A 57671-nucleotide genomic window follows, 5' to 3' on the forward strand; every position below is an offset into this window, starting at 1 on the left:
TTTAAATAAAAATAATAATGTCGATATTTTGTTATTAAAGTCATAATTATGAAAAAATTCAATGCATAGCACGAGTTTATTATTATTGAACAAATTTATAAATCAATTATTAAGGAAAATAATTTCAAAAAAATAATAATTAAAGTATCGATACTCCTTGATGCATCAGTATTTATAGCCATTTAAAAATAATGAATGAATAACCTTAAAAAAGTGATTTTTATAAAATATTTGTTAATAACAAATTATAATAAAAGTCTTTTCAGAAAAAGATTTTTTTAAAACCCCTTATGTTATATACTTTCTATGAACGAAGGGTGGGATTTGTATGTCTTATTTTTTTAGGAAAATAAATTCTTATAAATTTAATTATCAGTTATTTTTTATGCTAATTAATGTTCTTTTTGGAGGAATAATTTTTTTAAACAGTAATCAAATAATTAAGGCGGATAGTACGACCGATATTCAGAAAATAATGAATATAGATAGTAATTTGACGACTAATAAAAGTACGACCTTTCAAAATATTGCACCCTTGACGGCCACTATTGGTAACAGCGGAATGGACGGAACTTGTACATGGGACATTGATAGTAATGGTAAGTTGACAATTCATGCTGGAACTTTAAATGATGGTCAAGGAAGCTGGATTTCATATGCTAGTTCAATTACTAGTGTTTATGTTGACCCAGGGGTTAGCATTTTGGGTACGACCGTAGATAATGGACCTCTTTCAGGATTGACTAATGTTAAAACTATTGATGTTACAAACTTGAATGTTTCTAATGCAACTGGTTTGCAAGCTTTTTTCAAAAATGACTCCAATCTAACTGAAATTGATGGTTTGAATACTTGGAATATTTCAAAGTGTACAAATATTAGCTGGTTATTTTATGGTGATAGCTTGTTAACTACTATGGATATATCTGGGTTTGATACCTCTAATGTTACAGATATGTCTTATACTCTCAGCGGTCTTAATCTTACAAAGATTGGTTCTAATCAGATTACAAATTGGGATGTCTCAAAAGTAAATACAATGGGTTATTTATTTTATAATACAATCTTTGATTCGTTGAATTTGAGCAATTGGGATTTTTCTAGTGTAACTACTATGCCCGGTATGTTTTCAGGTGATGATAACCTTGATAAGGTGAAGAATCTTGCCGATTGGGATACATCAAAAGTAACTAATATGTCTGCTATGTTCAGTCATACGAAAGAGGACAATCTATCTTTTCTTGAAAATTGGGATGTTTCTAATGTGAAAGATATGAGTTATATGTTTTCAGGGAACTCTAATTTAACGGGATTAGATATATCTAACTGGAATACAACTAGTTTGTCTAATGCAGGATATATGTTTTATAATTCGCCCTTATTGAATGAGGATAATTTAAAAGGTTATCAAAATTTGGTAACTAATAAAACCACAAACATGGAAGGTATGTTTAGTTTCACGGGATTCAAGACTATTGATTTATCCAAGTATGATACATCTAATGTTACGTCATTGAGTTATCTTTTTAATGGGGATAAGAGTTTAAAAAAAATAATTGGTAATTTTAAGACCGGTTCAGTAACTAGCATGGATTATGCATTCAGAAATACAAATCTTAGTGATCTTAGTGAATTTAATCTTGCTGACTGGGATACTTCTAAAGTTAAATCAATGAGTTATACTTTTTCTAATACAGGTATTCCTGATTTTAGTTTTCTAAAAAGTTGGAAGACTGGTTCTCTTACCAATATGAATACAACATTTTCTGGTATTACTAGTGCAACAACAATTCCTTTGCAGGATTGGGATGTTTCAAAGGTTACAAGTTTTTCTAATACTTTTTCCAATGCAAAGACATTAACCAGTCTGCCAATAGGGTCTTGGGATACAGCTAGTGCAAAGAGCATGTCAAATATGTTTACTAATGATGGATCAATTAGTTCATTAGACGTGTCTAGTTGGAACACTTCTAATGTAACTGATTTTAATTCTATATTTAGTTCAATGACCAATTTGCAAACTTTGGATCTTTCAAATTTTGATACAACTAAGGCAGCAGCAACTGCCGATGCAATCGATGCTACAACGACTAAGGTAACTAAAGCTACTAATGTCGATAATATTTTTGCTAATGATACGTCGCTTTGGAAAATAAAACTGGGTCCCAAAGTAGTATTACGAACTACAGCAGGAATTTCTACACCTGTTCCTGGAACGGCTATTGCGGGTACGTCTTATAAAGCGGATATTGATAGATGGCAAATTGTTGATGAGACTGATGGAGGTACTGATCATAAGCCAGTTGGAGATTTGATAACGAATACAGAAATTATGGAAAAATATTCTAAATCTGGAAATTCTGCTACAACCTATGTTTGGCAACAGCAACCTAAGGTCGACATCTCTTTGCAAGTACCAGATATAGAATTTGGAAATGTTTCGAATTACTCAGGTTTGGTTCATCGAAAATCAAGTGATCTTTCTATAAAAGTTACTAATAATGATTATCCAGTGGCCTCCATCCAATCGACTTTAACTGTCGCAATGGAAAGACCTTTTACTGATACTACAGATTCCACAAAGACTTTAAGTAATGTGCTGATTTTTAAAGACGATGATAGTAGTAGTACTCTCTCATCAGACCCTACTGAAATCTACGATGGCAAATTCGATTCAGGTACTAATAAATTAAAATGGGATAAAAATCATGGAGTTTTGTTAAATATGGATAATGATGTCCAAGCGTCTACAGGTAGATATACAACAACTTTAGATTGGACATTAACAAGCAGTATCTAGCAAAGTATTAGAAGAAATTGGGAATAGTGAAATATCAAAAAAATACCAACAGTCCAAATTTGGACCGTTGGTATTTTGATACTAGTGAGATATAGTTAAGGGTAAAGTAAATAATCGAAGGTAAAGCTTATGTCAGAATTAACTAATCTTCCCAATATTGGAAAAGTATTAAACCAACAATTATCAAAGATCGATATTACAACCGAAAGTGAACTAAAAAAATTTGGCAGTAAAAGGGTGTTTTTGAAGTTAAAATCATTAAATGCTCCAGATAGATTCTATTGCATTCAAATGCTGTATTCATTAGAAGGTGCTATCGAAAATGTTGCCTATACGGAACTTTCAAATGATAAGAAGGCTGAATTGTTGAAATTTTTTAATGAGAATAAATAATTCTATTTGGAATTAAATTCTCTTTCGTCAGTGGATTGCATGCTATTTAGTTTTGAATGTGGTGTTAATTTCATACGGTGGGATGCTGAAACTTGACTCACGTCGATATCAGGGTTGTGATGTGGCAAAACAAATAAATCACAAACAATGATCATCATAATAATAAACGTATTTAACTTGATAAGATGCGGATAAGATCGTAGTTTCAATCAATACTCCTTAAATGTTTTAAAACTAATCATAACAGTTTAGGGTATTTAAGTACCAGATTATTGATTCCAAGTAAAGTCTTTATTATTCAAAAACTTTGATTTGCCAATATAAGAACCATCACAAAAAATGATGGTAGATAGTCCGTCAAGATAAGTGCTAGAATCAAATTCTTTGAAATGGTCAATAGTTCTTAAAGAAAATAATTGTACTTGATCAATAATGTCTTGGCGATTATTTAACTTTAATTTTTTGAATTTTGAAGTAACGTAAACTTCGATTTGATTATTTTGAAGGTATTTAATCCCCTTTATAGACTTAGCCCATTTCTCAGTTTTACTTGTCATCTGCTTATCATATAATTTTTGACTAATGGTTTGATTTATTTTTTTTAATTCATTGTAATGTTTAGTATATCTATTTTCGGTATTCGCTTGTACTCTTGTTGGACTAATTAGAGTGGTTGGTAGTAGTGATATAAGTATTAATAGCCAAGTTATAATTCTTTTTATCATGTAGGTCTCCTAAATATTTGCACATATTATATCTGATGTTAGTAAGTTAATGCTATTCGAATTTAATATGAAAGAATATTTATATATTCAAGATGAAATATAAAGTAGGTGCCATGTAGACATAATCTTTAATCTATTTAAGTAAAATAAAAAATCGTTACTCTTGTGAGTGACGATTTTTTTGTCAGAAGGATTATTCTTATAGAAAATTTTTACTAATGAGAATTTAGGTTGTATTATTGCATTTTTTGGGTTTCTTCCAACAAATTTATTATATTACTTCCGAAACATAAATGTATAATAAATTTACATAATTGTTAGATAATTTTATTATCATCCTTAGTCTTCTGTTTTGTTTTCAAATCAATTAAATCTTTACGTAATGTGTGATTCTCTTTTTCAAGCGTATCTAGTTTTAATAGTATTTTATCCAGTTTGTCGTCATTTTTGACATTATCCTGATGAGTTACATAGTTGGTGATAGTACTGGTTAAGGTACCAATAAAGCCAATACCAACAACCATTAGAGAGATTGCTGCAATTCTTCCAATAAGAGTTTTAGGAGCAACATCACCATAACCAACCGTAGAAGCAGTAACAATTGCCCACCAAAATGAATTACTTAAGGAGGCACCTTCAGCAAGTGAATAAGTAATTGCTGCTGTTACTAAAACAATGCCACAAATAATGATTAGGTAAATAAAACCATTAATTTTAAGGAATTTTTTAGCATTTTTTTGCAGTTTTCCAGCCGTTCCGACAAACCTGACAAGCGTGAAAACTTTTGCAAAGCGAATAATATTTATTATTCTAAAAATTCTAAAAGCATTAAAAATAGTATTAAAAGGGAGAATGGCAAGTAGATCTACAATATTATGTTGAAAGAATTTTAATTTATTTTTAGCAAGGAATAATCTACCAAAGTAATCGAAGGCAAAGATAATTAAGCAAATAATATCAATTTCAATATATGGTGATCGAGATACGTTAAAACCAGGAATATAACTGAGGACAAGAATTACTAAAGATGCCAGCCCAGTTAAAACGATTAATAAATTATAGCTTTCTGAATGTAAAAAATTATGAAATTTTCTCATATTGACCAACCTTAATAAATTGTCTTACTAATTTGTAATATAGCACTAACGGTTGTGTTAGGTGTATTTACAATCACATAAATTTTTTGAATAATAAAGGATAATAATTTAAGTAGAGGTTTATATATGCAACAGTTCACACCAAACAATTCAGGCAAGGCGATGAACCGGGAAATGTTTAAGATTATTCTAATGGGATTAATGGTTTTAGATCATATAGGGTATTTTATTTCTCCGTATCTGGCTGATTTCTTCCATATTATAACTAGAGTAGTGGCAGTCGGATTCGCATACTTAGTAGTAGAAGGATTATATTATACTCGTAGTCGTAAGAAATATTTAGTTCGTTTACTAAGTTGGGGTGGATTTATGGCCCTAGGTAATTATTTAATGAATTTATTTGTTTTACGAAAACAGGTTGCAATGTCAATCATCGGAGATAATATTTTTCTAACTTTATTTCTGGGCGCAGTCGTTATTTGTCTTTGGGATAACAAAAGCAATGATTTTAAAAAACAGAAAATTTTTAAAACTCTGGCAGTTATTTTAATGATTTTCAGTCTAGTTCCCTTATTAGAAGGTAGCTTTGTTATTGTTCCATTATTACACAATTGAATTATCGAAATTTAAAGCAACGTAATTTTTGGTATTTTATGTTAATGATCACATACGCAATTGTAGAATTACCAATGGCCTTGATGATTCCTGATATTAATTTAAAAATGGCTTTTGATAGTATTGCAATGAATGCTAGTGACATTTTCTTTATTTTGATTATCCCGTTGTTATATTTCTATAATGGAAAAATAGGTAAATGCAGTTCACAAATGAAATACTTGTTCTATTTGTTTTATCCTTTACATTTGTGGCTGATCCATTTAGTGGCCAATTTTACTTTATAAAAAAAGCATTAATCTCAAGTAGAAATTAACGCTCACCTTTATAATTACTTTATTTTTTAAAGTTCATAAAAAATTATTCCTGAGGCGATATTCAGTACCAGCATTAGCTAGCATTTCCTGCCAGGAGGAGAAGACAGTCGATTGTCTAACATGATTTTCCCAGCGTTCAATAGGCAGTCTCTCAAGGGCATTTTGACTGGTAATACCCAGAGATTCCATGAACTCTTCAATGCAAAAAAATTGTGTATTCTTTTCCATGAATTGGTTTGAAAAATAATGAATAAATTGAATTTCTTTGAGATCATTTCTAATTCTACATTCTTGTTCGATAAGCTCCAATCTACGATCATTCTGCATAATAACTAATCCCCTAAATTATTTACTATTCATTTATCAGTATATCAAATTTTATATTTCAATTAGCTAATAATTATCATAATTTTGCGGAACTTGATAGAATTTAATTAGAGAATATTCTAGGAGGTCCTATGAAAATGTATAAAAAAATTTTGGTAGCAATCGATGGTAGTCAAAGTTCTTATAATGCGTTAGATGCCGCTTTAAAATTAGCTAAACAATTTGATTCTGAATTGTACCTAGTATCAGTGGTCAATACTGCTAATTTACCGATGAATGTGGGTGTTTCATATGCTCCAGGATTGACTAAGGATCTGGAAGATAGTGCAAGAAAAGATATCAAAAAAGCAACTGACATTGTTTCGCAAACTGATGTGCCTTACAGAGCAGTTTTGTTAGATGGTGAACCAAGGGAAGAATTAACCAAATTCCCTAAAGAAGAAGGAATTGATTTGATAGTAATGGGTAAGACTGGTACGAGTGCATTTACTAGATTCTTTGTTGGTTCAGTTACCCGTTATGTTTCTGAGCATACAGATATAAATTTATTAGTAGTTGCTTAATAGATGTAATCATTGTTTTAAATAATTAGAAAAGTTAGTCCAGTAATCATTGATTATTGAACTAACTTTTTTTCGTACAGATTGTAAAGTAAATAATAAGTGTAGTTTATTAGAGAACCTGTTAATATCTTGGTGAAATATTAATAGGAGGAATAAAAAATGTTTGAAAATATTTTAATTGCTCTTGATGGAAGTAAAAACTCGTATGATGCTTTAAATGAGGCACTTATATTAGCAAAAAAATTCAATACAAAATTATATGTCGTGTCTGTAGTAAATATAGCTAACTTGCCAACAAATGTGGGAGTATCTTATGAACCAAACTTGGAACGAGAATTGAGTCAAGACGCTCAAATAATACTAAACAATTCCCAAAGAATAATTGAATCACATAAGATTGACTATGAGATGGATTTATTAAGCGGTGAACCTAGAGATGAATTAATTGATTTTGCTAATAGAAAACAAATTGGTTTGGTTATTTTGGGTAAATCGGGGGTTCATGCTCTGGAAAGATTTTTTGTAGGCTCGGTTACTCGCTATATATCTGAACATTTTAATGGAAATGTTTTAATCGTTAGTTAATAAAGAGTGCCTATCCAGTAGCTATTGTAAAATAGTTGCTAGATAGGCATTTTTTATATCATTCTTGTTTATGTAAAAATTATTTTTGTAACATTTTCTTAACGGACATTTCATTGTGAGCAAGCCAACCACAAGCAGCTGCGGCAATGGCTCCGACCAAATCGTCTAAGAAAACATTGATTTTTCCAGTTGATTTGTCATTTAATTTTCCTAATATTCCATGTTTTAGTTTATCAACATAACCATAATTGGTAACTGAAACTGATCCATAAAGGCTTGCTAGCGTGATTGCCAAGTTTTCATCAATACCATAAGTGGATTCGTCAGTTTGCATGATTCGCTGCATAGGTGAGGATAATAGACCTTTCTCTGCTAAGACATCTAATTCAATTCCAGTCATAATGGCATTTTGAGCTTCACGTTTATGGAGGACTTTATTGATAGCATAAATTGAAACCTCTTCGTCGAGTCCCTTCACATAGTCTTTTTCCAAAAAAATAACAATTTCCGCGATGTCTTTTAATTCGACACCACGACTTTTCAAATTACGGATAATGTGGTTGTAATATTGTTTATCTTGTTCTTCATATGATACCAAAATATCGCTCCTTTTATTTCTCTGCATCCCATTCAGCTTTAAATTCAGCCAAAAAATCGATCATATATTGATGACGATTTTTAGCAATCTTTTTTGCTGTTTCAGTATTCATCATAGCAGTTAGTTTCAATAATTTCTCGTAGAAGTGATTAATGATTGTTTCATTGCTCAGATTACGATATTCAGATTTGTTCATTTTTTCTCGAGGTCGAATCTCTGGATCGTAGATAGTTTCTGAATTGGCACCGCCATAATAGATAGCACGAGTAATTCCAATTGCACCGATGGCATCTAACCGATCAGCGTCTTGAACAATCTGTCCAGCTAGTGATAATTTGGGCGGATTGGCTGATAGCGATTTACTAAATGATAAGTTATGTGTTATATAAAGTATTTCGGTTATTTGTTCATTAGAGAAGTCTAGCTGGTTTAGAAAATCTTTAATTTCGTTTTCTAGGGTTTGGGGATTGGATACAAGTTTGTCATCAGCCACATCATGTAAATAGGCAGCGGCAAGTGTTACAAGCGGATCAGCTGGTTCATCTTTTAGAATGTTTTTTACAGTTTTAATAACGCGTTGGATATGATCAAAGTTATGACCAGTAGCATCATGACTCATTTTTTGGTAAGAAAAATTTTTTATAGACTCAAGTTGTTCTTCATTTGTCATAGGCTCATTCCTTTTATATATCGATATTTATATTGTTGCATATAATATAAAATATTTAAAATTGATTCGACTATGTTAATTGGGAAAATATCCGGAATATATATTTTTAATAATCGTTATAACAATATATAGTGATATGGCAATAAATAAATCTATATCTTGTATCAAATGATAAACTACTTGTATATCAGTAAGGAAAGCGTTTTACACCGATATGCCTTCAGTACAGTTAAATTGTAACTAACAAATTTGATTCAATTGGTGGTATGATTTTAGCTGTCGGTTAAATTGATATTTTTTTATAAATACAATTTACGGGATAAATAAATATGGATTGGTTTAGAATATTTTCCCGCTTGAGTATTCTGGATTTAATCTAAGAGGAGAAAAATTAAAATGAGTATTTTTAATCCAAGATGGTATGTTGAACAAATGAAACATTGGAGTTTCAGAAGCTACATGCTATTAATGTTTGGTCTAGGTGCCATCACTGCTTCAACATTATCACATCAAATCAACGGTATCGCTATTTGGACATGGTTAGCCGGAACATTAGGTTTTACATGTACAGTTGCTATTACCAATGCTAAACCCTTAAATGGTGTTTTAGGATTAGTTTCAGCTCTTATTTATATTTATGTTGCTATTAGCGCCAAGAATTTTTCTGACGTTGTACTTCAATTGAGTTATATTGTTTTACTTGATATTCCTGTTTTAATCAGTCCACAATGGGCCAAAGATGCTGAAAAACATATTCATGGTTTGACAGGAACAAAGTGGCTTTTAACGGCCGTGTTCTTCTTTGTTGCATGGGGATTGCTTTACTTAATGGATACACATCTATTTATTAGTCCAAGACCTGTTATTGATTCAGTATCAGCTGCTATCGGTTTCACAGGAGCATTGTTATGTACATTGCGTTTCCGTGAACAATATTATTTCTGGACAGTTCAAGGTGTCATGTCAATTGTTTTGTGGGGTGTTACAGCAACACAAGGAGATGCCAGTCCAGTATTGTTCTTAACATATATCATGTACTTCATGAACGATATGATTGCCTTCTTTGATTCACATATTCACTGGTTCCACAAGGATGCTTCTGAAAATCGTGCTCGTGACGAAAAATTGTCACATGAACAAGCTTAAAGTTATCATTTGAAATTTTGCTACTACTTAGATTATGATTGTTATCAAGATTGAATTTAAGTAGGGTTGATTATGCGAGTAAAAAAATACGTTAAAATTATTTTGTCAGTGGCAGTAGGTGTTGTTTTAGTAGCAGATATTGCTGCTGGTGGATATATGTTCAATTATGCTTTCAGTAAAAATGGCTATGCTAGTGAGTCTGGTGGGTCTATGAGTAAAAATGATCGTTGGTTTGCAGATCAAAAACAAGATATTTGGCAACAGACCACCAAAGATAAGTTAAAACTCAAGGCTAGATATTTACCAGCTGCTAAAAAGACCGCTAAAACAGTTGTGGTAGTACATGGCTATGGAAGTGCAAGCAAATATATGGGATCATATGTCAAAATGTTCCATCAAGCGGGATATAACGTATTAGTACCTGATAATCGATCATTTGGTATGAGTCAGGGTAAATATGCTGGTTATGGTTGGAAGGATCGAACTGATCTTGCCAATTGGATAAAGATGGCAAACAAAGAGAACGGTTCTCAATCTCAAATAGGGTTATTTGGGGTTAGTATGGGAGCTGCAACAGTAATGTATACTTTGGGTGAGAAACTCAAAGATGTTAAGTTTGCAATTGCTGATTGTGGGTATTCAACTATTTCTGGAGAATTGGATTATCAGTTAAAAGAAATGTTTGGATTACCAAGTTTTCCAATTGTTCCAACTGCTAGTTTATATGCTGATGCATTAGCTGGTTATAATTTTTATCAGGCAAGTACAAAGGACACATTGAAGAAAAACAAGGTGCCTTTGTATGTAATCCATGGTTCAAAGGATACATTTGTACCTACAAGCAATGCTTATAAGAATTATGACTATACTAAAGGACCAAAGAAATTATGGATCGTTAAAGGTGCAGGACATGCTCAGTCATATCATGTGGCCGGTCAAAAGTATATTGATAATACTATTGATTTTGCAAAAGAATATTTTAAATAGAAAAGCCTGTTTCGGAATTATTCGAAACAGACTTTTTTTGTTCTAATGAACTTATTTTAGTATTTTTTCTAAAGAGTCCCTAGGAACCTGACTCTTTTGAACCTTTTCCCAAGAGATTACTTGATCGCGTTTTTGGTTGTAAGTTATCTTTAGATAATTATTTGCCTTGATGGGACGTCCAAGGGCACTGTAAAATTTGAGTAGTTTTTCATTACCATTTTTATCATATGCTTTTTGGCTGTAGTTATATTCGCGGTGGTCATTTCCAGAAGTATCTTTTACGATAATTTCTTTATATGAATCACCAACGAAAGTATAGTAATCATCACCGCCATAATTAGGAACATACCAGAATTGATAAATTGATAAAGGTACTAATAAGATAATAACTGTTATTATGCCAGCCCAAACTTTTTTGCTCATATTCATTCCTCCATGATACTTGGAATGATAGCATATTTGGAGGAAACTTTGTCCTAACGGTTTTGTAAGGTTTGTAAGTATTTACTAAACATCCTCTTAATATCAATATATTTATACCATAAAGATGTTAGTTTAAATATTAAAAGTTGATTGATAACTATCAATGTCGTCATGATAATTAATGGAGATAACAAATGGTCTATCATCATTTAACTTGTGAAAAAAGATTTGTCCAGGTTGAAGAGAGTTTTGTTCTAATTCGGATAAATCTAAAATAGAATCAACTTTATCAATGGCTATAGGGACTTGACCGTTGTTTCTGATCTCCAAACGGTTTTGGTGTTGGTTACGTTGACAGAAAATGTAGGGATGAGTCGCTTGAATCAACATTTTATTGCGTAATTTTAAAGTCCCATTGATTCTAAATAAAGCAATAGTTATTAAAATTACCCCAATAATTAAAACTGTAGCGATAACTATACTAGTAATACTTAGAGCAAGTTCAGCTGCGTAATCCATAATTTCACTTCCATTCTTAGTTAAAGTATTTCATATATTACCCAATCTTACAATAATGTCACATGAAACTAACGGTTTAGTTATAAAGACGATTAGTTATTTACATTTTATTGATCAAATATGATAATAATAGTCGATAGATATCGAGTATATCTGTCAAAATAACAAAAGTACATGCAATAGTTATGCTGACTCCGTAACTATATATGTACCGTTATGTACGTAAGTGTAACGGTATGTAAAAAGGCCTCTATATCAAACGATATAGAGGTTTTTTTGTTTGCTTTTTTTAGTTCAAATGTGTACTAGAGTGTAAGAAAGTGTCCTTGTGTGTAACCTTATGTTGTCAAAATGTTGTCACAACTAATTATTTTTATTTGACGCCTCAGAAATATCATCTACTTTTTGTAGAGCCTTTACCATCTTACTATCTGATTTATTAGTTGAATGAAGATAAGTGTTAATGGTTGTTTGCAAATTTTTATGTCCTAAGCGTTTTTGCAAGTCCTTGAAGGTTAGATCACTATTATTATCCAAAAGCAAGGCTCCGTGCGTATGACGAAATCCATGCAGTGTTACTACGTGATCTAATTGGATAGCATTATTTATTTTTTGCTGCCACCTTCTTGGAACCTCTAAAGAAAAATGAGATTTAGTTCGAGGATTCATAAAAATAAATTGATTGCTTTGATCATCATTAGGATTTTCTCTTTTTTGATATTTTTTCCAATCATCTAAAATAGATAATGTTTTTGGATCAATAATTAAATTTCTAATTTCATTATTTTTAGTGCTTTGAATTTTATAACCGCGACCATCAATTCTAACGAGTGCCTTGTTAATGATAAGCATATTGTCATCATTTAAATCATTCCATTTTAAGGGCAGTATTTCTTCACGTCTTAGACCTGTGAATGCTAAGAGACGAAAAAAAACATATTTTTTAAAATCATAATTTTTTGCATAGTTCAAAAACTTTTCTTGTTCCTCAATAGTATAGAAGTTTTTATGGTTATATTCTTTTTGAGCACTGTCTTTGTGTTTAGTCTTTTTAGGAATATCCAATTTATCCATTGGATTAACCGATATATAATTTCGCCTTAAAGCCTCTTTAAAAATCAAGTTGGCATAATTAAATACTTCTTTGTAATGAACCAATCCATTAACCCATTTGTTTAAAGTATTTTGGCATATAGTTACGTCTATATCTTTAATATATTTGTCCTCAAAGTGGGGGAGTATGTTGTAATTAAAGATTCCTTTAGTTTTATAAAATGTAGATTCCTTCACTGTATTTTTATAGCTTTTAAGCCATTCTTCGTATATCTCCTGAAACTTAACATACCCGCCGTGTTCATTATAGTCATCATTCAAAATCTTCTTACGCAAGTTAATATAGGCTATTTCAGCTTCATCGATAGAATAGAAACCACGTCGTGTTGTCGTATGATTAGAATCAATTCGAATTGTAAAACGATATCTAGTCTGACCATTTTCTAATTTATAAGGCTTAATAGTTTTTGAAATTCTTTTAACCAATATTATCAATCCTTCAATAAAACGTGGGAAATCACGTTTTTTTATTTTCACATATATGTAATAAAGCGATATTTATAATTAATTTCCGAGAAAATAGGAGATATGCTGCAATTTAGGGGTACATATATTCTTTTGACGTTAAAAATAAAAAGCCAATTAAGGCTTGATATGTTTTTGATAATTAAGTAATTTAATATTAAAAGGTGATGCAGAATAAAAAAAATTAATTTTTCAAAATCGGAAATAGATTTGCTGAATGAAATTATTAGCGAATACGTATATGATCATGACTCTTTTGATTTTCCATTATCAAAGGAGGGGAAGTATGTCTCAAAAAATTATCCTAACGATGTCAATAATTCAAACCTTCTTAATGGGATTCACGATAAGTTAAACTGTTAGGATAATAATTATTAAAGGAGCTACTGATTCCATTAAGAATGATGTCACAAAGGTTCTTCGATGTTAATCCTGGTCGAAAATGATCAACGGCATTTCTGGCATTAAAACAGATATTTAAATACGTAAAGTCTTTGCTTGTAAATGATTTCTTGAGTATGAATTATATTATAATCGTTCAATGACTTAGCAATACTTGAAATTACCTCTACTTTTATTGAAAGTATTGCCCATCGAAAAGGCCCATCATCTATTAATTTAGGTGGTGGGCTTTTTTTATGTAAAATTTCCAATTATAAAAAAGTTGGCTTAACTTTGAATTATTTGTATAATTACGTATACATTTATATGAGAAAATTTTATGGGAGATAATTCATATGGAAATAAAAAATTTAAAACTAAAGCATACACTTCTTTTAGCTACATGTTTACTTGCAAGTTTAGGAACCCTTGCGATGGAGAATAATATCTCTAATGTAAAAGCTGATGTCGCTAATAATACAAAAATTGAAAAGACGAATACAGAAGATTCAGTACAACAAGGAAAATGGGGTACAGCTAGTTGGAGTTATGACGATAGTTCAAAAATTTTAACTATTAGTGGAGGAGACTCCGGCTTACCACAAGAAGTTCCTTGGCAATCTGAAGGTATAACTGAAAATGTTAAAGAGATTAATGTTACTGGAAAGCTAAATCTAATAGGAGATATATCTGGGTTATTTGCAACTGATGTTCTTAAAAATGGACATTTAATTAATTTGACGACGATTAATGGAATGAATAATATTGACACTTCTAAAGTTACTTCAATGAAAGAATTGTTTATAGGGACTAAAGTGTCTTCATTAAATCTTTCTAATTGGGATACAAGCAATGTAACAGATATGAGGAGCTTTCTTTTTTCTGCTACAAATATTAAAGAGCTCAATGTAGGTGGAAATTTTGCTAAAAATACAAAAAAAGTGATAGACATGTCTTATATGTTTAATGGAATGATCGGATTAGCTAATATAGATAATCTTGAGGAGTTAAATACATCTTCTGTTACAAATATGGATCATATGTTTAACGGAGATTATTCTCTGAAATTTTTAGATGTAAGTAACTTTGATGTTTCAAAAGTAGAAAATATGGATTATATGTTTAACTTTGTTGGCCAATGTGCAACTTTAGATCTGAGCTCATTTGACACTAGGAATGTTAAAACAATGAAGGGCATGCTTGATAATACTGTTGAGAGTGTTGGTATAAGATCAAAAGATGGAACCATAAGAATATCCCCAGGATTGACAACATTGACTTTAGGACCTAATACGATGCTTACAGGTTCAGGACTAAACGATGCTGCAAATCCCCAAAATGCCATTACAAGTTATTCAACGACTTGGGGGAGATCCAAGGATTTAAATGGTAAAGCAGTTAATGATGGCAAGGTATATACATCTAGTGAACTTGTAAATAATTACAATGGTGATAAACCAGGGACTTACGTTAGGACTCCAACTAACATACTAAATGGATCAGACTATACAATGATTGTTGGGGATCCAACTCCGACTGCAAAAGAATTCAATGCGTCTGCAATTAATAGTGATGGAAATGATATTCCTGTGAAGGTTGATTTAAGTAACGCAGATTTGACTAAACCAGGAGTTTATGATGTAGAATTATCAGCTGGAAATCTTACAAAGCTTGTTAAGCTTACTGTTAAGTCAAGATCAACTAACGGTGGAGGAAGTTCCAATCATAATAATGGTGGTGGTATTTCATATACTGATTTAAAACAAACTATTTCTGTACCTGCTAATATTAAAGATGAATCTGTTTCTTTATATGCTATAAATAATGGAAAAGTAACAAAAGTAGCAAATAGAGCACTAGGTAGAAATAGTGATTGGGTAAGTGATAAAATAGCAAAGATTGATAATATATCTTATTTAAGAGTAGCTACTAATGAGTGGGTAAAAGCAAGTGAAGTATATAGATATGTAGAACGACATCAAGTAGTATGGACTATTAGTCAAAACAGTAATGGTTCATCATATGTTATGTTAAAGAATCCACAAAATGAATATGTATCAAATAGAGCATTAGCTTTAAACACACCATGGAAGACAGATAGAATTGCTTATTTAGGAAAAGATACAAATACAACTTCAGATAATAAGGAAGAAGATAAGTATTATAGGGTAGCAACCAGTGAATTTGTTTCGGCAAAAGATGTAGCACAAAAATAAAAATATTTCGTTTATTTCAATAATTGGATAGATAAAATGTGATGCAATTTTAGTTGCTAGCAAGTTGTCAACTTTAAATTATTAACTATTTTTTATCATGTAATTAGGTAAAAAATAAGTAAGAGAAATGTCTATGTTGTCACTGGTGTTGTCGCAGTATTTATAATTTCCCATAAGTCACTTATAAAACAGAAATTTAGGAATTTACACAATAGTTATGATGACTCCGTAACTAGATTAACCGTTCATATTTATTATATGGACGGTTTTTTTTATTCTAAAATTTAATTAATAAAAATGAGTTGTAAGGGCTTTAATATTGGTATAATAAATTTGTGATATATGGAGGGGAAGAATGCATGACTACTTTAGTTGACGTAGCGAAGAAAGCCAATGTTTCAAAAATGACAGTTTCACGTGTAATCAATCATCCAGATAAGGTTACTGATGAACTAAAACAATTAGTCTATGAAGCCATGCGCGAATTGGATTATCATCCGAATGTAATAGCTAAAGCATTAGCTAATAATAGTACTAGAATCATTAAATTATGTATTTTAGAAGATATTGATACGACTGAACCATATTATATGAATTTAATGATTGGTATTGCTAAAACGCTTGATTTGCATCAATATTCTTTGCAATTAGTAACGAGAAATAATTTTGATATTGGTAATTGTGATGGTTATATAATTACTGGTATGCGTGAATCTGATGTTGAGTGGATAAAAAAATTGAAAAAACCGGTCGTTATGTTTGGTGAAAATCGATATGGTTTTGATTATGTTGATACTAATAATAAGTCAGGAACATATATCTTATCTCAATTGGCCTTGAAAAAAGGATATGAACGATTGATTTATGTGGGAATCGATAGTAAGGAATCCTTTGAGTATTCTAGAGAGTCAGGTTATTTACAACAAGTTCAGGAAAAGAGGATGATGCCCGAATTGCATCGATTTGGTAATCACAGTCATTTGGCTGAAGAATTTGTTGAAAAAAATTGGGATAATATCACTAAAAACACGGCATTTATATGTGCCTCAGATCGATTAGCTATTGGTATAGAACGTGGAATTTCACGATGCGGAGGAAAGATTCCCGAAGACTATGGAGTTACTGGTTTTGATGGAGTATTTCTAAATCAGGTCGCTTCTCCTAAGATAACGACAATTAAACAATCGATTATTGAAATGGGAAGTGCCTGTGGGGAGAATTTATTAGATAAGATTGTTACAGAGGACAAACAAGGGGCATTAATTTTTGAACCAAAAGTTAACTTGGGTGGAACGTTGCGCGTTTAATTTGTTACCGATAACACATCAGATGGCCTTGCTTATGTAGGGCTTACTTTTTTATACTGAGGTGTAAAGGCTTACAAAAGGGGGCAATATATTATGAATTGGTATGATAAGGCAATTATTTACCAAATCTACCCTAAGAGTTTTCAGGACACTAATAATGATGGTATCGGTGACTTAAAGGGAGTAATAGAACATCTAGAGTACATAAGGGATATGGGTTTTAATACGATTTGGCTAAATCCAATTTTTGTATCACCACAAGTTGACAATGGTTATGATGTATCTAATTATTTTGCAATTGATCCGATTCTTGGAGATAGTGGAGATTTCTCCGAAATGATTACTAAAGCTCATAGTCTGGGATTGCATATAATCTTGGATCTTCCTATAAACCATACTTCTGATCAACATCCATGGTTCAAGGATGCTATCAATAATAATAACAGTATTTTTAAAGATTATTATATTTGGCATAATCAAGTCGATGGTCATGAACCAAATAATTGGGGATCATTTTTTGGTGGAAGTGTTTGGGAAAAAAGTCCTAATAATAATAATGAATATTATTTCCATTTATTTGATAAAGGGATGCCTGATTTGAATTGGAAAAATCCCGAAGTTCAGAAATCGATGTCCGATATTGCTAAGTTTTGGTTGGAAAAGGGTGTTGATGGTTTTAGATTAGATGCATTTATTCATATTGCTAAGGCTAATTTGGAACAGGATTCTTTGTTAACTGATGCAAGATTTCCCATAGATGATACCTTTTATGCTAAATTACCAGCAGTTAAGGATTATTTGGATAGTTTTGTTAAAGAGATAAAGGATTATAAACCTGATGCATTTTTATTTGGAGAAGCATCGTCGGCAACGGCTCGTGATGCAGCAGAGTATACACGTCCTGGAGATAATGGATGTGACGTGGTTGTTAACTCTGACAATTATGGTGAGATTTATGATGACAGTAATAAAGATATACCAAAATTCTTTCAATCCAGAAAATTATCACTAGCTTCATTGAAAAATACTTATGTGACTTGGGAAAGTGTGTTAGCTAATATTAGTTTACCAACTTTGACTTGGGGAAATCATGATATAAGTCGAGTACTTGACCGTTTGAATTTACCTGAAGATAACAATAAGATAACCAAGCTATTAGCAATGATGTTATTCTTACAACGTGGAATTCCTGTAATTTACTATGGTGAAGAGATCGGTATGCATGGTTTGAAATATCAAAATATTAGTGATTTTGATGATCAAAGAGCAATTGATTTGATAAATAGTTTACGCAATAAGTCATATAATGATAAGAATATTTTGCAGTTATTAAATGATCAAGATGAGATGACAGCACGTGGACCAATGCAATGGGATGAGTCTAAATATCACGGATTTTCTGAAAAAGAACCATGGAATTGGGCCAAGACCGATAATAATAGTGTCGCTACTGAAATAGCTAACGATAAAAGTGTCTTGAAATTTTATCAGTTATTACTCAAGGTAAAAAAATATGAATGTTTCAGCAAAGGAGACTATCAACTATTAATCACTAAACCTAATATTTATGCCTATGTTAGAAAAATAGCTACAAAGGAAGGGATTGTCGTAGCCAATTTCTCTAACAAGGAACAAACCTTTGAATTAAAGAAGGATGGTTTTAAAGTTATTCTTTCTAATGAAGAAAATGAAATAGTTGATAATGTATTAAAACTTGGTCCATGGGGAGCTTGTGCATTAGAGTCAAAAATATAAAGGGGTGTAGAGATGGCCGTTCAAACAGATATAAAATTGAGAAAGTCCCAAATTTATTGTATTTTTGTTAGAAACCATACTAAAAAAGGAACTTTAAAAGCAATTGAGTCTGACTTACCAAGAATTAAAGAGTTAGGTACAGATTTTATCTGGTTATTACCAATTAATCCTATCGGTCGTAAGGATAGGAAAGGAAAACTTGGCTCACCTTACTCAATAAAGGATTATCGAGCAATTGATCCTAAGTTAGGTACTTGGCAAGACTTTTTACATTTAGTAGATGAAATTCATAATCATGGAATGAAAGTCATGCTTGATATTGTCTATAATCATACTTCGAGAGATTCAGTATTATTACAAGTTCATCCTGAGTGGTTTTTGCATGATAAGAATGGAAAGTTATTTAATAAGAATGAAGAGTGGACTGATGTTGCGGAATTAGATTATTCCCACAAGGCCTTATGGAACTATCAAATTGAAACTCTAAAAAGATATGCCAAAATTGTTGATGGTTTTAGATGTGATGTCGCCTCTCAAGTTCCAATAGAATTTTGGAAGCAGGCTAGAAAAGAAGTCAGCAAGGTTAATCCTAAGACGGTTTGGCTGGCCGAATCAACAAGTAAAGATTATATTAGTTCATTAGGTGCTAAGGGTTATCATGTGGCCTCTGATGGGGAGCTGTATACTGCTTTTGATATGACTTATGATTATGATATTGATGATATATGGCGTAAATACGTTAAAGGAGACATACCACTTCGTAAGTATGTTGATGCGTTAAATACTCAGGGGGTTATTTATCCAACTAATTATATTAAAATGCGAGCTTTAGAAAATCATGATCAAGTTAGAGCACATAGTTTATTTATCAATGAAAATGATATGTACAACTGGACAGCTTTTTCGGAATTTCAAAAAGGATCAACATTGGTTTACGCGGGACAAGAGTATGGTTTTAAACACACGCCGAGTCTGTTTGATATGGATAAACTCGATTGGAAAAATAATCGGATGAATTTATCAGCTTTGATATCTAGAATGCATGAATTACAACAAAGCGATATCCAAGTTTCTGGGACTTATAAAGTCACAGCAATTGAGAACGATATTGTAGAGGTTACTTATCGTTTGGGGAATTTAGTTAGAATCGGTATCTTTTCTCTAAAGGGAATGTCAGGGGAGATCCCAGTCGCTCTTGCTAGTGATAGTTATACCAATATGATCAATAACTCATTAATAAAAGTACAGGATGGAATAGTGACGCTTGACTATGATCCAATAATTATTCAAGGAAAGACTAATGAATAAAATTGATAAGAAAAAATGATTAATTCGATTGTGAATTAATCATTTTTTTTGATTAAATTTAAAAGCTGTTATCGGTAACATTAAGAAAGCGGTTGCAAACAGCCGTATTTCGAACAATAATGGAAATTGTAATAAAGAAATAATATTTTTTAGGGGGTCACGGTAATGAAGAGAAACTTCTGGAAACGCTTAGGCAAGCGTGTCGGAGTTATTGCTTTGGCAGCTGGCGCAGCATTTATGTTGGCAGCCTGCAGTAATAGTTCATCCTCAGGTAAGGATGTTAAGATTACAATTCTTCAAGGAAAGGTTGAAAATAATAAGCAATTTAAACAAATTGCTAAAGAGTACGAGAAGACTCATCCAAATGTAACAATCGAAGTTACATCAATCGGTGGTGGTACTCAATATGATCCAGTTCTAAAGACTAGAATTTCTTCTGGTAATGCACCAACAATCTTTAGTTTGGCTGGTCCAGCAGATGTTAAACAATTTAAAGCACATGAAGCTGACCTATCAGATACTAAAGCCGCTAAGGCAGCAAAACCTGGAACATTGGATGCCGTTAAGAATGATCAAGGTAAAGCAGTTGGTTTACCATTTAATGTTGAAGGTTATGGATTAGTTTACAATAAGAAAGTCTTTGAAAAAGCCGGTATTGATCCGAACAGCTTGACGTCAATGGATAAACTTGAGGCAGCTATCAAGCAATTGGACTCACAAAAGAGTGAATTAGGTATCAAGGGTGTCTTTGCTACACCTGGTAAGGAAGCTTGGGTATTCTCAGATCACTTGGCAAACCTTTACTTAGCTCAAGATTATAATGGAAATGCACAAACACTTTATAAATCAAAGAAAATGGCATTTTCAAAAGCTAATGATATGAAAACAATGATTGATCTTGAAAAAGATTATTCAATCAAGCCAATTATGCAATTAGATTATTCCGCACAAGTTAACCAATACTTCTCACAAGGTAAAGTTGCTATGATTCAACAAGGTGATTGGATTTATCCTACAGTTGAAGGTATCGACAAGAACTTTGCTAAGAACGACATTGGTATGATTCCTATTCCTGTACCTGGTGAAGAAGGAAAGATGCCAGTTGGTACATCATTATATTGGGCAGTTAATAGCAAGAAATCAACAGCAGAACAAAAAGCAGCTAAGGACTTCTTAGATTGGATGTACACATCTAAAGCTGGTAAGAAAGACGTTGTTGAGAAATTACACTATGTTCCTGCATACAAAGGTTATGACAATTACAAGATGAGTGATCCATTGACATCAGCAGTATTTGAATACTCAAAGGCAAACAAGACTACTGGTTGGGTATTCCCTGGTTACACTGGTACTTCATGGGATCCAGATGTTGCACAACCAAATCTACAAAAGTACTTATCAGGCAAGCAAAGCTGGGATAAGACAGTTCAAAATATGAAAGATGGTTGGGCTAAACAACAAAAATCATCTAATTAATTAGTATTAACAAAAGAGGGCAATGAATATGAAGAACAAGAGTCTTTCATTTTGGTTATTTTTAACACCAACCCTCGTTGCGTTAGCTTTGGTAGTATTTATTCCGGTTCTAGAAGGCTTATTCTATTCATTCACCGACTGGGATGGATTGAGATTTACCAAGGTAGTAGGATTTCAAAATTACATAACATTATTCCAAGATAAGGCGTTTATTAACGCCTTTTGGTTTACAGTGGGTTTTGTAATTGTTACCGTTATTTTGCTAAACGTAATAGGCTTGGGATTAGCATTATTAGTTACACAAAAGTTCAAGGGAAGTAATTTCTTACGTACCGTATTCTTTATGCCAAATATGATTGGTGGACTAATTTTAGGTTTCATTTGGCAATTCATTTTTACACAAGGCTTTCAAGCTTTGGGCGATGCATTGCATGTAAGTTGGCTTCAAAATTGGTTGACAAATGAAACAACTGGTTTTTGGGGATTAGTTATTGTTACAGTATGGCAAATGAGTGGCTATATCATGATCATTTACATTGCATACTTGCAAAATATTCCTAATGAAATCATTGAAGCTGCTAAGATTGATGGAGCTTCCGCATGGCAACGTTTCACTAAGATTACATTTCCAATGATTGCACCAGCATTTACAGTTTGCATGTTTTTAACGTTATCAAACGGATTCAAGATTTATGATCAAAACTTGTCATTAACAAATGGTGGACCTTATAACTCAACACAAATGTTAGCGATGGATATTGTTAATACAGCTTATAACTCTGGTAATTTTGCATTGTCAGAGGCCAAGGCTATTATCTTCTTTATCATCGTTGCTGCGATTTCGTTAGTACAAGTTGCATACAATAAGAAGAGAGAGGAGGATCTCTAATGGATAAAAAAGGTAAAGTAACATTAGGTATCTTTGGAGCATTGCTAGGTATCTTATGGTTGTTTCCATTTTACTTAATTGTTTCTAATTCGTTTAAAACACCAAAAGGGATTTTTGCCTCTGTTCTGTCGTTACCACATCCAAGCACAAGTGATAATTATGTGAATTCTTTCAAGGCTTTGAACTTTATTGGTTCATTGACTAATTCATTGATTATCACAGTCTTCTCGGTGTTGTTGATTATCCTCGCTTCATCAATGGCTGCTTATGCATTACAAAGAAATCACAGTAAGTTAAGTGGTGGAATCCTGATGCTGTTCATTTCAGCTATGTTGATTCCTTTCCAATCAGTTATGATTCCTTTGACAGCTAATTTCGGTGCCGTTCATTTTCTAAACATGTGGGGCCTTGTAATTATGTATATAGGATTTGATTGCAGTTTATCAGTCTTCTTATATCAAGGTACTTTATCGGGTATTCCAATTGCAATGGATGAATCAGCTGAAATTGAGGGAGCTAGCCGTTGGCAGATTTTTACCAAGGTCATCTTCCCAATGCTTAGTCCTATTACAGTTACTGTTGCTATTTTGAACATCATTGCTATCTGGAATGATTATCTATTACCATCACTTGTCTTGCCACAAGCACAATATACGATTCCTCTACAAATGTTCAATTTCTTCGGTGAATATACTAAGCAATGGCATTTAGCTTTAGCGGGTATTACACTTTCAATCATTCCTGTAATTATTTTCTATCTATTTGCTCAGAAATGGATTATCAAAGGTGTTACTGACGGTGCTGTTAAGTAAATAAAAGAGAGGAACGATTATTGTGATCAATTTAAAATCAAAAAAAGGACAGAGATTAATAGCGAGTGGAAATTGGTTGATGTCATTATTTACGATTAATTTCGCATTCTTCATTATCAATTTTTCGGTGATTTTGACTGCAATAATCTTATTCAATCTGAATTTCTCAAGTATATATAGTGTGTTGTTAGTTATTCTTTGGTTAATGATTTCAGTTTTCACTATTCCTGGATTGGCAGCTAGTTATTCTGCAATTCAAGAATGGCAGATCAATGGTAGTGTGAGCTTTTTCAAATATTTCTTAAAAAAATGGTTTGATTTTCAGAAAAATTATCGTCTCAATTTTGGATTAGGTTTTGTTGCAAGTATCTTCATTTTATTAAATAAGATTACAGTTGGAAATCCTCAGTGGCATATGGCAGTATTGATATTTACATTTGTATATTTCATGGTGCTGGTTGCTACGAGTTTTCAATTGGCAACTGATAATTTTAATAATATCCTGACACTCTTTGTACAAAAACCTTTACCAATTATTATCTCAGTAATAGTATTTTTAATCTTGATATTAATAAATTTCGTTTTGCAGTTGGCTTTTCTGAGTGTTTTATGTAGTGTGTCGCTTGCAACGTATATTTCATATAGATTACTTGGTGGCCAAGTAGCTAAAAAGGATTGACTTTGGGTGTGGTGGACACATCTAGATTGATTAGTAAGATTAAACTTATTAGTTAACTGGAAGTCAAAAAATAAAAGGAGCGTTAAAAATGGTAAAAATAAATTTGGAACACATTTACAAACGCTATCAAGGTAATACTGACTATTCAGTTAGTGATTTCAACCTAGACATTAAAGATGGTGAATTTATTGTCTTCGTTGGACCTTCCGGGTGTGGTAAATCCACCACATTGCGTATGATAGCTGGCTTGGAGGACATCTCAAAAGGTGATTTTAAGATGGATGACAAAGTTATGAACGATGTTTCGCCTAAAGATCGTGATATCGCAATGGTTTTCCAAAACTATGCATTGTATCCACATATGTCAGTCTTTGATAATATGGCTTTTGGATTAAACATTCGTAAAAATGATAAGGAAGATACTAAAAAGCGCGTTGAAAATGCTGCTGAAATTTTGGGATTAACACCTTATCTTGAAAGAAAACCAGCTGCTTTATCCGGTGGTCAAAGACAGCGTGTTGCTTTGGGCCGTGCAATTGTTCGTGATGCCAATTTATTCCTGCTTGATGAGCCATTATCAAACTTGGATGCCAAGTTGAGAGTTCAAATGCGTACTGAAATTGCTCAATTGCACCAACGTTTGGGACGTAACTTTATCTATGTTACTCATGATCAAGTTGAAGCCATGACTATGGCTGATCGAATTGTTATTATGAGTGATGGTAGAATTCAACAAGTTGGTACACCTTCTGAATTGTACAGTAAACCTGCAAATAAGTTTGTTGCCGGATTTATTGGTTCACCTGCAACTAACTTCTTTGATGTTAAACTTGAAGATGGAAAAATTGTTAATGATCAAGGTTTAAATATTGCTGTTCCTGAAGGACAATATAAGATTCTTGAAAAGAAGGGCTATGTTGGTAAAGAACTTACATTTGGTATTCGTCCAGAAGATGTACATGCTGAAGAGGTTGCTATTCAAGCATTTCCTGATGCTATAATTAATGCTAATATTCAAGTTTCTGAATTATTGGGTGCTGAGTCGATCCTCTACTCCCAAGTCGGAGGTACAGACTTTATTGCAAAAGTTGATTCTCGTGATCATCATCAACCTGGTGATAGTGTTGAGATGGCTTTTGAAATGACTAAAGCACATTACTTTGACAAAGATACGGAAGAAACAATTATTTAGTTTAATAAATTAAAAAAGGTAATTAGGGAATTTGCCTGATTACCTTTTCTTTTAAAAAAATTTGTTTTGAGAAGGCTCTGCAAAGGATAACTCACTACATAATGTATTGAAATTATTTTTTGTGGAGTTTTTCCCTTAATTAAGGACGGTATTTTATGAATATAGCAGCTATTTATCATAGACCTGAAAGTGAATATGCTTTTTTATATAAATCTAATTTGTTGCATTTACGTTTGAGAACAGCTCATAAAGATGTGGAAAAAGTTAGTGTTATTCATGGTGATACCTATACGATCGATAAGGAAAAATGGCAAGAAAATTCAATTGATATGAAATTGACTCTAAAAACTGAATTATATGATTATTGGGAGATAGAAATAAGTGAACCATTTAAACGAGCCGCATATATTTTTCATATTATAGGTTTTGATAAAACAGAATTATTGTATGGAGATCAAGGATATGTTGAGTTTAGTCAAGAGGCCTTGAATCAAGACAATAATTATTTCAAGTTACCTTATTTTCATGAAGTTGATCGTTTTAAGGCACCAAAGTGGGTTAAGAATACGGTCTGGTATCAAATTTTTCCAGAGCGTTTTGCTAATGGAGATTCAACCAATGATCCTGAAAATACCTTACCTTGGGGTTCAAAAGATCCTAGTCCTCAAGACTTCTTTGGTGGAGACTTGAAGGGAGTATTAGATCATTTAGATCACTTAGTTGATCTAGGCATTAATGGAATTTATTTCTGTCCAATATTTAAGGCTTCTTCAAATCATAAATACGATACAATTGATTATTTTGAAATTGATCCTAGTTTTGGTGATAAGACTCTGTTCAAAAAATTAGTAAATGAATGCCACAAACGTGGAATAAAAATCATGTTAGATGCTGTATTCAATCATATTGGAGACGACTCTCCACAATGGCAAGATGTAATTCAAAATGAAGATCAGTCTGAATATGCAGATTGGTTTCATATAAATAAATTTCCAGTTACTTACACTCCAGGAAAGAACTTTGAAGATGCAACGAATATAACGTATGACGTGTTTGACACAACTCCTCATATGCCCAAATTAAATACTGCTAATCCAGAAGTAAAAGATTATCTTTTAAAAGTAATTAAATATTGGATTGAAGAATTTGATATTGATGCTTGGAGGTTTGATGTAGCCAATGAGATAGATCACGAGTTTTGGAGGGACGTTCGTAGAACTTGTGACGCAACCAAAAAAGACTTCTATCTTTTAGGGGAGATTTGGCATTCCTCTCAAAGTTGGTTGAATGGGGATCAATTCAGTGCCGTCATGAATTATGCATATACAGATTCCATTAAAGAATATTTCATCAAAAACTCTTTAACAACTTCACAATTCATGTCGAATCTTAATAATCAATTGATGCTTTATCGCAAGCAAACTAATCAAGTTCAATTCAATATTTTAGATTCTCATGATACAGCGCGTATTTTGACAGTTGCTAATAATGATAAGGATTTGGAAAAAGAAGTTCTAGCCTTCACTTATTTACAACCAGGTGTTCCTTGTATTTATTATGGAGATGAATACGGTATGACTGGTGGAGATGATCCGGGGTGTCGTAAGTGTATGATCTGGGATAAAGATCAACAAGATACGGATTTATATAACTTCTTTAAACAGTTAGTTGATTTCAGAAAAAAGAACAGCGTTGTTTTTTCTGAAGGCAATATGAATTGGGATAATCATCAGCCAGGTGTTTTGATTCTCAGTCGTAAAATAAATGATCATTCAATAACCGGTATTTTTAATATAGGTGATCAGAGTAGAAATGTATCTATTAATGGAGATGTTTTGCTTAAAAACTTATCTATAAACAATAGTCATAATGTAGATTTATCTCCTAAGGGATTCATTATTTATCAGTCAAAGAAAGACTAGAAAGTTGTTATCGGTAACATTGTGAAAACGATTGCAACAAATATTATGCTGAATAATAATAAGAATTGTGGTAAGAAAATCTTTTTGAAGAATTGAAAAATAATATTTTTTTATGTTTGTAGGAGGAATATTTTAGATGCAAAGAATATTTGATGTGGCACCTTGGAATATCGTTACGCATAAGTTAGACAAAGAAAATAAACGGCTTCAAGAAAGTTTAACTAGCTTGGGCAATGGTTATATGGGGATGCGAGGTAACTTTGAAGAAGATTATACAGGTGATAGTCTTTCTGGAATTTATCTAGCCGGAATTTGGTATCCAGATAAGACTCGTGTTGGCTGGTGGAAGAATGGTTATCCTAAGTATTTTGGTAAAGTAATCAACGCGGTTAATTTCATTAAAATGAATTTTCTGATTAATGGATCAAAGCTAGATTTGAATAAGGATACAATCAGTGATTTTACACTTGATTTGAATATGAAAAATGCTACTTTGACACGTTCCTTTATTGTCACTAAAGGAGAATCTAAAATTAAGTTCAACTTTGTTAGATTTCTAAGTGTGGCCCAAAAGGAACTATCAGTTCAGAAAGTAAGTTTTGAAAATGTTTCAGATAAGATAGTTGATATCAAGGTTATTTCTAGTCTTGATGCGGATGTTAAGAATGAAGATGCTAACTATGACGAAAGGTTCTGGCAAGTTCTTGATATCGATAACGAACAATTGATTGCTGAAACTAAACCTAATGATTTTGGTACTCCAAGATTTACTTCAGGTATGCAAGTAAGTTATGTAACCGATATGAAGGAAATTGATCAAAAAGTAACTGATTTAGAAACAAGTAAGACATTTGAAACTTCTTTACAGCCGAATGTAAGCGCTGTGATTGAAAAAAGAGTATTAGTTGTAACATCACGTGATTATGAAAATGTTGATGATCTAAAAGATGCATTGGAAGGTATGATCGCAAAAGTTAGCCAAACAAGTTATGACGACTTATTATCAGCTCATACAAATGTTTGGGAGCAACGTTGGAATCAATCAGATATTAAAATTGATGGCGATACAGATGCTCAACAAGGTATGCGTTTTAATCTCTTTGGATTATTCACAACTTATTCAGGTGAAGATTCACGTTTGAATATTGGTCCAAAAGGTTTCACTGGTGAAAAGTATGGTGGAGCAACATATTGGGATACTGAAGCATTTTGTATTCCAGTATACTTAGGGGTTTCTAAACCTGAGGTTTCAAGGAATCTTTTGATGTATCGTTACAATCAATTAAAGGGTGCTTATGTCAATGCTCAACAACAAGGCTTGAAGGGTGCTTTGTATCCAATGGTTACCTTTAATGGTATTGAATGTCATAATGAGTGGGAAATTACTTTTGAAGAAATTCATCGTAATGGTGATATTGCCTTTGCAATTTATAATTACACTCGTTATACAGGCGATAAATCATTTGTTCTTCACGAGGGTAGTAAGATCTTGACAGAAATGTCACGTTTCTGGGCAGATAGAGTTCACTTTAGTAAGCGTAATAATAAGTATATGATTCATGGCGTTACGGGTCCTGATGAATATGAAAATAATGTAGATAATAACTGGTACACTAACTTCTTAGCTAAATGGACTCTGAAGTATACGTTACAGATACTAGATGAGGTATCAGATGGACAACTTGCTAAGTTGGATATTTCTATGGAAGAAAGAAAACAATGGCAAGATATTGTTGACAAGATGTATCTACCTTATGATGAGAATTTAGGGATTTTTGTTCAACACGATGGTTTTCTGGATAAGGACATTGAACCTGTCAGTGCTATTCCAAAGGATCAATTACCAATTAATCAACATTGGTCATGGGATAAAATCTTACGTTCGCCATATATTAAACAAGGTGATGTTTTACAAGGGATTTGGGATTTTATTGATGATTTTACTGAACGTGAAAAGAAACGTAATTTTGATTTCTATGAACCATTAACAGTTCACGAATCAAGTTTGTCTCCAGCAATTCATTCAGTTCTTGCTGCTGATCTTCACTATGAAGAGAAAGCGGTTGCATTATATGAAAGAACCGCTAGACTGGACTTAGACAATTATAATAACGATACTGCAGATGGTTTACATATAACGTCAATGACTGGTGGTTGGCTTGCAATGGTTCAAGGATTCGCGGGTATGCGGGTTCACGATGATGGGACTTTAAGTTATAAGCCATTCCTACCTAAGAAGTGGAACAGTTATTCCTTCAGACAAGTGTTTAAAGGCCGTGTGATTGAGGTTGATGTTGAAAAGGATGGTCCACATTTTAAATTGATTTCTGGAGATCCAGTAGAAATCAAAGTCTATGACAAAGTACGTACGCTTAAATAATGTAAATTGAAAGTGTCTGAATAATTGTTCAGGCACTTTTTTATAAAAGGAGAGTTAATATAAATGGTAGAATTTGAACAAATTAAGGGTTTTTTATTTGATCTGGATGGAGTGATTGCCAATACTTCAACGTATCATGGTATAGCTTGGCACCAATTGGCAGATGAGTTGGGTGTAAAATGGACTGATGATCTTGGTAATCAACTTAAAGGTGTTGGCCGTATGGATTCATTAAATCTAATTTTAAAATATGGTCATAAAGAAAACGCATACACTGAAGAACAAAAAGAATATTACGCTAATAAAAAAAATGAGAATTATATCCATTTGCTAGATTCATTGGATAAATCTCAGATTTTACCAGGTATGGAGGAATTTATTAAGAATATTTCAGACCATGGATATTTGATCTCTTTGGCCTCATCTTCTAAAAATTCTCCATACGTTCTAGAGAAATTAGATTTAGCTAAATATTTCGATCAACGTGTAGATCCAGCGACGTTAACTCATGGGAAACCAGATCCTGAAATTTATACTCGTGCAGCTGAAGTATTGAATCTTAAACCTGAAGAGTGTATTGGACTTGAAGATGCAGTTGCGGGAATAAAATCTATCAATGGTTCAGGTGCAATTTCATTAGGTATCGGCGATCCTAGGATTTTAAGTGAAGCTGATATTAATTTTGAAGATACGTCACAAGTAACTTTAGAGAACATTAAAAAGGCTTTGAATTTAAGCTATCTCGGATAAAGGTGGGTAATATCATGTCAGTTGAGAGAAAAGTTTTTGGAAAGATTGGTACTCAACCGGTTTATTTATATAAAATTACAAACAAAAATCAAATGAGTATTAGTCTTTTAAGCTATGCTGCAACATGGCAAGACTTTGAAGTTGTAGAAGACGGTCAGAAACATTCTTTAATTGAGCACTTTGATAATATTGATGATTACATCAATACACCATATCAAAATGGGAAGACCATTGGCCGTGTTGCAGGGCGGATCAAGGATGCAAGGTTCAGTATTGACAATGTTGAATATAAAATGAAACCTAATGATGGAAATAATTTGTTGCATGGTGGGAATAATGGTTTGCAATATCAGAATTTTGATAGTGAAAGTTTTGATAATTCAGTTATATTTAGCCATACAGTGAATGGAGAAGATGGTTTTCCTGGAATATTAAAGGTTAAGATAAAGTACACTCTTAATGATGATAATGAAGTGACAATTACTTATACTGCTGAAACTGATCATGATACATTATTTAATCCTACTTGCCACGTTTATTTCGATGTTGACGATGAGAATATTAAACAACAACAGTTACAAATTAATGCTAAAAAATTTTTGGATGTTGATGATGAAAAAATTCCAACGGGTAAGCTACTTTCCACTATTAATGCTTATGATTTCAAAAACTTTAAAAAGATTGGTCAAGGGTTGAAACAATTAAAGCCTTTGAATAAAGTGGAATATGATGATACCTTTGTGGTAGCTAATAAAGCTGCAACTATTAAATCTGAACATCGAGCTATTGATTTGTATACTGATCGAAATGGAATGGTTATTTTTACTGCTAATACTAAAGATAAGGCTAGTGGAAATAATTACAGCTCATTGGCTATGGAATTACAATATTTGCCAGATGCAATTAATCACAATGATTTCGGAAATATCGTTTTAAAAGCTGGTCAAAAGGTTAGTTATACTAACAAATATAAATATCGTAAATTAGATTAGAGGGATTTTATGAGGATTGAACACGTTGGTCTTTTTGTGAGGGATTTGGAAAAAACGGTTGAGTTTTATGAAACTTTTTTTGAAGCAAAAGCTTCAGAGAAGTATCATAATCCAGTAACAACATTTTCATCACGATTTTTAACATTTCCTGATGGGGCTAGACTTGAAGTTGGTACTAGGGATGATTTAAATAAGCATCATGAAGACGGTTATCCATTAGGGTACATGCACATTGCCATGTCCCTAGGTTCTAAAGAAAGGGTCAATGAATTAACTAAAAGAATTTCTGATGCTGGTTTTAAGCATCTAAGTGGGCCTCGTGTCACAGGAGATGGCTATTATGAAAGTGTTATTTGTGATCCTGAAGGAAATCAAATTGAATTAACGATTTAAAATAAAGATTCCTAATTGATGGTTTTAGATCATCAGTTAGGAATCTTTTTACTTTTAAAGTATTTATTATTTATCAAATAATAGATTGAATTTGTTTACTTTTCTGTTACGTTTCTATTACTTAGATTATCTTTTTTAGACATATGTGTAACTTTTTACAATTATAAAAAAAGCTGAACTATACTTTCTTATGTTGCTGAAGCAACAAAAGGGAGAGGAATTCTATGGTTTTGAAGAAAAGGTTTATTGCACTTGTTTCTATGACAATGGCTTTGGTAATATTGTTTTTCTGTGCAACAAATGTTGAGGCGGCTAGAATGGATATGGTAGATGTATCAAATAACAATGGGGAAATGACCATTTCCAATTTCCAAGATATGCATAATAACTACGGTGTAAAAGCGATGGTTACTAAAATTAGTGAAGGAGCTTCATATAAAGACGCTGACGCTGCGATAGCAATTAAAAACGCTCAGTCTGCCGGGTTATATGTTAACGGATATCATTATGCTAGATATAACTCAGTTGCGGGAGCTACTGCGGAAGCTGATTTTGCGGCAAAAATGGCTCAAGAAGATGGATTGCCAAGTGGTGCGGTTTTGGCTGTTGATGTTGAAAGCTCTGAACAAAGCCATCTTTCAGAATCGCAAAACGATGCTGATAATTCCGCCTTTATGACTGAGGTTGCTAAGTATGGTTATCGATCAACCATTTATACAATGGGTTCATGGGTTGGAACCGTAATGAATGTTGATCAGGGGTGGATTGCCTCATATCCATATAATGCTACTGATCTAACAGAATATTCAACACATCATGGTTGGCAATGGTCAGATACTTATACATTTAATGGTAGTTATGGCTATTTTGATGTTTCTCAACTTTATGATAACTATTTCACGAGCTATCAAACGCCAGATTTACCACCAAAAGGTGTCATTACTGTTAACAATAATTCTGGTGTTTATGTTCCTCTAATGGCTTTGCAAAGTGATGGGAGCATGTCTCCTGTGACAAATAGAGGCTTGTCTAACAATACACCATGGGCAACAGATCAAACTAGAGTTGTTAATGGCATAACATATTATCGAGTTGCAACTAATGAATGGGTTGCTAGTCAATACGTGATTGGGTAAAAAATTTGGGGGATAATCTTTGTTATAAAAATGACAGCTCATCAACTATTTGAATAGTTAATGAGCTGTCATTTTTATTTTTAAATCAAATATTTTTTATATTGCTATTTATTAACAAATTTGATCGCCAAGAGTCTCCATCTTCTTACGGCGTTCATCAGCAGTCTCAGGTTTAACATTTCTCCAATCAACAACTGATAATGCACCGTCAAGAATACCACTGTTATCCTTTAAAGCTAAAGCGTTGTGCCAAAGTGAAATATTCAATCCATTACTTAATAAGTCTTCATCAGAAGGAGAGGTACTCATTTCATAACCAGCGTTATTCTCCAAAGGAACAGTGTAGTCAGGATCAGCGTCTTTAAGGACGACTAATTGAAATTTATCACCGATGGCACAACTACCACCTAAGCTAGAATATTTATTTGAACCATCGTCAGTAGTTAGAATCATTCTAACACCAGCAGGGATTTTGTTTGCTAAGTATGTTTGTGCTTCTGGTTTAATATCTATTTTCATTATGAACATCCTTTCAATTTCAAAAATAAGATTGATTGTACAAAATTTATTTGTATAAAACCTTTATTACAATTATTAATTTACATCATTAATCTCTATGTTGCAAGAGGTTTGCTTACTAAATTAAACTTTAAATATTGATAATCATTAAATTTGAATTTAGCAATAAAACTCATACATTTAATGGTATTTAAAATCATTTATAACTGTATTTTTTTTACAAAAAAGTGGTTTAATTAATTTGAATCAATGATTAAGGGGAGAATTGAATTTGGATCGTTTACTAAGAATTACTACAAAAGTATACAGTAGCAAAATTATGCGAATTATTCAGGATACATTGAAGATGATGTTTCCTATTATGTTATTAGGTAGTTTTGCTGAGGTAATTAAGATTTGTTTTTTAACGCCGACTGGATTTATGGCATCCATTTTCAAAATTACTGATTGGCTACCATATTATCGTGGTATAGCTTGGGTGATGGTGGTTACTTTCCACTGTACAATTGATATGATGGCATTATATGGTGCCTTTGGGATGGCTCATTTTACTGCCAAAATGTATGGTGAAAAGACATCAATCGCGGGTGCAGTCGGGTTAATGGCCTTTTTGATTATATCTTTTCAACCAACGGATACAGGTATACCTAATTTCAATTCAAGATTGATGTCCCAAGGAATGTTATTTTCATTATTTGTTGGTTACTTTTGCGGACGCGTCACAGCTGCTTTAGTAAATCCTAAAAAAGATGAGCTTTTTCAAATGATTAAGCCAGTCTCAGTAGTTATTGTATTTTCTGCAATTACCAATGTGTTATTAGGATTCATGGGGAAATTAGATGCGCCAACTTATGTTGCTAGTTTTGTAACGCAACATACTCAATCCAATGCTCTTTTGTATGTTTTGGGAATGGGAGTATTGACTAATTTCTTATCTTGGATTGCTTTTGGTGGACCTTTTGTAAACAGTCCAACTTTTAATGATGCACCTTCTTTGGCCAATCTGAATGCAGCTCTTAAGGCAGGATCATCTTGGAATGTTCCGTTTAAGTTTACTGATACAACTCTATATCATAGTTTTGCTGATTTTGGAGGTACTGGTGTCATTTTGGCTTTAATTATTGCCATATTAATTTTTTCTAAGAAACAAAATAATCGCTCAGTATCAAAGTGGAGTATTTTTCCAGCTATTTTTAATAGTCATTATTCGATGATGTTAGGTATACCAATACTTTTTAATCCTATTTTTCTAATACCGTTCATCTTTGCACCATTAATTAATATGTCTATAGCAGCGCTACTTTTATCAATTCGATGGATTCCAGCTGCAGCATATCCTGTACCGTCAGGAACTCCGGGTCCATTGATTGCCTTTATTGGAACAAATGGTAATTGGTTAGCCTTGATTCTGGGTATCATTTTGATTGCTTTGGACGTAATGATATACATGCCGTTTGTTAAGTTAGCAGATAGAACTAGTGAAGAGGCAGGCAATGAAGATGAAGAAATTTAAAAAATGGATTTGGACAATTATTGGAGTAGTCTTATCATTTGTATTGATTTTTATGTCACTTGCTTGGTCTAGAGAGAATGTTTCAGACTTAATGAAGTGGCATAATTCTAAAATGTCACCGGTCATTATGATTCCTGGAAGTTCTGCTACAGTTAATAGATTCGATAGTTTAGTTAAGAAACTAAATAATGGTAAGAAAAATCCTCATAGTTTGTTAAAGGTTAAAGTTACAAATGATGATAAATTACACTTTACGGGTCAGATTCGTCAGGGTGATAATGAACCAATAATCGTAGTTGGTTTCGAAAATAATCATGATGGCTATAGTAATATTAAACAACAGGCCAGACGTTTTAATATTGCTTTCAAAGCGTTATCAAATGAATATAAATTTAATAATTTTAAAGCGATTGGACATTCTAATGGTGGATTGATTTATACAGCCTTTTTAGAGAAATATTATTCTCAGTATTCTTCTCGAATTGAAATAAAAAAGTTAATGACTATCGGATCACCTTATAATTTCAATGAAAAGTCTGTTCATCATAAAACTCAGATGTTGTCGGACTTTATCGATGATCGTAAGAAACTGCCAAGTAATTTGGATGTTTATGTTGTTGCTGGTACAGAAACTTATAATTCCGACGGATTAGTTCCTTTAGGTAGTGTTATGGCTGGAAAATATATTTATCAAGGACGGGTAAAGCATTATACGACGGTTTCGGTTTCGGGCTCGGATGCCCAGCATTCTGACTTACCACAGAATAATCAGATAATTGATTTAATTAATCGATATATTTTGGATAGTGAACAACAGAATATGAGAAATAATCGTAATACACCTAATTTAAATAGAAAGTAAAAAGAGAGCTGGCAATCAGAATTGATTGCTGGCTCTCTTTGTTAAACAGTATTTATTTTTGATTTTGATAATCAAATTCTTTATCAACTGCGGCCTGGGCAACTAAGTTTAGATAATTAAATGGTTCATCAAAATTTGGAGAGAATAACATATCAACATATGCCATCTCATCAATAGTATTTTTATTTTGAATAAGAACAGACACGGTGTTAGCTGATTGAGCAACTTCATAAGAACTCATTAATTGAATGCCTAAAACACGACGACTCTTACGATCATAGATTAACTCAATATTAATTTTTTCATTAGTGGGCATAAAATCTGGTCGGTAATTGCCTTGATAGTAGACATGATGAGCATCAAAATTGGCTTTTTTAGCTGCGGAATAGGTTAATCCTGAACAAGCTATAGTCTTTCCAAAAATAAGCATGCCAGCGGTGGCCTGTGTTCCCATAGATTTTAGTCTGTGTTGGAAAAGATTCATTCCGGCAAGTGTTCCTTGACGAATAGCATGTGAAGCCAAAGGAATATATTGAGATTTTGACATGAGATTATGATGAACTTCAGTTACATCACCGGCAGCGAAGATATCAGGATCAGATGTCTCCATATAAGAGTTAGTAATAATAGCGCCATTATCGGATAATTTAACCTGTCCCTTTAACAAGTCCGATTGAGGTAATACACCTGGACAAATGGCAACCATGTCAAACTGGTATTTATTATCAGAAGTAGTTACTTCTATTCTATTGTCTGAAGTATCTTCAAAACGAGTTACTTTTGAATCGGTAATTACATTAACTCCATTTGATCTTAGTAACTTTCCAATTTGTTGGGACATATTTTCATCCATATATTCATTAAGAAGCCTTGAATTTTTTTGAAACAAAGTTACTTCATGACCTGATTTAATAAATCCTTCGGCTAATTCGACGCCTGCATACCCACCACCTAAAATGGCAATTTGTTTGCAATCTTGAGCGGATTTATACAATCTGTCAGCTTGAGCATAGGTTTTGCATAACATTACTTTGGGATTTTCAATTCCAGGAATAACAGGAATTGTTGTTCTTGAACCAGTTGCGATAATTAATTTATCATAATGGTCGTTTAATAATTCTTTTGTTTGAAGGTTTTGGACAAAGATTGTGTGATCTTTAGCATTTACTTCAATTACATCGTATTGCATTCGCATGTTGACACCCTGATCAATAAACTCAGTTGGATCAGTTGAAAGGGTGTCTTTTAGGTCTTTAACGGTACCACCGATATGTAGGTAAGTAGCACAGGATAAATATGATATATCAGCGTGTCGTTCATATACTGTAATGTCAGCTTCGGGATAATATTTTAAACATTGTCTCATGGCCGAGATACCAGCATGTGTACATCCAATGATGATTACTTTCATTAATTTATCACGACTTTTCTATATAAAAGATAAATATTTTTTGTATTTATCGCTAATTTTCTAATTAGAGTATACTGAGAGTATATACCAATTTTTATTAAATTTGTAATAGATTGGGACTTTAATTTGACTTAATTATTGAGGATAAGAATATTGAAAACAGTTTATAGATATTTTGTACAACCACAGATGGATATTAGAACTCATGCAATATTTGGATACGAACTTTTGATGAAAAAATTGACCCCAGAAGGTTGGCGTTTACCAGAATCTTTTGCGGCAATTGATTTACATACGGTTTCGGATTTGTTAATAAAAACTACCAAGATATTAGGGACGAAAGTTGAGTACTGTTCTGTAAATGTTAGTAGAGAGCAATTGATGGACACAGAAATGACTCAAGCTCTTATTAAAAGCCAGTTGCAAATCTATCCAACTAAGTTAGTAGTGGAATTAACTGAGGAAGAGGGACCCCGTAATTATTTGGATATTACCTTAATACCACATCTACGAAATTTTATGGAACATGGTATGCAAATATCTTTAGATGACGTGGGGACTGGGGATAATGATTTTAACAACATACGTGACTTTTTGCCACTGGCCTCGGAAATGAAATTTGCATTACAAAATTTTAGGAGTCTTAAAGATCATCATATTCATGAAAAATTACTTGGTTGGCAAGAGATTAGTCAAAAATATGGTTTACGTTTAATTTTAGAGGGCGTAGAAGATAAAAAAGACGAAGAAATGATTAATAAATTAGGCATAAATTTAAGACAAGGCTATTACTATGGCAAACCAGAGTTATTAAAATTACCAGGTGATCCTTCAAATATGTAGATATATATTTTTCTAAGTGATTGTGATAATATGATGGCTCATCATATATTAATTGAAAGAAGAAAATTTATGCGCTGGTTACCTTTGATTATAATTCTTGTTTTGATTGCAGGTGGTGGGTTGTTAGCCGCTAATAATATTAAGGAACCAGACAAACGTCGTTGGACCTTAGTAAGTCTAGCCTATATGGCAGGCCTAGGTGTAATATTGTTTACACCTATTTCTTTTAATGGATTGTCAGTTTATGTTATGCCAGCGGGAGTTGGACGAGTGAATTATACTCGGTTATATTTACATGGGGCTGGTTTTATTGAGAATATAATTTTAACAATGCCTTTGGGTTTTATGATTAAAAAAATTTTTCATCAAATACCAATCAGCATAGTAGGATTATTGGGCTTGGTAATCGGTGGAGGAATTGAATTAGCTCAGTATTATATGTCTCAATATTGGCTGATCAATCGAAGTAGTGATATTAATGATATCATTGCTAATGCGTTGGGTATTTTGGTTGGTGGAATACTAGTGGTTATTTACAAAACAATAAAAGAAAATTAACGTAATCGTTTTCAAAAAAACTGCTACAATGGTATATATAATCAATATATACGTGAGGAAATAGTGATGCCAAAATATTTAGTTTTTATGGATTTAGATGGAACTCTTTTAAATAGTGATCACAAGAGTGTTTCGGCTCGAACTAAGGCAACGATTGAACAATTGCAAAGTCAAGATGTGATGTTTTATATTTCCACGGGAAGAATGTATGAGTTAGCAAAAATCACTCGTAATTTACTAAATCCTGATGTTAATTTAATTACGTCGAATGGTGCTGTTTTTGATGGTTCTAAAGGGCGAGAGGTTATAAAAATGGGTAATGAGGCTGTTGAGTTGGCTTATTCAATTTCTCATCGAAATAAAATGCCAATGATGCTATTTACTCCAGAAGCTGCCTATTTTACTGAGAAGATTCCTCATTTTATTGCCCAAAACGCGGGCAATTTCGATGAATCTTTTGGTTATCGAGAAATTAATAGTTTGAGTGAATTGAAAGAGGTCGAAAATAAGATTACCAACGGTGTCTTACTTAGTCGTGGGGATGATGTTGAACTAGAAAAAGCCAAACAAGAATTGATCGCTAGTGATCTGCTAGAAGTATCATCGTCTGGTCTTGACAACATTGAAATGATTCCCTTGAAAACTGACAAGGGAACAGCCGTAAGAATTATTCAACAAGAACGTCATATTGATGCTTGTCATACTTTTGTTTTTGGTGATGGGATGAATGATGTAGGTATGATGAAAGAAGCAAATATGTCAGTAGCAATGGGAAATGCTTTACGAGAAGTAAAACAAACGGCCAATTATGTAACTGATACTAATGCTAATGATGGATTAGCGGTTTTCTTGGAAGATTATTTCCAAAATCATCCTTTAAAATAAGAATTTTAAATTAAAACTTACTTTCTACTATAATATAGGAAGCAAGTTTTTTTAATTATTATAAATATTTCTTGCAAGGCTCTTAAATTGCCCGTATAATGCTTGCTAGACTACATTGAAGAAATGAGGAATATATATTTGATTACTGTTAGTGATGTTAGTTTGCACTTTGCTGATCGAAAATTATTTGAAGATGTAAATATCAAATTTGCACCAGGTAATTGCTATGGTTTAATAGGTGCAAATGGTGCCGGTAAATCAACCTTTTTGAAGGTATTATCAGGTGAAATAACTCCTTCCACAGGTACTGTAAAATTAGGACCTAATGAAAGATTAGCAACGTTGAAGCAAAACCATTTTGATTACGATGACTATACAGTCATGGAAACGGTCATCATGGGTCATACAGATTTGTATAAGATTATGCAAGAAAAAGATGCTATTTATGCTAAACCAGATTTTAATGAAGCAGATGGTATTAAAGCCGCCGAATTAGAATCAGAGTTTGCTGAAAAAGGTGGTTGGGAAGCCGAAGGTGAAGCTTCTCAAATGTTGCAAGGGTTAAATATTCCTGAAAGTTTACATCAAGAAAAAATGTCCACTTTAACTGCGGGACAAAAAATCAAAGTATTATTGGCTCAGGCTTTGTTTGGTAAACCTGATGTTTTACTATTAGATGAACCTACTAATGGACTGGATGTCGATTCAATCGATTGGTTAGAAGAATTTTTAATAAATTTTGAAAATACTGTCATAGTTGTATCTCATGACCGTTATTTCTTGAACAAGGTTTGTACCTATATGGCTGATCTTGATTATAGCAAGATTCAATTATACGCTGGTAATTATGATTTTTGGTTACAATCATCACAATTAGCTCAACAAATGATGCAAGATCAAAATGCTAAAAAAGAAGAAAAAATCAAAGAATTACAAGATTTTATCGCTCGTTTCTCAGCCAATGCATCCAAGTCAAAACAAGCAACTTCACGTAAAAAAATGCTTGATAAAATAACATTAGATGACATTCAACCAAGTTCAAGACGTTATCCATTTATCAAATTTGTACCTAATCGCGAAATTGGGAATGATTTATTACAGGTTGATAATTTATCTGTTACTATCGATGGTAAACAGATTTTAAAGAATGTTAGTTTTATTTTAAACAAAGATGACAAAGTGGCGTTTCTGGCCAAGAATGATATGATAACAACTGCCTTGTTTAAGGTTTTAACTGGTGAAATAATTCCTGATTCAGGAACGATAACTTGGGGGGTAACTACAAGCCAAGCATATCTTCCTAAAGACTTTAATGAAATGTTCGATGAAGAAACACCGATTATTGATTGGCTACGTCAATTTGCTGAAAAGGGTGAAGATGACGATACTTTCTTGCGTGGTTTCTTAGGACGGATGTTGTTCTCTGGAGATGACGTTACCAAAATGGTTAATGTCTTATCTGGTGGTGAAAAGGTTCGTGTCATGTTATCTAAGATGATGTTATTAAAGGCCAACGTATTATTATTAGATGATCCAACTAATCACTTGGATTTGGAATCAATTACTGCTTTAAATGATGGTTTGATCGATTATAAAGGCTCAATTCTCTTTGCCTCACATGATCATCAATTTATCCAAACAATTGCTAATCGTTTGATTTATTTAACTGAAAATGGAGTAGTTGATCGTGCAGATACAACATATGATGAATTTCGTAGTAATGCACAAGTTGAACAACAAATTACTGAATTAGATAAGTAAAAAATGGAATTATACATTCTCCTGCTGGGGAAGATTATAATTCCATTTTTTTATAATGTTTCCATTGGTAAATTCATACCTTTCCAACCTTCAAGTGCACCAGCTAATTCGAATGCTTGAAAATCAGCTGAGAGCAATGTAAGTAATGCCATTTTTCCCAATGTTGTACCACCAGTCCAGTCATAGACAACATATATTTTATCCTTATTTAATTCGTCCAAATGGTTTGCCAAATCTTTGGCAGGCATGGCAATTGCACCTTTTATTTGTTCTTTTTTAACTTGTGCGGGAGCATTACGCACATCAAGGATTACATAGGGTGAGTCCGCTTTTTTAATGCTATTTAAAACTGTCATATGATCAATGTAGAGGCTTAAATATGTTTCAAGTAGTTCAATTTTCTTTGTTTGCATAATTATTTTTCCATTTCTGAAGCAAATTTTTGAGTATTTTTTTGAATCTTTGAAAGTAGATATGTAAATTGTTTTATTTCCTCATTAGTGAGGGAACTAAACAATTGATTAACAGTATTAAAATTCTTTGGTAAGAACTTTTCTAAAATCTTGGAACCCTTTGTAGTGAGTTGAACGGGGATCGATCGTTTGTCAGTAGTTGAAGAACTCTTGATAATCCAACCTTTTGTTTCCATTGCCTTAAGCAATTTGCTGACGGTAGCGCGAGTTGCACCTAATTTTTCGGAAATAACTGAAGGCAATAGTTCATGATTAGAAGCATTTTTTAAAAACATCAAAATAATAAAACGTGATTCACTTAAATCATTTTCATTCAAAATACTGTCATAAACCTTTTGCATATTACGATATGTCCATTGAAAATTTAGAAATAACTCAACATTTGTTGAATCATTTTTAGAAATACCATTCATAAGCTGAATACGCTGATTACTAGGCCTATCAACAAAACTAAATTTTTCCATGTTCTAACTCCTTTTTATGATTAGCCAGCTAACTACTTTTGAAGTATCTTACATTTAAAATAGAATGTCAATAGATCATAGTAAAAAAATATTTCTTTCTTCACATTTATCGAGGAAAAATCAAAGTTTTTTAAGCTTGTTTAAATAAAGTGATTGTAAGATGTAACTATTAAATCAATTAAGAATTTAAATCCAATATAAAAAGTCAAAGGAGTGATGATTATTCGTTGGATACCTTTAATATCAATTTTATTAGTCTCATTTTTAATTCTAATTTACATTACAAATACAATTAAAGATTTTAATAAACGAAAATTACCTTTAATAAGTTTGATCTATTTAACATTTTTAGGAATGATCCTTTTTACACCAGTTTCATTCACTGGAACCGCGGTTTATATAATGCCGACAGGCATTGGTCAATTAAATTTGCATCATATTTATTATGATTTAGGATTTATTGAAAACATTATTTTGACTGTACCATTGGGATTTTTAATTAAAAAAGCTTTTTCAGAAATATCAGTAATTTCGATGATTCCATTAGGAGTAATAATTGGCGCCTCAATTGAGACAATGCAATATTATCTCTCACATACATTTTTGATTAATCGAACTAGTGATATTAGTGATGTAGTCGCTAATGCTGCTGGAATCGTAATTGGTGCAACGGTAATGTTGTTTTATCAATATGTTGTTGAGAAAAAGCCATTGGATAAGCTTTCAGTAAGATAAAAACAGGTATATCACTTTTAATTAAGTGGTATACCTGTTTTTACTTCTACACATGGGAAAAAGGTTGTAATAAAGTTTTCATTATTTTGTATAAAATAATAATTTTGGGTAAATGAATATTATTTTTATTTAATTTTATAATAAATAAGATTTGGACGAAATATTTTTAACTTCTGAAGATAGACGAGATTTACTAATCATATTTTGATTACTAAATCTTGTTTGTTTTATATTGTTGTATTGAAATTAGAGTTTGCTAAAACATTCATTTCAAATTGTTATATAGTTAGGTATTAGAGAGTAATAAATAGAATGAATTTTAGGGGAAGAAAACATGGCACTTTCAGATAATATTGTTAAGTATCGAGAGAAAAATGGCATGACGCAAGAGCAATTGGCTGAATCTTTAAGAATATCTAGACAGTCAATATCAAAATGGGAGTTGGGACAAAATTTACCGAGTATTGATAATTTGATTTCCTTGAGTGGGTTATTGGATATTTCTTTGGATGAATTAATAACTGGTGAACCATACTTACATTTTCCCTTCGATTATGGAAAACCTAAAAGTAAGGCGTCAGCGATTATATTAGCTATAATTGTTGTTTTTTGGATGTTAATGGGCGGAATATTTGGAAATATTGGTTATTCTTTTATGTTTGGATCAATTTTTTACATTTTAATAGTTTGGATATATCCGTTTGATTTTAAAAAATATTACAATTATTGGACTCTTGAAAAAAGGGGTATTAGATATCTAGTTGGTAATAAAGAAGTTTATAGTAGTTGGGAAAATATAATAATGCCGATAAAAGCTTTGTTACACATTCGGTCAACTAATTTTGTTGAATATAAACAAATGACGAAGGTAGAGATTAAAGTGGATCTTTTTGGCTATCAGCCCAAAAAAGTTGTTGCTTTGGGGAATTATGCTCCTGGGTCATCACAGTTGATGAATGAATCTTTTGTTATGAAAATCACTACTAAGGATGGCAAAGAAGTTTATCTTGATCTAAAAAGCTTTTATTGGCATCAGTCAATTGAAAGACAGATGTTGCCAACGATCTTAATGTTTTTGAAACGAAAAAATGTAGAGTTTGTCGATAGACAGGGAATAATTGAATTGATTAAAGATAGAGATGTTCATTTAGTTGATGAACTGTATAAAAGAAGAGAGGAAACAAAAAAGATTCATGCGGATTAATTATTCGTAGGAATCTTTTTTATGTTGGTATTTCATTTATTAAGATCTATATTTTTAAAATCATATTCAGTTTTAAAGAAGATAATCATCAAGCAATTGGTAATAATGAGAATGATTAAGAAAGTAATTACTTCATTATTGATACTGTTACCAATGGAGATAGTACTTCTGAGAGCATCAATTGAAATTGACATTGGTAAATAGGGATGAATTGATCTGAAGAAAATATTCGATAATTGAATGGGATAAGTTCCGGCTGATCCGCCAAGTTGAATAATCATGAAAAGCAACATCAACCATGCGCCAGTCATTCCAAATAATAAATTGAATAGGGTGACGATACTTAAAAAAGTTATTGCAGTTAAGATAATAAAACCATATGTTTGGAAAACATTTAAAGGTGTCAATCCATTAACTGTTATGAGTAATATGTACATAATGGATGCTGCTAGAATAATGAAAATGTATAAGAATGACATCTTGGAAATCCACCAATCAATTCCATTTTTGATTTTTCCTCGTGGAGAAAAGGTATCATAGATAATATTTAGAGTAATGCAACCAACAAATAAGGCAACTGAAATTAAATAAGGAGCCATACCTGTGCCATTATTTTTAACAGTTGTGTTATCAAAGTGATGAAGTTTGACTGGTTCCATAATATTTTTATTTAAAGTTACATTTTGTGTTTTGGAAATAATCATTTTTTCCATTTGAGGATTTGATGAGGAAGTCTTTAAAATATTTATAAATTTAGTATCTTGATCATTTATTTCTTTAAGATAAGAGTCAGAGATTTCATTAGCAATTTTATTTTTTATATTATTTATTGCTGTTGTAGCCATCTTCATAGCAACAAAACTATGCCCAGCACTAGTGTAGTAATCTAAAGTGGCTGATTTACCATTAGAAGTCTTTAAATTCTCAATGTCTTTTGAAAAGTCTTTAGGAATTAATAGTACCATGTATATTTTTCCTTGTTTCAATTGATTTTGGGCTGATGAGTTTGTAATAAATTTAAAATCAAGTGAATTATTTTGTTTCAAATTATTAACTATTTTATTACCGAAGTTAATTGAACCTTGAGTTTTGTCTTCATTAACAACAGCAACGGGTAAATGTGATATTTCCTGATAGGGATTCCATAGAGATGATAAAAATATGACTGCATAAAAAGTCGGTATGAGCATGATTCCTAATAGAATACGCAATAAGGAACGATTATCTTTAAAGATATATTTCCATTCAGCTGTAAACATAAGTATCACTTCAATCTTTCATTTTTTGAATGAACCGTTCGTTCATTTGATTATCAAAAAAATAACACCCTTTGTAAGAATAAACAAGAAAAGAGCATTATCTTTTTTGATAACCGATTGATAGAAGGTCGGAAATGGTTTTTTTCATGGTTGAAATTGAATAATTGTTTTTAAAATTTTCAAATGAATCGTATTTTTTATGTGTTGACCACCAAAAGATTAGATCGATAATCAACATTGAATCATAACTGCTATTAATCGTAGGACGTATGTTTTTGTCTTTTATGGAATGTTTCAAATAAATTTCTAATTTATTGTATAAGTCATTTCGATAATCTTTATAGAGTGAGACTAATTCTGGATTTATTTCAGGGTTCTTTTCTAAAATGAGAAAATATTGACCATATTTGGTAAATATAGTAAAAAAGTCATCAACTAATTGTGACAATGTGTAACTTTGATTATTGATCAAATTTTGGTTTATATTAGTTGAGATTTTTTTATAGGATTTTTTCGTTCGTTGAACTAAGTCTTCTGTTGCAATGGATTGAATAGGATAATCATGGGCAGAATAAATGATTTTATCATCTAAAGTGGCTAAAAAAATAAAATTTAATAGAGAATCTTTATTTTGAAATAAATCATACATCGAACCAACAGAAATACCAGCATCGTGGGCAATATCCTTCATTTTAGTATTGGAGAATCCCTTATTGATAAACAATTTGCAAGAACTTTGGAATATTTTTTTTAAACGAATATCTTCTGACATAAAGTCCACCTTTAATAATTCTTTTTACTAATCATACAACATTCATTGAGTTAATATGTCGATAAATTATTACAATTGTGAAATGAAGGGATTATATGATTAGCAATAGTTTATTCAGGCATTGGGATAGAATTCAAATAGATGCCGTAAAGAAATTAAAAAGTGTCCGAAATTATTTATGGATAAATACGGGAATTTATCTGGGATTGTTCTTTATTGAATATAGTTTGTCTAAAGTGAGTCATTCGCAAATGCTTTTTGCTGATGCATTAAATAATTTATCTGGTATTTTCTCGACAGGTTTGTTAATGACTGGCATTTATATTGCATCTAAAACAAGAGACGATGATTTATTGGGAGCTCCCATTTCGGTAGCCGAACAAAAATCGCTTGGTCCGAGGATTCAACAATCGCGATTTCAATTTGAAAATATTTATACATTGATATCGGGAGTTTTGATGATTGCTATTGCCTTGAATATTGATTACAGCGGTTTTAAAAGCATTTTATCTCATCATCAGGTGGTTCCCAACTCACTTGGGGCGATGGGAGCCATTATTTCATTTGCATTGTTATTAGTATCGGCTTTTTTAACAAAACACGGTCAAAAGAAATTGAATGATGCAACTTTAGATGCCGCAGCAAAAGATATATTTAGTGATGTATTGACTAGTTTAGTGGCCTTTATAACAATTTGTGGTTCAATTTTGATTAAACAGTCGTGGCTTGATGGGGTTACCAGTATATTGTTGGGCTTTTACATACTATATTCAGGTCTTAGTATTTTGAAAAAAAGTAGTCTTGATTTGGTAGGATATTTTGATCCAAAATTAGAACAATCATATAGAGAAACGATAGAAGGGTTTCCTGAAGTACAGAGAGTTATCTTTATTAGAGCCCGATATGATGGAAACCTAATCATGTTGGATGTGGTAATTCAAATAGATAAACGAATGACTGTAACTGATATTTATAAATTAAGTCAATTAATTACAAATATAATGCAGCAACGTTTTGGAATAGTCGAGACTAATGTCATGGTTTATCCTTCAAATTTAGCATGACCTTATTAATTGGCGAAGCGCCCAATACTGAATACCTTATCTAACGGGCCTATTTAATTTAAACCAATATAATTTTATGATTTGGATTATGAAATAAAAAAAGTTCTTATGAGGAAACAATTATGATTGAAAGCGAGGATTTATGTAAAAATTATGGTTTAAAAATATTCTACAGAACTTAAGCTATATATCGTCTGACAATTGCTTTATTAATGCCATTATTTAGGGGTATTGTCCAAGTATTGAGTCTTACCAAAAATATTATTTTTAATAACTCAGTAATGGTACTGATTATGTTTATTATTCCTTTATTGACCAGATAAAATTTGATTTAATAAATGTTAAGGATAATAAACTTTTTAAAAAAATCAGCCTTTAGTCAATTAACTAAAGGCTGATTTTTTTTGTATTAATTATTTTTATATTATATTTTTTTAATCAACTTATAAAATGAAAAATTTTGATTTATATTTGGGAGTTGCTATAATACGAAAAAAGTAGACCAGCATGTTATATATTTGTTTATACTTTTTAATTTGATTCGTGGGTAAGTATATTCTTTGGAGATGATGCACTATGTTAAAGTTTTTATTTCTTTTGTTATCAATGCCTATTACATTGATTTTACTCTTTGTATTAATGTTAAATCGTTGTACATACACGGTTAAAGCTGATCAGATTGATGATGTTTCCTCAATAGAAAGTATTTTGAACATTAATAGTTTCTATAGTAAAACTAGTACGAAAAAAACTCATGTTGGTAAAAATAAATCTACTACTCAATCAATTCCAGCACCTCCTACTTCTGGACCATTGGTTAAGGGGAACTTTTCAATAAATGGATATACTCCTCATCAGGATGGTCGTTATGCCAATATGGAAATTATATCTGATGGAAAACCATCAAAACAAGAAAGTATGTGGTATAAAAATAGTTTTGCCATAAATAGGCCATTTGAGACTAAATTTTATATTTATATGCGTGGTAGAGCTGATGGATTAACGTTTACGATACAAGGACAAGGTAAAAAGGCCCTTGGTGTTAGAGGAGAGGCATTAGCTGTTTATGGAAATTTTCGTGCTAAAAGATATACTGGTTATGTAAGAAAGGCTCTATCTTTGGAATTTGATCCATATGCTAATGGGGATTACAGCGATAGAAATGAACCGATTCGGGGTCCACATATAGCATATACAAATCCTTCTGATGTTAGAAAATTAAAAAATGGTGGGTATAGTCTAAAACATTTCAATACAATTTCTGCACCTTCTTTAAACAACGGTAAATGGCATCAAGTGATTGTTAAATGGAATCCTTCAGGAAAAAACGGTGTTATGGATGCTTCATTTGATGGGAAGGATTTAGGCGAACATAAGGTTCCTTTGTCACAATTCGGTAAGGGACCTTACTATTGGGGATTTACTGGTTCTACTGGTGCTGAAAAAATGCAAGGAGCCGTTGCATACACCGAAGTAATTCAGCAGCCAACTCTTAATTTGCTAGTACGTAATGTATCTTCGGGACAAACTGATTTTACAGAAACAACCGATGCAAAAGTTGGAGATGAACTGGAGTATAAAGTTGTGGCTGGAAATTATAAACAAAATGGACTAGGCAATTTATGGTCTAATGTTGTTATTAATGATAATTTACCTAATGGAATAACTACTTTGGATGGAAAAAATAATATTAGTTTGAAGATAGGTGATATTGGAGTTGGAAAATCTTTTGAGAAATACTTTAGAGCTAAGGTTACTGTAGATAAAAATATTCCATTGGGTAATACGGTACAGGCCAATGGTAGTAATTATTATCAATCACCTACTAATTTGGATTCTAATAATACCGTTATTAATGTTAAGAAACAAATTGAACCAAGGGCTATTTTGTCCGTAAACGATAAAATTTATAATGAAAGTTATCCTAATGATCATAATAATGACAATACACAAATAAATAATGTGAAAAAAGGGGATGACATTAAGTACACGTCGATTATAAGTAATACAAAGTCGGGTTCAAAGTTTAATAATGGGAAATATACTTTTGAGATTCCTGATGGTACGAATATTAAAAAAATTCAGTTGAATGGTAAAACCCTGAATTTGAACTCTGACTATACAATAGATAATAATATCGGAAGAATTAAGGTAACCCTTAATAGTCTTAATATTCCGGGTAATTCAGAAGCTGACATTAACATTTGGGGTGTAATTGGTAAAAATAGTGATAAATTAGAGTTTGATACGATTCCTTCGATTTCTGGAAATAATGCAGATGGTTCAATTAATAACGTATTAGGAAATAAGTTATTGATAAACTATGGAGATGATTCAATAGTTATTGATCCTAAAGACATATCATTTGGAGCCCATATATTTAATGATGAAGATGATGTTTTTGAAAGAACAGTAGATACGATATCCCCAAATCCTGTTCTGAAGTTTATTGATAAAAGACGTGATAAAAAGGGAATTAAAATATTAGTTAATCAAAATGACTACTTCCGAAAAGAAGGGGACGAATCTCAAAAACTCTACTCAAAAATTAGATATTATAATGGAGATCATTATCAAAGTATTTTTCAAAATCCGACATTAGTTTATCAGACAAGTGACGGACAAACTCCAAAAGATATTATTTGGTCAGATCACAATGGTTTGCTACTTCATGAAAATCAAAAGAGTTCTGTTTCCGGCTTTTATTCCACTAAGATTACTTGGACGGATGAAGATAGCATATAATATTCTCTTTATTACTAATAATTGATATTGCAGTGTGATAAGATGAAGTAATGATTTTTCCGAGAGGGGTAAAACAATGTCTATTAAATTAGTTGCCTTTGATATGGATGGAACTTTTTTGAATGATCAAAACACTTATAATCATCAACGTTTTGGTAAAATTTTAGAACAATTGCGTGCAAAAGATATCCGTGTAGTAGCTGCTAGTGGTTCACAATATCAACGATTACAGGATCAGTTTACTGATTTCAAATCCGAGATGGATTTTGTTTCACAAAATGGTGCAGTAGTTTATAGTGAAAATCAACCATTATTGATTCAAGCAATGCCTGAAGAGGCTGTTACAGCAACCTTGGATGTTATTAATAATCAATTTGTTGATACAGATATTGCTGAGCATTTGGTCGTTGGCGTGAAGTCAGCCTATGTTGATCAAACTATTTCGCAAGCAGCGTATGATTTAACGTATCACTATTATAATCATTTGAAACGGGTAGTCGATCTACCAACTGTTACTCCGCAACGGCTGCAAGATAAAATAACAAGCATTGGTGTAACATTTGCTCCCCATGTTGATTTTGGCTCAGTTATAACTACTCTTAGATCTTCTTTACCACTTGGTTTGTCCAGCCAAACATCTGGTTACAATACGGAACTGATTAGTGAGAATTCAGTTAATAAAGCTGCAGGATTATTACAGTTACAAAATAAATATAGTATCGCCAATGATGAGATTATGACTTTTGGTGATAATGAAAATGATTTGAGTATGTTAAAATTGACACCGTATGGATATGCCATGGCAAATGCTACACAAAAGATTAAAGATCAAGTTGAGCATTTTACTGATTCTAACAATGACGAAGGAGTACTTAATGTACTTAGTCGTCTAGTATAATAGGTAGAAAATAAAAGCGTTGTTCTAGTGACTATTGTAAAAAATCACTGGAACAACGCTTTTTTATTAAATATTTTTAATAAGCAATTTTGCCACTGCTCGTGCAGAAAAAGGATTTTGTCCAGTAATCAATTGACCATCTTGGATAGCAAATTCTTTATAGGCACGTTTTTTTTGGAAAATTGCTCCATGTTCTTGGGCTAGTTGTTCATTTAAGAAAGGTACTATTTTTTTCTTACCGGCAAGGATTTCCTCGGCTGTAGTGAACCCAGTGATTTTTTTGTTTTCAATCAAATAGTGACCATCGATTTTAACATTTAACAAACCAGCTATTCCGTGACAGACAGATGTAACGTATCCATTTTGCTGATAGATATTTTCAGTTATCTTTTGTAGTTCAAGGCTATTAGGGAAGTCCCACATTACACCATGCCCACCTGTGTAATAGATAGCGGAGTATTCAGAAGGGACGATATCAGTTGGTTTGAGTGATTTACTGAGTGCACGTTTCTGAAAATCTGTATTTTCGTAAATCTTTAAGTCATCATCATTGGTATATTTCATACTTCGAGGATCTAGAGGTACAAATCCACCTTTGGGACTAAGGTAGTCAACCGAAAATCCGGCCTTAACAACTTCGTCAACGAATTCAGTTGCCTCGCCTAACCAAAGTCCAGTTGCATCGTTAGTATTCTTATATCGGATTGTATTAGTTAAAACAATCAGTATTTTTTTCATTTTATTTTCCTTTCAATGCTAATCTCGTTGGGGAATAAAAGCGGCTAAACCTTGTCTCTTGATAGCGAATCCAAGTGAACTCCAAGCGTTATTAGTTACTTGGATTGGTAATCCCTTAGCAATTCGTAACATCTGTTGTTGATAATAGCTTAGGCCAATTAATGATCCAACTTTTTTGTCTAAACTTTTAATACTGGTAGTTAGGTGATGTAAGTTAACTGCTGTAAAGTTACCGTTTTTAAATTGATTGGGTAAATCAGGAACCAAAACTAATGGACGAGCTAAACCAATCAAATCGGCCTCGTTATTTGCAATTGCTTTAGACATACCATTAGCAGTGGAGAAACCACCAGTAACCGCAATTGGAGTTTTGACAAGGCTCTTTATTTTTGAAGCATAGTCAATAAAGAACGCACCTTTGCCAATACCTTGAACGGTTGGTTTTTCATAATTTCCACCGGATATTTCAACTAAATCGATACCAAGCTGATCCATTTTTTGAATGACTTTGATAGAGTCCTCTTCAGAAAAGCCACCATCTCTGAGATCAGAAGAATTTATTTTTAGTGCAATTGGAAATTCTTGACCAAGTTTCTCACGGATACCAGTGTATATTTCTATTAAGATTCGCATTCTATTTTCCAAAGAACCACCGTACTCATCGACCCTTTGATTATCGTGTGGGGATAAGAACTGACTTAGTAGATATCCGTGGGCGGCATGAATTTCTACTCCCGAAAAACCTGCTTTTTTAGCAACTACTGCTGCATTAATAAATTTTTGAATAATAATTTGAATTTCAACTTTAGTTAAGGCACGAGGTGTATTAAAAGCAAAGCTATTAGAGCCTTCCATAGGGATTGCACTAGGAGATACAGGCTGCTTGCTAATGGTTTTGGGTGATTGCTTACCGGGATGGTTAAGTTGCATAAATATTTTGGCACCATTTGTAGTTCCTGCTTTTGCCCATTGTTTTAATAAATTTAGACCTTTGGAATCTTCAATAACAATATTTCCAAATTCGCCTCTGGCGGTTTGATCTACCATAACGTTTCCAGTGATAATTAAACCAGTTCCGCCATTGGCCCAAGCACGGTATAAGTCAATTAATTGTTTTGTTGGGCGATAATTATTATCTCCCAGCGTTTCACTGGTAGCTGCTTTCATAAAACGGTTTTTAATAATAGTTTTATTTGATAGTTCAAGTGGTGTAAAAATGTTTATCATAATTTTTCTCCTGTTAATAAGTTTAAACTTGTGAACCTGTAATTCAAAAACAATTTCATCTATTTAGATGAAATACTTTCTTCTAATGACTTAGTTAAATCCTTTAATAACTGAACAGTATCATTTAAGGAAACTTGATAATATCGTTCTTTGCCAACTTTTGTTACAGAAATAACCTTGGCATCCAACATCAATTTTAAATGATGTGAAACGGCCGGTCGTGAAAGACTAAGCTGATCGGTTATTTGATTGACAGTTAATTCTTTATTTTTACAAAGCAATAGAATGATTTTTTGTCGGTTTTCATCTTGAAAGATGGAAAAGACCGGCACTCCACGCTTGAAAATAGCCATTGTTTCTTCTGCCATATTTTTTCTCCTTATGTTTAAACGTTTAAACGTATTGTATTTTATGTTTAACATAATGTCAATTAAAAATTTGATTTTTTCAAGACTCGATATGTTTAAATATTAATTTGACTGTAAAATCACTATTATTATTAAATATCATTTTACCTCCTAAAGTAGTTACTAACGATTGAACAATGCTCAATCCTAAACCGATACTCTGGTTGTTTCTAGAAATATCAGCCGTATAAAATCGATTTATCAATTTTTTACTATCAGCGTTTTTTTCAAAAGTTTGATTTTCAAATATTATTTGAATATTATCGTCTACCTTATTTAAAGTAACCTTCATTTCATTAACAGCATATTTAAGAATATTACCAATCAAATTTTGAAAAACTCTTTTAAATAATAATTCATCACTTTCTACGGAAATATTAGGTGTGATATTGATTTGAACTTTTATATTCTTTTCGTTAAGTTGATCATAATAGTTAAAAAGTTCTTTTTTTAAAGTATCGGACAAAATGAATTCAGAAATAACCAAATTAGCACTTTTTTCCCTTAATAAATTAAAGTCCATTAAGTAATGGAGGTAATAATTTACAGAGTTGAGATTATTTTGAATTTTAATTAAATCTTTATCCTGAGGTTTTTTTTGAATTAACAATTGAACATATCCCATTGAAACGGTTAAAGGGGTTTTTATATCATGTGTTATATTCGTTAACATTTGATTGAATTGTTTGTTTTGAGTCTCCTGTTGTTCCTTTAAAGAATGTAACTCGTGAAGATTAAAATTAATTTTCTGAGTCAGATTTCTTATTATAGATAAATTGGTATTAGTGGTTATTTCACCATTGGAGTCGTTCTTGTTTATATAATTTAATTCTTCAATAATACGTTTAAGGTCATATAGAATTAAAAATATTATTAACATTAATATAATACAAATAAAATTTAATATGATTATCATAATTACCTCTCAATCGAATCTAATTCCGATTCCCCAAATAGATACAATATAGTTATGAGCAGTGGCAGCAAACAGTTTACGTCTGAGATTACTGATATGAACATTTAAAGTGTTATCTGAGCTATCAAAGTATTCTTCGTGCCAAATTATTTGAAATAATTGTTCTTTTTCATAAATTTGTTTTGGATGGGACAATAATATTTCCAATAAATTGAATTCCTTTTTGGATAAATTAAGTTCATGATTATTTGCAATAGTTTGATGGGTTTGACTATTTAATGAAATATTTTTATAAATGATAATATGATTATCTTCACTATTTGTTTCTTTGCGCAGTTGAACTTCGATTCTTGCTTGTAATTCATCAATATCAAAAGGTTTAGTTAAATAATCATTGGCTCCATCTCTCAATAGATCAACAGTTGTGGTTTTATTTTGGATTGCTGTTAAAACTATTATCGGTACATTTGATTGATTTCGAATAATCTTTAAAACACTTTCACCATTTATTTGGGGCAACATAAGATCAAGAATGATTAAATTGGGTTTTACTTCGTTGAACTGGTTGATCCCAGAGATACCGTCAAGTGCTTTATAAATTAAATAATTCTTGGAAAGAACATCAAATAACAGTGATTGAATGTCATTATTGTCTTCGATGATCAGTATTTTTTGGTGCATTATCATACCTCCAGTAGCATTAATTTCATTTTAGCGTATGGAATAGACTGGGGGATAAGAATTAATGATTAATTAAGGTTTAATTATGTAACGATTTAATAATGATTTTATAGAATTATTATTAAGAAGGGAGCGAAAGACTATGGTAAAAACAATTCTCTCGATTAATAATGTCAGTAAAAGTTTTGGCAAATATAAGGCAATTGACAATCTTAATCTTTCTTTACAAAAGGGCGATATTTATGGATTAATTGGATCAAACGGAGCTGGTAAAACGACTATTATGAGGTTAATAACGCAATTATCACCACTTCAAGTGGGGGAGATTAAATTGTTTGATCAAAAAATCAATCAGCAAGCATTAAAACATGTAGGTTCAATAATTGAAACACCAGTCGCTTTTGAAAAACTAACGGTTAAACAAAATTTAAAACTAATTGCCATTCAACGTGGAATAAATGATTATGATAAAATTAACGAAATAATTAATTTTGTTGGATTGAATGAAAAGGATAATACTAAAGCTAAAAATCTATCATTAGGACAGAAACAGCGTTTAGGATTGGCAATAGCAATACTTCCAGATCCTGACCTGTTAGTACTAGATGAGCCAATAAATGGGTTAGATCCCTCGGGGATTATTGAATTTAGACAATTATTGTTGAGGTTGAATCAAGAGAAACAAGTGACAATATTAATATCAAGTCATATATTGACTGAACTTTATCAAGTATCTACTAGGTTCGGATTTATATATAGGGGGCAGTTAATAAAGCAAATTTCTAAAGATGACCTAGATAGAGTTAATCAGTCAGGTTTGATGGTTACAGTTAATAATGTTTCTAAGGCTTCTCAGATAATTGATAAAAATTATTCTAAAAAGTTCACTGTTTTAAATGATAAAAATATTTTAATTCATTCGTTAAATGTTGATTCATCGGAGTTGAATAAAAAGCTAGTAATGAACGGTGTCTCTGTCGTTAGTATTACTAAAGAGGAAAAGTCTTTGGAGGATTACTATACTAATTTGATTGGAGAGCTAGAAAATGATTAATCAATTGAGAACTGACTTTTATCGTCTCCGTCATACTTGGGGAATTTATATTACTTTAATAGTCACAATTGCCTATTCAGTAATAATTACATTAAATAACATTGTTGGTGGAATTTGGGTCGTGCCGATACCTACAAAAATACTTAATAGATTATCTAATAAAATTTGGACCATAAAAGACGGGCTTAGTGCTGTCAGCATGTCGTCAACGTTATTGATGTACGTTTTTATTGGTATTTTTGTGATTACCATTGGATATGAATTTAGTCAAAAGACTTATAAGAACACTTTAACTTCTGGTATAACTAGGTTTAGTTTTGTCGTTTCAAAATACATTACAATGTTACTTAATATTTTTATTCTAATGTTAATATATTATTCAACCAGCATTTTGGTAGGATTGATTAATCATAGAACAGTTGGTGTTAATTGGATAACTTTGTTAACTGATGCGCTTGATTTCTCGGTAGTAATTTCATTTTTCATTAGTATTGCTTTTGGGATTGCTATTGTAATTTTGCTGGTAACCGGCTCTATTGTTGTTAGTTCAGTGTTCATAGTTTTATTTCCGATAATTATTAGTACTTTAAGTCAATTTGTTAAATGGAGTTGGTTAAAATATTTTGACTTTTTTAGTACAGCCTTGAAAATAGCCTTTGGGATGATTTCATCTGATCAGCTTTGGAAGTATATTCTAATTAGTTTTATAGTCTTAATATTGACGGTCGGATCAGCAATATTAATTATTAAAAATAAAGAACTTTAATAATAAATCAGAATTATTACCTTAAAAGGTTGATGATTCTTTTTTTTATTAGAAAGAAATGTTAAAAAATTTGTTATTTTTAATAGCTTGAATTTCTTTATGAGATTATATTATGAATGTATTTAATATATGAACTTATTAGGGGATGTAAGTTAATGAATAAGGCGGCTAAGAAAAGTGAAGAGATAAATGAATTGATTATAGGTATAATATCCCAATTAGATAGAATTTTATCTGATTCCTCTGTAAAAAAATATTCTGATTTGGAAAAAGATATTCAAAATAATTCCAAACAATTAAAGACTGAAGAGTATATTGATAAAATATCATATTGTAATCAAATTAACCGAAATTATAAAGGCCATAGTTGAGGTGCAATGTGAGAAAACTTGACCTATTTTGAATAATAATTATTTATTGACGGATTGTCCATTTATAAATTCTTCCATTATATTGTATAATTCAGTTATCCTAATAACAGGATCACCTTTTAAATCATGACATATAGAAGAAAACGTTCATATGAAGCAATTCCAAACTGTTTGGGATTTTTTTATGAATCATAAATAAGGGGTATATGAAATGAAGGAAGATTTAACTAATGATACTTTTGAGATAATTGATAGAATGTATAATCATTTAAGAACTCAAAAATATGATTCAGAGATTTTAAATATTTTAATTAAGGCAGCTCAGGCTCTTCAAAAAAATATTCCTCCTCAGATTGTCGCAGCAAAGACGGTCAACGGCATTACATTAATTTCATTATCTAAGAAATTAACATTTGATACTGAAACAAACGATGATATTAATAAATTACGTCCAATTGCCAGATCTGGTGGTTATAAATGGAGTGGTGCTGGTTCACAGGACCTAAGATCTCAATTTTAAAGTCTTTTAAAAGACTTTAAAATTACTTTTAGACAATAAAATACCTATCTAGCGATTATTTATCATAGTTATTAGGTAGGTATTTTTGGTACTG

58 protein-coding genes are annotated in these 57671 nt (G+C 31.9%); 38 read left to right on the plus strand and 20 right to left on the minus strand.

The features are described from left to right. Positions 1–328: 328 nt before the first annotated feature. The gene (locus CBP76_RS03645; protein WP_102195583.1) at positions 329–2800 is read left to right on the plus strand and encodes a BspA family leucine-rich repeat surface protein; all 2472 of its coding nucleotides are present in this window, start codon (positions 329–331) and stop codon (positions 2798–2800) included. Between the two features lie 129 nt (positions 2801–2929). Continuing rightward, entirely contained in the window at positions 2930–3193 is a 264-nt protein-coding gene (locus tag CBP76_RS03650) for a TfoX/Sxy family DNA transformation protein (RefSeq protein WP_102195584.1), read from the plus strand. 2 nt (positions 3194–3195) lie between these two features. Here the strand turns inward: CBP76_RS03650 and CBP76_RS13070 are convergent, their stop codons facing one another. The 3 genes from CBP76_RS13070 to CBP76_RS03660 form a co-directional block, all read right to left on the minus strand. After that, a complete protein-coding gene (locus CBP76_RS13070) occupies positions 3196–3402 on the minus strand; it encodes a hypothetical protein (protein WP_133120377.1) in 207 nt (68 codons plus the stop codon). 60 nt (positions 3403–3462) lie between these two features. Continuing rightward, entirely contained in the window at positions 3463–3918 is a 456-nt protein-coding gene (locus CBP76_RS03655) for a hypothetical protein (RefSeq protein WP_102195585.1), read from the minus strand. A gap of 317 nt (positions 3919–4235) precedes the next feature. After that, positions 4236–5015 carry a potassium channel family protein gene (locus CBP76_RS03660; protein WP_102195586.1) on the minus strand — a complete coding sequence of 260 codons (780 nt, stop codon included), beginning with the start codon at positions 5013–5015 and terminating at the stop codon, positions 4236–4238. Positions 5016–5141: 126 nt separating this feature from the next. Between CBP76_RS03660 and CBP76_RS13455 the strand changes: the two genes are divergently transcribed. Then, entirely contained in the window at positions 5142–5630 is a 489-nt protein-coding gene (locus CBP76_RS13455) for a TraX family protein (protein ID WP_102195587.1), read from the plus strand. Further along, on the plus strand, positions 5627–5917 hold the full coding sequence (locus CBP76_RS13460; protein WP_102195588.1) for a TraX family protein: 291 nt from the start codon (positions 5627–5629) through the stop codon (positions 5915–5917). The genes CBP76_RS13455 and CBP76_RS13460 overlap by 4 nt, the downstream gene beginning before the upstream one ends. A 63-nt stretch (positions 5918–5980) precedes the next feature. Here CBP76_RS13460 and CBP76_RS03675 read toward each other — a convergent pair whose 3' ends face one another. Next, positions 5981–6274, minus strand: a complete 294-nt coding sequence (locus tag CBP76_RS03675) for a hypothetical protein (protein ID WP_102195589.1) — start codon at positions 6272–6274, stop codon at positions 5981–5983. Between the two features lie 137 nt (positions 6275–6411). On the opposite strand from CBP76_RS03675, the gene CBP76_RS03680 reads away from it, so the two are divergent. Both CBP76_RS03680 and CBP76_RS03685 read left to right on the plus strand, forming a co-directional pair. Next, a complete protein-coding gene (locus CBP76_RS03680; protein WP_166667167.1) occupies positions 6412–6837 on the plus strand; it encodes a universal stress protein in 426 nt (141 codons plus the stop codon). A 159-nt stretch (positions 6838–6996) separates the two neighbouring features. After that, positions 6997–7422: a universal stress protein gene (locus tag CBP76_RS03685; RefSeq protein WP_102195591.1), complete on the plus strand. Its 426-nt coding sequence runs from the start codon at positions 6997–6999 to the stop codon at positions 7420–7422. A gap of 79 nt (positions 7423–7501) precedes the next feature. Here the strand turns inward: CBP76_RS03685 and CBP76_RS03690 are convergent, their stop codons facing one another. Together CBP76_RS03690 and CBP76_RS03695 are read right to left on the minus strand one after the other, a co-directional pair. Next, entirely contained in the window at positions 7502–8020 is a 519-nt protein-coding gene (locus CBP76_RS03690; RefSeq protein WP_174683316.1) for a phosphatidylglycerophosphatase A family protein, read from the minus strand. Positions 8021–8033: 13 nt separating this feature from the next. Beyond that, positions 8034–8690 carry an HD domain-containing protein gene (locus tag CBP76_RS03695; protein WP_102195592.1) on the minus strand — a complete coding sequence of 219 codons (657 nt, stop codon included), beginning with the start codon at positions 8688–8690 and terminating at the stop codon, positions 8034–8036. 396 nt (positions 8691–9086) lie between these two features. On the opposite strand from CBP76_RS03695, the gene pnuC reads away from it, so the two are divergent. Continuing rightward, on the plus strand, positions 9087–9836 hold the full coding sequence (gene pnuC / locus CBP76_RS03700) for a nicotinamide riboside transporter PnuC (RefSeq protein ID WP_102195593.1): 750 nt from the start codon (positions 9087–9089) through the stop codon (positions 9834–9836). Between the two features lie 72 nt (positions 9837–9908). Beyond that, positions 9909–10823, plus strand: coding sequence for an alpha/beta hydrolase (locus CBP76_RS03705; RefSeq protein ID WP_102195594.1), 915 nt, complete (start codon positions 9909–9911; stop codon positions 10821–10823). A 51-nt stretch (positions 10824–10874) separates the two neighbouring features. Here CBP76_RS03705 and CBP76_RS03710 read toward each other — a convergent pair whose 3' ends face one another. From CBP76_RS03710 to CBP76_RS03720, 3 genes are all read right to left on the minus strand, one after another. Beyond that, a complete protein-coding gene (locus tag CBP76_RS03710; protein ID WP_166667168.1) occupies positions 10875–11246 on the minus strand; it encodes a YxeA family protein in 372 nt (123 codons plus the stop codon). A 132-nt stretch (positions 11247–11378) separates the two neighbouring features. Further along, positions 11379–11765, minus strand: coding sequence for a hypothetical protein (locus CBP76_RS03715; RefSeq protein WP_102195596.1), 387 nt, complete (start codon positions 11763–11765; stop codon positions 11379–11381). Positions 11766–12128: 363 nt separating this feature from the next. Beyond that, on the minus strand, positions 12129–13304 hold the full coding sequence (locus tag CBP76_RS03720; protein ID WP_166667169.1) for a tyrosine-type recombinase/integrase: 1176 nt from the start codon (positions 13302–13304) through the stop codon (positions 12129–12131). 776 nt (positions 13305–14080) lie between these two features. Between CBP76_RS03720 and CBP76_RS03725 the strand changes: the two genes are divergently transcribed. From CBP76_RS03725 to CBP76_RS03795, 15 genes are all read left to right on the plus strand, one after another. Next, positions 14081–15940: a BspA family leucine-rich repeat surface protein gene (locus tag CBP76_RS03725; protein ID WP_102195598.1), complete on the plus strand. Its 1860-nt coding sequence runs from the start codon at positions 14081–14083 to the stop codon at positions 15938–15940. A 359-nt stretch (positions 15941–16299) separates the two neighbouring features. Beyond that, on the plus strand, positions 16300–17247 hold the full coding sequence (locus CBP76_RS03730) for a LacI family DNA-binding transcriptional regulator (protein WP_102195599.1): 948 nt from the start codon (positions 16300–16302) through the stop codon (positions 17245–17247). A 93-nt stretch (positions 17248–17340) separates the two neighbouring features. Next, positions 17341–19002: a glycoside hydrolase family 13 protein gene (locus CBP76_RS03735; protein WP_102195600.1), complete on the plus strand. Its 1662-nt coding sequence runs from the start codon at positions 17341–17343 to the stop codon at positions 19000–19002. A gap of 12 nt (positions 19003–19014) precedes the next feature. After that, the gene (locus CBP76_RS03740) at positions 19015–20310 is read left to right on the plus strand and encodes an alpha-amylase family glycosyl hydrolase (protein WP_102195601.1); all 1296 of its coding nucleotides are present in this window, start codon (positions 19015–19017) and stop codon (positions 20308–20310) included. A gap of 165 nt (positions 20311–20475) precedes the next feature. Continuing rightward, complete coding sequence (locus CBP76_RS03745) at positions 20476–21786, plus strand: ABC transporter substrate-binding protein (protein ID WP_102195602.1); 1311 nt, start codon at positions 20476–20478, stop codon at positions 21784–21786. A gap of 28 nt (positions 21787–21814) precedes the next feature. After that, positions 21815–22675: a carbohydrate ABC transporter permease gene (locus CBP76_RS03750; protein ID WP_102195603.1), complete on the plus strand. Its 861-nt coding sequence runs from the start codon at positions 21815–21817 to the stop codon at positions 22673–22675. Then, on the plus strand, positions 22675–23487 hold the full coding sequence (locus tag CBP76_RS03755; RefSeq protein ID WP_102195604.1) for a carbohydrate ABC transporter permease: 813 nt from the start codon (positions 22675–22677) through the stop codon (positions 23485–23487). The genes CBP76_RS03750 and CBP76_RS03755 overlap by 1 nt, the downstream gene beginning before the upstream one ends. Before the next feature lie 22 nt (positions 23488–23509). Continuing rightward, entirely contained in the window at positions 23510–24166 is a 657-nt protein-coding gene (locus CBP76_RS03760; protein ID WP_102195605.1) for a hypothetical protein, read from the plus strand. Positions 24167–24254: 88 nt separating this feature from the next. Further along, positions 24255–25358: an ABC transporter ATP-binding protein gene (locus tag CBP76_RS03765; protein ID WP_102195606.1), complete on the plus strand. Its 1104-nt coding sequence runs from the start codon at positions 24255–24257 to the stop codon at positions 25356–25358. Between the two features lie 155 nt (positions 25359–25513). After that, complete coding sequence (locus CBP76_RS03770; protein WP_102195607.1) at positions 25514–27280, plus strand: glycoside hydrolase family 13 protein; 1767 nt, start codon at positions 25514–25516, stop codon at positions 27278–27280. A 136-nt stretch (positions 27281–27416) separates the two neighbouring features. Beyond that, a complete protein-coding gene (locus CBP76_RS03775; RefSeq protein ID WP_102195608.1) occupies positions 27417–29660 on the plus strand; it encodes a glycoside hydrolase family 65 protein in 2244 nt (747 codons plus the stop codon). Between the two features lie 63 nt (positions 29661–29723). Then, the gene (gene pgmB / locus CBP76_RS03780; protein WP_102195609.1) at positions 29724–30410 is read left to right on the plus strand and encodes a beta-phosphoglucomutase; all 687 of its coding nucleotides are present in this window, start codon (positions 29724–29726) and stop codon (positions 30408–30410) included. A gap of 14 nt (positions 30411–30424) precedes the next feature. After that, a complete protein-coding gene (locus CBP76_RS03785; RefSeq protein ID WP_102195610.1) occupies positions 30425–31402 on the plus strand; it encodes an aldose epimerase family protein in 978 nt (325 codons plus the stop codon). Positions 31403–31411: 9 nt separating this feature from the next. Continuing rightward, positions 31412–31795 carry a VOC family protein gene (locus CBP76_RS03790; protein ID WP_102195611.1) on the plus strand — a complete coding sequence of 128 codons (384 nt, stop codon included), beginning with the start codon at positions 31412–31414 and terminating at the stop codon, positions 31793–31795. Positions 31796–32019: 224 nt separating this feature from the next. Further along, positions 32020–32931, plus strand: a complete 912-nt coding sequence (locus CBP76_RS03795) for a GH25 family lysozyme (protein WP_102195612.1) — start codon at positions 32020–32022, stop codon at positions 32929–32931. 111 nt (positions 32932–33042) lie between these two features. Here the strand turns inward: CBP76_RS03795 and CBP76_RS03800 are convergent, their stop codons facing one another. Continuing rightward, the gene (locus CBP76_RS03800; RefSeq protein WP_102195613.1) at positions 33043–33450 is read right to left on the minus strand and encodes an iron-sulfur cluster biosynthesis family protein; all 408 of its coding nucleotides are present in this window, start codon (positions 33448–33450) and stop codon (positions 33043–33045) included. Positions 33451–33721: 271 nt separating this feature from the next. Here CBP76_RS03800 and CBP76_RS03805 point away from each other — a divergent pair, with 271 nt between their 5' ends. Together CBP76_RS03805 and CBP76_RS03810 are read left to right on the plus strand one after the other, a co-directional pair. Next, positions 33722–34963 (plus strand): PTS transporter subunit EIIC, encoded by a 1242-nt coding sequence (locus tag CBP76_RS03805; RefSeq protein ID WP_102195614.1) that lies wholly within the window; start codon positions 33722–33724, stop codon positions 34961–34963. Further along, complete coding sequence (locus tag CBP76_RS03810) at positions 34944–35825, plus strand: alpha/beta hydrolase (protein ID WP_102195615.1); 882 nt, start codon at positions 34944–34946, stop codon at positions 35823–35825. The genes CBP76_RS03805 and CBP76_RS03810 overlap by 20 nt, the downstream gene beginning before the upstream one ends. A 52-nt stretch (positions 35826–35877) precedes the next feature. On the opposite strand, the gene CBP76_RS03815 is transcribed toward CBP76_RS03810, so the two are convergent. Then, the gene (locus CBP76_RS03815; RefSeq protein ID WP_102195616.1) at positions 35878–37236 is read right to left on the minus strand and encodes an FAD-dependent oxidoreductase; all 1359 of its coding nucleotides are present in this window, start codon (positions 37234–37236) and stop codon (positions 35878–35880) included. Positions 37237–37389: 153 nt separating this feature from the next. On the opposite strand from CBP76_RS03815, the gene CBP76_RS03820 reads away from it, so the two are divergent. The 4 genes from CBP76_RS03820 (at position 37390) to CBP76_RS03835 (ending at position 41283) form a co-directional block, all read left to right on the plus strand. Continuing rightward, complete coding sequence (locus CBP76_RS03820; RefSeq protein ID WP_102195617.1) at positions 37390–38079, plus strand: EAL domain-containing protein; 690 nt, start codon at positions 37390–37392, stop codon at positions 38077–38079. A 69-nt stretch (positions 38080–38148) separates the two neighbouring features. After that, a complete protein-coding gene (locus tag CBP76_RS03825) occupies positions 38149–38637 on the plus strand; it encodes a VanZ family protein (protein WP_102195618.1) in 489 nt (162 codons plus the stop codon). 66 nt (positions 38638–38703) lie between these two features. After that, on the plus strand, positions 38704–39522 hold the full coding sequence (locus CBP76_RS03830) for an HAD family hydrolase (protein ID WP_102195619.1): 819 nt from the start codon (positions 38704–38706) through the stop codon (positions 39520–39522). Positions 39523–39660: 138 nt separating this feature from the next. Then, complete coding sequence (locus CBP76_RS03835) at positions 39661–41283, plus strand: ABC-F family ATP-binding cassette domain-containing protein (protein WP_102195620.1); 1623 nt, start codon at positions 39661–39663, stop codon at positions 41281–41283. Positions 41284–41333: 50 nt separating this feature from the next. On the opposite strand, the gene CBP76_RS03840 is transcribed toward CBP76_RS03835, so the two are convergent. Then, a complete protein-coding gene (locus tag CBP76_RS03840; RefSeq protein WP_102195621.1) occupies positions 41334–41696 on the minus strand; it encodes a rhodanese-like domain-containing protein in 363 nt (120 codons plus the stop codon). A gap of 2 nt (positions 41697–41698) precedes the next feature. Continuing rightward, entirely contained in the window at positions 41699–42220 is a 522-nt protein-coding gene (locus CBP76_RS03845; RefSeq protein WP_102195622.1) for a MarR family winged helix-turn-helix transcriptional regulator, read from the minus strand. Between the two features lie 216 nt (positions 42221–42436). On the opposite strand from CBP76_RS03845, the gene CBP76_RS03850 reads away from it, so the two are divergent. Together CBP76_RS03850 and CBP76_RS03855 are read left to right on the plus strand one after the other, a co-directional pair. Next, positions 42437–42955, plus strand: a complete 519-nt coding sequence (locus CBP76_RS03850) for a VanZ family protein (RefSeq protein ID WP_245865583.1) — start codon at positions 42437–42439, stop codon at positions 42953–42955. A 334-nt stretch (positions 42956–43289) separates the two neighbouring features. Further along, a complete protein-coding gene (locus tag CBP76_RS03855) occupies positions 43290–44159 on the plus strand; it encodes a helix-turn-helix domain-containing protein (RefSeq protein ID WP_102195623.1) in 870 nt (289 codons plus the stop codon). A gap of 32 nt (positions 44160–44191) precedes the next feature. Here CBP76_RS03855 and CBP76_RS03860 read toward each other — a convergent pair whose 3' ends face one another. Further along, on the minus strand, positions 44192–45418 hold the full coding sequence (locus CBP76_RS03860) for a YhgE/Pip domain-containing protein (RefSeq protein ID WP_102195624.1): 1227 nt from the start codon (positions 45416–45418) through the stop codon (positions 44192–44194). A gap of 97 nt (positions 45419–45515) precedes the next feature. Then, the gene (locus CBP76_RS03865; RefSeq protein WP_102195625.1) at positions 45516–46190 is read right to left on the minus strand and encodes a TetR/AcrR family transcriptional regulator; all 675 of its coding nucleotides are present in this window, start codon (positions 46188–46190) and stop codon (positions 45516–45518) included. Positions 46191–46285: 95 nt separating this feature from the next. On the opposite strand from CBP76_RS03865, the gene CBP76_RS03870 reads away from it, so the two are divergent. The 3 genes from CBP76_RS03870 (at position 46286) to CBP76_RS03880 (ending at position 50897) form a co-directional block, all read left to right on the plus strand. Beyond that, positions 46286–47254: a cation diffusion facilitator family transporter gene (locus CBP76_RS03870; protein ID WP_102195626.1), complete on the plus strand. Its 969-nt coding sequence runs from the start codon at positions 46286–46288 to the stop codon at positions 47252–47254. A 576-nt stretch (positions 47255–47830) separates the two neighbouring features. Further along, entirely contained in the window at positions 47831–49999 is a 2169-nt protein-coding gene (locus CBP76_RS03875; RefSeq protein WP_102195627.1) for a lectin-like domain-containing protein, read from the plus strand. 76 nt (positions 50000–50075) lie between these two features. Then, complete coding sequence (locus tag CBP76_RS03880) at positions 50076–50897, plus strand: Cof-type HAD-IIB family hydrolase (RefSeq protein ID WP_102195628.1); 822 nt, start codon at positions 50076–50078, stop codon at positions 50895–50897. Positions 50898–50963: 66 nt separating this feature from the next. On the opposite strand, the gene CBP76_RS03885 is transcribed toward CBP76_RS03880, so the two are convergent. From CBP76_RS03885 to CBP76_RS03905, 5 genes are all read right to left on the minus strand, one after another. Then, complete coding sequence (locus CBP76_RS03885) at positions 50964–51635, minus strand: type 1 glutamine amidotransferase domain-containing protein (RefSeq protein WP_102195629.1); 672 nt, start codon at positions 51633–51635, stop codon at positions 50964–50966. Between the two features lie 18 nt (positions 51636–51653). Then, the gene (locus CBP76_RS03890; protein ID WP_102195630.1) at positions 51654–52862 is read right to left on the minus strand and encodes an NADH:flavin oxidoreductase/NADH oxidase family protein; all 1209 of its coding nucleotides are present in this window, start codon (positions 52860–52862) and stop codon (positions 51654–51656) included. Positions 52863–52921: 59 nt separating this feature from the next. Continuing rightward, positions 52922–53230: an ArsR/SmtB family transcription factor gene (locus tag CBP76_RS03895; protein ID WP_102195631.1), complete on the minus strand. Its 309-nt coding sequence runs from the start codon at positions 53228–53230 to the stop codon at positions 52922–52924. A gap of 79 nt (positions 53231–53309) precedes the next feature. Then, complete coding sequence (locus tag CBP76_RS03900) at positions 53310–54185, minus strand: sensor histidine kinase (RefSeq protein WP_102195632.1); 876 nt, start codon at positions 54183–54185, stop codon at positions 53310–53312. A gap of 9 nt (positions 54186–54194) precedes the next feature. Continuing rightward, positions 54195–54866 (minus strand): response regulator transcription factor, encoded by a 672-nt coding sequence (locus CBP76_RS03905; protein WP_102195633.1) that lies wholly within the window; start codon positions 54864–54866, stop codon positions 54195–54197. Positions 54867–55008: 142 nt separating this feature from the next. Here CBP76_RS03905 and CBP76_RS03910 point away from each other — a divergent pair, with 142 nt between their 5' ends. The 4 genes from CBP76_RS03910 to CBP76_RS03925 all read left to right on the plus strand — a co-directional run bounded on the left by CBP76_RS03910 (position 55009) and on the right by CBP76_RS03925 (position 57577). Beyond that, on the plus strand, positions 55009–55920 hold the full coding sequence (locus CBP76_RS03910) for an ABC transporter ATP-binding protein (protein WP_102195634.1): 912 nt from the start codon (positions 55009–55011) through the stop codon (positions 55918–55920). Further along, positions 55913–56686: an ABC transporter permease gene (locus CBP76_RS12985; RefSeq protein ID WP_117589401.1), complete on the plus strand. Its 774-nt coding sequence runs from the start codon at positions 55913–55915 to the stop codon at positions 56684–56686. Before CBP76_RS03910 ends, CBP76_RS12985 begins: the two co-directional genes overlap by 8 nt. Positions 56687–56841: 155 nt before the next feature. Beyond that, positions 56842–57057 carry a hypothetical protein gene (locus tag CBP76_RS03920; RefSeq protein WP_102195635.1) on the plus strand — a complete coding sequence of 72 codons (216 nt, stop codon included), beginning with the start codon at positions 56842–56844 and terminating at the stop codon, positions 57055–57057. 211 nt (positions 57058–57268) lie between these two features. Further along, positions 57269–57577, plus strand: coding sequence for a bacteriocin immunity protein (locus CBP76_RS03925; RefSeq protein ID WP_102195636.1), 309 nt, complete (start codon positions 57269–57271; stop codon positions 57575–57577). The last annotated feature ends 94 nt before the right edge of the window (positions 57578–57671 follow it).

Source organism: Companilactobacillus nuruki, from assembly GCF_002872255.1.
GTDB lineage: Bacteria > Bacillota > Bacilli > Lactobacillales > Lactobacillaceae > Companilactobacillus > Companilactobacillus nuruki.

Coding starts and splice junctions, on each gene's coding strand:
- CBP76_RS03715 (WP_102195596.1), bottom strand. CDS start 11,765: ATGGATTACGCAGCTGAACTTGCTCTAAGTATTACTAGTATAGTTATC.
- CBP76_RS03875 (WP_102195627.1), top strand. CDS start 47,831: ATGTTAAAGTTTTTATTTCTTTTGTTATCAATGCCTATTACATTGATT.
- CBP76_RS03865 (WP_102195625.1), bottom strand. CDS start 46,190: ATGTCAGAAGATATTCGTTTAAAAAAAATATTCCAAAGTTCTTGCAAA.
- CBP76_RS03695 (WP_102195592.1), bottom strand. CDS start 8,690: ATGACAAATGAAGAACAACTTGAGTCTATAAAAAATTTTTCTTACCAA.
- CBP76_RS03645 (WP_102195583.1), top strand. CDS start 329: ATGTCTTATTTTTTTAGGAAAATAAATTCTTATAAATTTAATTATCAG.
- CBP76_RS03860 (WP_102195624.1), bottom strand. CDS start 45,418: ATGTTTACAGCTGAATGGAAATATATCTTTAAAGATAATCGTTCCTTA.
- CBP76_RS03890 (WP_102195630.1), bottom strand. CDS start 52,862: ATGATAAACATTTTTACACCACTTGAACTATCAAATAAAACTATTATT.
- CBP76_RS03725 (WP_102195598.1), top strand. CDS start 14,081: ATGGAAATAAAAAATTTAAAACTAAAGCATACACTTCTTTTAGCTACA.
- CBP76_RS03650 (WP_102195584.1), top strand. CDS start 2,930: ATGTCAGAATTAACTAATCTTCCCAATATTGGAAAAGTATTAAACCAA.
- CBP76_RS03815 (WP_102195616.1), bottom strand. CDS start 37,236: ATGAAAGTAATCATCATTGGATGTACACATGCTGGTATCTCGGCCATG.
- CBP76_RS03675 (WP_102195589.1), bottom strand. CDS start 6,274: ATGCAGAATGATCGTAGATTGGAGCTTATCGAACAAGAATGTAGAATT.
- CBP76_RS03740 (WP_102195601.1), top strand. CDS start 19,015: ATGGCCGTTCAAACAGATATAAAATTGAGAAAGTCCCAAATTTATTGT.
- CBP76_RS03905 (WP_102195633.1), bottom strand. CDS start 54,866: ATGCACCAAAAAATACTGATCATCGAAGACAATAATGACATTCAATCA.
- CBP76_RS03895 (WP_102195631.1), bottom strand. CDS start 53,230: ATGGCAGAAGAAACAATGGCTATTTTCAAGCGTGGAGTGCCGGTCTTT.
- pgmB (WP_102195609.1), top strand. CDS start 29,724: ATGGTAGAATTTGAACAAATTAAGGGTTTTTTATTTGATCTGGATGGA.
- CBP76_RS03870 (WP_102195626.1), top strand. CDS start 46,286: ATGATTAGCAATAGTTTATTCAGGCATTGGGATAGAATTCAAATAGAT.
- CBP76_RS03705 (WP_102195594.1), top strand. CDS start 9,909: ATGCGAGTAAAAAAATACGTTAAAATTATTTTGTCAGTGGCAGTAGGT.
- CBP76_RS03745 (WP_102195602.1), top strand. CDS start 20,476: ATGAAGAGAAACTTCTGGAAACGCTTAGGCAAGCGTGTCGGAGTTATT.
- CBP76_RS03785 (WP_102195610.1), top strand. CDS start 30,425: ATGTCAGTTGAGAGAAAAGTTTTTGGAAAGATTGGTACTCAACCGGTT.
- CBP76_RS03830 (WP_102195619.1), top strand. CDS start 38,704: ATGCCAAAATATTTAGTTTTTATGGATTTAGATGGAACTCTTTTAAAT.
- CBP76_RS03920 (WP_102195635.1), top strand. CDS start 56,842: ATGAATAAGGCGGCTAAGAAAAGTGAAGAGATAAATGAATTGATTATA.
- CBP76_RS03800 (WP_102195613.1), bottom strand. CDS start 33,450: ATGAAAATAGATATTAAACCAGAAGCACAAACATACTTAGCAAACAAA.
- CBP76_RS03765 (WP_102195606.1), top strand. CDS start 24,255: ATGGTAAAAATAAATTTGGAACACATTTACAAACGCTATCAAGGTAAT.
- CBP76_RS03825 (WP_102195618.1), top strand. CDS start 38,149: ATGCGCTGGTTACCTTTGATTATAATTCTTGTTTTGATTGCAGGTGGT.
- CBP76_RS03750 (WP_102195603.1), top strand. CDS start 21,815: ATGAAGAACAAGAGTCTTTCATTTTGGTTATTTTTAACACCAACCCTC.
- CBP76_RS03795 (WP_102195612.1), top strand. CDS start 32,020: ATGGTTTTGAAGAAAAGGTTTATTGCACTTGTTTCTATGACAATGGCT.
- CBP76_RS03790 (WP_102195611.1), top strand. CDS start 31,412: ATGAGGATTGAACACGTTGGTCTTTTTGTGAGGGATTTGGAAAAAACG.
- CBP76_RS03730 (WP_102195599.1), top strand. CDS start 16,300: ATGACTACTTTAGTTGACGTAGCGAAGAAAGCCAATGTTTCAAAAATG.
- CBP76_RS03845 (WP_102195622.1), bottom strand. CDS start 42,220: ATGGAAAAATTTAGTTTTGTTGATAGGCCTAGTAATCAGCGTATTCAG.
- CBP76_RS03925 (WP_102195636.1), top strand. CDS start 57,269: ATGAAGGAAGATTTAACTAATGATACTTTTGAGATAATTGATAGAATG.
- CBP76_RS03880 (WP_102195628.1), top strand. CDS start 50,076: ATGTCTATTAAATTAGTTGCCTTTGATATGGATGGAACTTTTTTGAAT.
- CBP76_RS03900 (WP_102195632.1), bottom strand. CDS start 54,185: ATGATAATCATATTAAATTTTATTTGTATTATATTAATGTTAATAATA.
- CBP76_RS03840 (WP_102195621.1), bottom strand. CDS start 41,696: ATGCAAACAAAGAAAATTGAACTACTTGAAACATATTTAAGCCTCTAC.
- CBP76_RS03710 (WP_166667168.1), bottom strand. CDS start 11,246: ATGAGCAAAAAAGTTTGGGCTGGCATAATAACAGTTATTATCTTATTA.
- CBP76_RS03680 (WP_166667167.1), top strand. CDS start 6,412: ATGTATAAAAAAATTTTGGTAGCAATCGATGGTAGTCAAAGTTCTTAT.
- CBP76_RS12985 (WP_117589401.1), top strand. CDS start 55,913: ATGATTAATCAATTGAGAACTGACTTTTATCGTCTCCGTCATACTTGG.
- CBP76_RS03685 (WP_102195591.1), top strand. CDS start 6,997: ATGTTTGAAAATATTTTAATTGCTCTTGATGGAAGTAAAAACTCGTAT.
- CBP76_RS03855 (WP_102195623.1), top strand. CDS start 43,290: ATGGCACTTTCAGATAATATTGTTAAGTATCGAGAGAAAAATGGCATG.
- CBP76_RS03850 (WP_245865583.1), top strand. CDS start 42,437: ATGATTATTCGTTGGATACCTTTAATATCAATTTTATTAGTCTCATTT.
- CBP76_RS03755 (WP_102195604.1), top strand. CDS start 22,675: ATGGATAAAAAAGGTAAAGTAACATTAGGTATCTTTGGAGCATTGCTA.
- CBP76_RS03660 (WP_102195586.1), bottom strand. CDS start 5,015: ATGAGAAAATTTCATAATTTTTTACATTCAGAAAGCTATAATTTATTA.
- CBP76_RS13455 (WP_102195587.1), top strand. CDS start 5,142: ATGCAACAGTTCACACCAAACAATTCAGGCAAGGCGATGAACCGGGAA.
- pnuC (WP_102195593.1), top strand. CDS start 9,087: ATGAGTATTTTTAATCCAAGATGGTATGTTGAACAAATGAAACATTGG.
- CBP76_RS03655 (WP_102195585.1), bottom strand. CDS start 3,918: ATGATAAAAAGAATTATAACTTGGCTATTAATACTTATATCACTACTA.
- CBP76_RS03735 (WP_102195600.1), top strand. CDS start 17,341: ATGAATTGGTATGATAAGGCAATTATTTACCAAATCTACCCTAAGAGT.
- CBP76_RS03775 (WP_102195608.1), top strand. CDS start 27,417: ATGCAAAGAATATTTGATGTGGCACCTTGGAATATCGTTACGCATAAG.
- CBP76_RS03810 (WP_102195615.1), top strand. CDS start 34,944: ATGAAGATGAAGAAATTTAAAAAATGGATTTGGACAATTATTGGAGTA.
- CBP76_RS03885 (WP_102195629.1), bottom strand. CDS start 51,635: ATGAAAAAAATACTGATTGTTTTAACTAATACAATCCGATATAAGAAT.
- CBP76_RS03910 (WP_102195634.1), top strand. CDS start 55,009: ATGGTAAAAACAATTCTCTCGATTAATAATGTCAGTAAAAGTTTTGGC.
- CBP76_RS03770 (WP_102195607.1), top strand. CDS start 25,514: ATGAATATAGCAGCTATTTATCATAGACCTGAAAGTGAATATGCTTTT.